The sequence below is a fragment of the Sphaerisporangium fuscum genome, assembly GCF_018531465.1.
In the GTDB taxonomy this organism is placed as follows: Bacteria; Actinomycetota; Actinomycetes; order Streptosporangiales; family Streptosporangiaceae; genus Sphaerisporangium; species Sphaerisporangium fuscum.
Window position 1 is genome coordinate 57672 of the sequence record NZ_JAHDTF010000013.1, and the last position, 55156, is coordinate 112827.

The following is a 55156-nucleotide window of genomic DNA, read 5'->3' on the forward strand; positions in this document are numbered from 1 at the left end:
CGAGCTCACCGACCAGGTGGCGGCGCAGCCGCTTGACGACGCCCGCCTCCCCGGCGAGCCACGCGTAGAACCCGTCACGGGCACGGGCGGCGGACGCCTGCGGCACTTCCCAGAGGATGGCGGTGTCGACGTCGACGTCCTCGACGGCGGCCGGGACGGCTCCCGGCGCAAGGTCGCGGACGGCCTCGTGGACGGCGGCGGTCAGCAGGTCCCCATGAGCGGGCGTCCCCGTGCCGCTCCCCCGGCGCGGCAGCCAGGTCACCCGCACACCCGGCGCGACGCGGACGGGCCGCACGTCGCCGGGGTCGGGGACCTCCAGGAGGACCTGGGCGCGCACGCCGTCCGGCAGGGACTCGGCGATGGCGCACACTGCGGGCGCCGCGCACTCGTCCCCCGCGATCAGCAGGCGGCTCGCACCGGCGGGCGGGGCCCACTCGCGGCCGCCGGCGTCGCCCCGGTGCCGGACGTCGGGGCCGACGACCACGAGCGGGTCGCCCGGCCGGGCCGACAGCGCCCACCGCGAGGCCGGCCCCTCGACGCCGTGGAGGACGAAGTCGACGTCCAGTTCCCGGCGGTCCTGCCGGACGGCGCGGACGGTGTAGGTGCGGATCGGATTGCGCCGGTGCGCCGGGAGCTCGCGCCACCGCCGGTACCAGTCGTCCCCCTCGGGGAAGAAGGAGTGGCCGCCGGGGAGCGGAAGCACCAGCTTGATCCGCTGGTCCAGGCCGTTGTCGGCGAAAAGATGCAGGTCGGGACCGGTGAACGTCACCCTGGCGAAGCTCGGGCCGAGGCTCGCCACCCGGGCCACCCGCACGTGGAAGGCCCGGTACGCCGGCACCGGCTCCCCGTCGGCGTCCTGGGTGCCGGGGCGGCCGGGCGGGACCTGCTGGCTGACGACGCTCATCGGCTGCCTCCACGAGATCGGTACGGAAGCAACTTAGCTTTGCCTAACCTAATTTTTCAACCTGGAGACAGCGGAGACCCCAGGCCCCGGTCGCGCGCCGGTCAGAGGTCCTTGAGCATTGCGCGGATCGCGGCGACCGTCTCGGCCGGGCGCTCGGCGTCGACGCACAGCTCGTTCATCACGTCCCAGTACTGCTGGATCTCGGCGGGCTTGTCGGGGTACAGCGCGCCGCCGAGCTGCTCCAGGTAGACGACGTCGGGAAGCTGCGCGGGCGGCAGCCGCAGGATCGACACCGGCCCGCCCACCGCGGCGTGGCCCCCCGCGCCGAACGGCATCATCTGGATGGTGACGTTCGGCAGCTCGCTCATGCGGATGAGATGGTCGAGCTGGGCGCGCATGGTGGCCGCGCCCCCGAAGGGCCGCCGCAGCACCGCCTCGTCGATCACGGCCCACAGCTTCACCGCGCCCGGCCCGGTGAGGATGCGCTGCCGCAGCATCCGCAGGCGGACGCGGCGTTCCAGCTCGGCGGGGGTCACGCCGCGCCCGACGCCCAGCACCGCCCGCGCGTAGTCCTCGGTCTGCAACAGGCCCGGCACGAACCCCACCTGCCAGGTGCGGATGACGCTCGCGGCCTGCTCCAGCCCGATGTAGGGCTCGAACCACGGGGGCATGACGTCGCTGTAGGCCTGCCACCAGCCGGGTACACCCGCCTGCTCGGCCATGGAGAGAAGCATCTCGCGCTCGGCGTTGTCGGTGACGCCGTACAGGGTCAGAAGGTCGGCGACGTCCCTGAGCTTGAAGCCGGTGCGCCCCAGCTCCAGACGGCAGATCTTGGTGTCGGACGCCCGGATGGCGTAGCCGGCCTTGGCGCGGCTGATGTTCTTGTCCTCGCGCAACCGGCGCAGCCGCGCGCCGACGAGCATCCGGAAGACCGTGGGACCCGCCTGCCTCCGATCCAGAACGTGGTCGCCTTCCAGATCATCTGTGGTCGAAGTGCCGCTCATGCTCCCTCTCCGCAGCGGGGACCGTCACCGCCTGCCGGTGCCCTCAAGCCTCTCACTTCACCGGGCCCCGGAGTACCGGTATCGGTTGTGTTGGTGATCACTGTCGTGCCTCGGGAAAAATTATCCGCCCCCGCTGTCGAGTCGGCCGCCGTCCGTTCGACGCACGGGTGAGACGAGATCGAGGGCCGGGCGGGAGCCCTGCCCGGCAAGGAGGAACGACGATGCGGTTCATGCTGATGATGAAGGGCGACCCCGACTCTGCGGCGGCCGGCGCTCCGCCGCAGGAGCTGCTCGAGGCCATCGCGCGGCACGGCGAGGAGATGGCCAAGGCAGGCGTGGTCCTCGACAGCGGCGGCCTGGCCCCGCTCGTGACGGGGGCGCAGATCAAGGTGGCCAAGGGGAGGGTCAGCGTGATCGACGGGCCCTTCGCCGAGGCCAAGGAGCTGGTCGCCGGGTACGCGATGGTGCGGGTGGGCTCCAAGGAGGAGGCCGTGGAGCTGGCCAGGCGGTTCATGGAGATCCACAGGGAGCACTGGGCGGGCTGGGAAGGCGAGGCGGAGGTCCGCCAGGTGTTCGGCCCGGAGGACGGCGGCCCCGCTCCCGCCTGAGGAGCCCGCGGGCCCGGAAGGCCCGCCGGCGGCCGTACCGCACGCCGGGGCCGCGTCGGGCGGCCCCGGGTGGTGCGGGGTCACGCCTCCCGGACGAGGTGGATCATCGTGCTGGCGTAGTCGCCCGGCCCCATGCCGAGGGGTATCCCGTGGGTGAGCAGGACGGCCCCGTGGTACTCCCGCCCGCTCGCGATGTCCCGGTAGCGCCCCAGCGGGTCGAGGCCGCGCAGCGCGAGCGGGGGCTCGGCCTGCGCGAAGCGGCGTGCCGTACGGAAGGCCAGCACGGCCGTCTGCTCGCCGAGCACGTACTGCACACCGGTGAGGGAGCCGTGCGCGAGGCGGTACTGCAGACCGTGCTGGACGATCGGGCGGATCCGCTTGTAGTCGGCGACCAGCTCGGCCGCCCGCGCGAGCTCGCCGTCGGTCCACTTGTCGAGCGAGCCGCCGACACCCAGCACGCCCGCCATGGCGACGTGGAAGCGGAAGTCGAGCGGCAGCTCGCGCCCGGTGATGGGGTTCGGGCTGTCGGTGACCCAGGCGGCCATCACCCGGGTCGGGTAGAGCTGGGAGAAGCCGTGCTGGATCTCGACGCGGTCGAGGGCGTCGGTGTTGTCGGAGGTCCACACCTGGTCGGTGCGCGAGAGGATGCCGAGGTCGACCCGGCCGCCACCGCTGCTGCACGACTCGAACCGCGCGTGCGGGTGAGCCTCGCGCAGCCGGTCGAGGATCGCGTACAGGGCGCGCACGTGGCCGATCCACAGCCGGTCGTGGTCGTCCGATCCCGGCTGCCCCGCCTCGGTGAACGGCCGGTTCATGTCCCACTTGACGAAGTCGATCGCGTTCTTGGCGAGCAGTTCGTCCAGGGTGCGGTGCAGGTGCTCGGCGACCTCGGGGCGGGCCAGGTTGAGCACGAGCTGGTTGCGGTGCTCGGTACGCCGGCGGTGCGGCTGGTGGATCACCCAGTCGGGGTGGGCCCGGTAGAGCTCACTGTCGGGGTTGACCATCTCGGGCTCCACCCACAGGCCGAACCGCATGCCGAGCTCGTGCACGCGGGCGATGAGCGGCGCCAGGCCCTCGGGGAACCGCGCCGGATTGGGGTACCAGTCGCCGAGGCCCGCCGCGTCGTGGGTCCGGGCGCCGAACCAGCCGTCGTCCATGACGAACAGCTCGACGCCCATCGCCGCCGCCCGCTCGGCCAGCGCGATCTGCCCGTCGAGCGACAGGTCGAAGCCCGTGGCCTCCCAGGAGTTGTACAGGACGGGCCTGAGCTCCCCGGGGTGCGGGAGGACGTGCCGGAGCTGGTAGTCGTGCCAGGCGCGGCTGGCCGCGCCGAACCCGCCTTGGGAGTACATCCCTGCACACACCGGGGTGACCAGCTCGTCCTCCAGGGTGAGGACGACCGGGTCGTGCCCGAACCCGGCGGACAGGGTGACGCGCCCGGTGGGCAGCCGCTGGGCGGTGAGCCTCCAGCTGCCGCTCCAGGCGAGCGCGCAGGAGTACACCGCGCCGTGCTCCTCGGTGGCGGTGCCGTCGTCGATCATGGCCCAGGGGTTGGCGTGGTGGCTGGTCACCCCGCGCCTGCTGGTCAGCACGGTCTCGCCGTACGGCAGCTCCACCCGGGTGAGCTGGGTCTCGGCCCCCCAGCGGCCGTGGACGTGGCCGAGCCGGTAGTCCGCCAGCGGCGGGACGACCCAGGTCGCCGAGTCGGCCCGCGCCAGCGTCACCGGCTCGCCCGCGTTGCGCAGGACCAGGTGGCGTTCGATCACGTCGCCCCGGAGCCGGTAGTGCGACTCGACGGTGAGGGGGTAGTGCCGGTCGGCGAAGGTGAGGACCAGGGTGTCCTCGGTGTGGCTCTCACCGGTGAAGGCGAGCTCCAGGTCGCGGGTGCCGTCGGGGAAGCGCACCTGCAAACCGGCCGCGCCGTAGCGAAGGCCGCCGGCGGCGGCGAGGTCGGCCATGCCTTCGGAGGTGTTCTCGACCGGCCAGAACCCGGGCCGGGGCAGGTCGAGGAGGGAGGCCGCCTGCTCGGCGGTCAGGCGCGGCCCCCAGTGCAGGACCAGGGGGCGGTCCTCCTCGTCGAGCCACAGGACGTACGAGCCGGTGGGGCCGGACAGGACCCACAGCCGCAGCTCGGGCTGGTGGACGATCATGTTGTCCTTTCGTCGGTGCCGGTCCGGGACGGACCTGGACGTGCCGCCGGCGGGCGGCCACCGGCGTCCTCGGCCCGCGTAAGCCGATCAATGGACAGTCTCGCGGAACACCGCGCCCGTGACGAGAGCCGGCGGCGGCAGAGATCCGATCTCTCGTGACCGTCGACGGCGGTCTCTGACCGGTGATCGGCTGACCGACAGCCGTCGCACAGGAGGAAAACGGTTGCCGGATGCCCATCCGAACGCTGACGGCGGTTCCCCTCCCGGTCAGACCGCCCTGTGGGGTCGACGGCACGCGGCGCCCGGGCGGCGAGGCGGGAAAGCGGAGGAAACGCGCGGCCGCCCGGTCCGGCTCGCACCAGTGAACGTTTCACGCCGCCGGACGGCCGGGCGCCGCGCCCCGTACCCGAACGGCCAGATGAGAAGGCTCCCCTCGCGAACCCGCCGCGCCGAGGACGGACGGCCCGTTGACGGAGCCGGTCGCGTGGGGTTGGCTCCGCACCACCACCGCAGCGGAGGAATCCCCTGTGACGCGAACCTTTTGTTAGCGCTAACAGCACTCGTCCGGGCCGCCTCGGCGCCAGGCGCCCCCGGCACACCCGGTCGTCCCGGAAGCCCCGTTCCTCCAGGAGCCGCCCGGTGACGCCGAGGCGTACACGATGACGAAGGAGACACACATGCGCTCACCGTGGCGAACGCGCGCCGGCACCTCGCGCCGGCGGCTCGCGGTCTTCCTGCTCCCCCTCCTGCTGGCCGCGGCGACCGGGCTGGTGAACGCGACCGGCGCGCAGGCGGCCGTCGCCTGCCGCGTCGCCTATACCGTCGCCTCGCAGTGGAGCAACGGCTTCACCGGCGACGTCACCATCAGCAACCTGGGCGACGCCGTGAACGGCTGGCGGCTGAGCTGGGCGTTCGGGGCCGGCCAGCAGATCAGCCAGGCCTGGAACGGCACGTACTCGCAAAGCGGCGCGGCGGTCACGGTCTCCGACGCCGGGTACAACGCCGCGATCCCGGCCGGGGGCAGCGCGTCCTTCGGGTTCAACGCCTCCTGGAGCGGCTCCAACCCGGCGCCGGCCGCCTTCTCGCTCAACGGGGTGCCCTGCACGGGCACTCCCGGCTCCCCCACCCCCACACCCACACCCACACCGACTCCGCCGCCCTCCGGGGACGCCTGGAATCCGCCGGCCAACCTCGTCACCCCGCTCAACCAGGTGTGGCAGCACGTGGAGTCGACCTATCCCAACCTGTACGGGTTCAGGAACTACATCTGGGACCAGATCATGGCGGGGAAGGGCAACATCAACTACTGCGTCCGCTGGGACTCCGGCGCGAGAGTGTCCGCCGCGCTCCGCGACCGTGTCCAGGCCAACCTGGCCCGGCAGTTCAACAAGTGGATCGACCAGCTCCAGGGGTGGAACGGCTGGCCGTACCCCGACGTCAACGTGAAGGTCGTCGGCTGGGCCGTACGCGACCGCGGCCTGCTGGAGTGGACGGACAACTCGGTCGACGTCTACGTGGGCGACATCAACGAGAACGCCCCGCAGTGCGCGCCGCCGTGCGGCCGGTTCTTCCACCAGGACGGCGACTACTCCGGCTGCCCAGGAGGCGCGGCCCACCATTACGACCTGTCGCTGTGGCTCACGGCCGGCATGACCGGAGGCGCCGGCGGCGACTGGGGGGAGCGGATCGGCAGCGAGTACTACGTGGGCGCGCTCGACAGCGAGAACATCCACATCCTCCTGCATGAGATAGGCCACGGCTTCGGCATCGACGACTTCTACGACTGGACGCCGACGGGGGTGTGCTGCTTCATCATGAACGCGGGCAGCGCCACCCAGATCACCGAGTTCGACAAGTGGATGCTGCGCGACTGGTGGCGCCACCTGAAGAACCGTTACGGCTACTGATCCCCCGCGCTCCGGGGCCCCACCGGCCCCGGAGCGCACCGGATGACGGCGATGAAGGTGTTCCCTGGCCGATCTCCAGCGAACGTCAGGGAAGGGCGCCCTGAAAATTTCAGGGTCCGGACCCGGCCGACCGGTCGTCGCCCGGGCTCGACCGCGAGGTCAGGGAGCGGATGCGGAGCGACCGGGCCGGCGGGGCGGACGACCGTCGTTGACGCGGCTCTTCCCGTCCGGTTTGCTCCGCGCACAGCCACCATTCCCGGCACCACCGACGTCCGGCGGAGGATGTTAACGGTAACAACCCACCTGGGCCCGCGCTGCCTCCTCCCCGGCCCGGTCGGCATGACGCCCATTCACATGGGCCATCGAGATGACCAGGAGGACACGTGCGCCTACCGTGGCGAACATCCGCGCCCCGTCCGCCCGCCGCCGGCACGGCCGCCGTACCGCGACCGGCCCGCAGGCGGCTGACGGCGATGCTCGCGGCCCCGCTCCTGCTGCTGGCAGGCATCGGCATGCTGAACGCGCCGGGCGCGCAGGCGGCCGTCGCCTGCCGCGTCGGCTACACCATCACCTCGCAGTGGAACACCGGCTTCACCGCCGCCGTCACCATCGACAACCTGGGCGACGCCGTCAACGGCTGGCGGCTGGCCTGGTCCTTCGGCGCCGGCCAGCAGATCACCCAGGCCTGGAACGGCTCCGCCTCCCAGACCGGCGCGTCGGCCACGGTCTCCGACGCCGGCTACAACGCCGCCATTCCTCCCGGAGGCAGCGTGTCCTTCGGCTTCAACGGCTCCTGGACCGGCTCCAACCCGGCGCCCACCGCCTTCTCCCTCAACGGCGTGCCCTGCACCGGCACGCCGGGGTCCCCCACGCCCACGCCCACTCCCACGCCGACCCCGACGGGAGGGACCGGGACGCTGCCCTCCAGCTTCCGCTGGCACTCCAGCGGCACGCTGATCTCCCCCAGGTCCGACGCCACCCACAACATCGCCGGGATCAAGGACCCCTCGGTGGTCTACTACAACGGCAAGTGGCACGTGTTCGCCAGCACGGCGAACTCCTCCGGGTACAACCTCGTCTACACGAGCTTCACCGACTGGTCGCAGGCCTCCTCCGCCCCCCAGTACTACCTGGACCAGAGCGGCATCGGCACCGGCTACCGGGCGGCCCCGGAGGTCTTCTACTTCGCCCCGCAGAACAAGTGGTACCTGGTGTACCAGACCGGCAACGCGTCGTACTCCACCACCAGCGACATCAGCGACCCCAGGTCCTGGAGCGCGCCCAGGAACTTCTACTCCGGCATGCCGGACATCATCCGGCAGAACATCGGCAACGGCTACTGGGTCGACATGTGGGTCATCTGCGACAACATCAACTGCTACCTGTTCTCCTCCGACGACAACGGCCACCTCTACCGCTCGCAGACCACCGTGGCCGACTTCCCCAACGGCTTCTCCCAGCCGGTGATCGCGCTGCAGGACTCCAACAAGAACAACGTGTTCGAGGCCAGCAACGTCTACAAGGTCAAGGGACAGAACCAGTACCTGTTGATCGTCGAGGCCATCGGCAGCGACGGCCGGCGCTACTTCCGGTCCTGGACCTCCCCCGGCATCGGCGGATCATGGACACCGCTGGCGGCGAGCGAGAGCAACCCCTTCGCCCGGGCGAGCAACGTCACCTTCGACGGCACCCCGTGGACCAAGGACATCAGCCACGGCGAGATGATCCGTGACGGCGACGACCAGACCCTCACCATCAGCCCCTGCAACATCCGCTACCTCTACCAGGGCCTGAACCCCGGCGCGGGCGGCGACTACAACTCCCTGCCCTGGCGCCTGGGCCTGCTCACCCAGACCAACTCCACCTGCTGACAGCACTCCGGGCTCCTGCCGCAGGAGTCCGGAACACAGGCCCTCCCCACGACACCCGGTTCGGGGGCGGACGAGGTTCAGGGTCGGGGGTGCCTGACGGCGGGTTCAGGTGCGGGCGAGGGCTCGGGTGGAGGTTTCGAGGATGTCGCCGAGGGCCGTACGGGCGCGGGTGAGGTCGGTTATGCGGGAGTCCAGGTCGGCCAGCTGGGCTCTGATGTGGTCGAGTACGCAGGCCTGGAGCTCGATGCCCTCGCCGGCGAAGCAGGGCATGAGGTCCCGGATCACCTTGGTGGGGAGCCCGGCGGCGAGCAGGGTGCGGATGCGCGCGACGGTGGCGGGGCTCTCCGGACCGTAGAGGCGGTGGCCGCCCTCGCTGCGTCGGGAGGTGAGCAGCCCCTGGGCCTCGTAGTAACGGAGGAGACGGATGGCCACGCCCGTCTCACGGGACAGCTCCCCGATCTTCACGTGACCCACCCCACAGGGAAGCGACTTGAAACTCACACCGATGTCACATCCTAACGTTCAGCACATGACCACGACATCGATGGCACAAGCGCCCGTTTCCCTCTACGGATTCCTCACCCCCAAGCCCGGGCACGCCGATGAGCTCAGGAAGCTTCTGACGGACCTCGTCGAGCCGTCCCGGGGACACGAGGGCAGCCTTCAGTACCACCTCCACGAGCAGGAGGACGGCCGGTTCTTCCTCTACGAGATCTGGCGGTCGCAGGAGGACCTCGACCGGCACAACGCGACCCCGCTGCTGCGTGCGTTCATGGCCGAACTGCCCCACCACATGGAAGGAACTCCCGAGGCCTACTTCGGCGTGATGAGGAGCCCCTATCCGGCCATCACGGCCTGACCGGCCCGCGACCGGCCCGGCGGTGCCGGCCGCCGGGCCGGGCCGGCCTGTCATGGCTCGCCCGGCGGCCCGTGCTGCTCGGCGCCCTTGCCGTCGTCGGTCACCCCGTCCGGCGGCGGCGCCCCGGTCACGGCATCGACGGCGTGCGCGAGCGGGCCGCGCCGCTGGGCGGCAGGGTGAGGCCGCCTTCTCGCCGTCCGGTGCGGGCCGTCAGGCGACCGAGGCGGGGAACCGCTCCCAGACCCGGTGGGTGGCCATCGACTGCCGCACGTCGGTGAAGACCTCCGTGGCCGAGTCGCCGATGAGCACGCCCGGCGTACCTGTGACCCCGGCGTGCGCGAGCACGGTCGCACCGGCGCCCCAGGCCCCGATCGTCTTGGCGTGCCGCCAGCACTCGTCGATCAGGAGCGTCACGCGCGGGTCCACCACGGCGGAGTCGCCGGCGCCCGCCTTGGCGTCGCGCGCGGGCAGGGCGTCGGGCGCCGGTGCAGGCGCGGCGGCCAGCAGCAGCGCGTCGAACTCGATCGACCGGGCAGTGGCGAAGGTCCGCTGCACCGGCATGTCGCCCAGCATGCCACCGTGCGGGGCGATCAGCAGCGGCACCATGCCGGCGGTGAACACGGCCCTGCGCAGCTCGCGTACGCCGTCGAGGTCGGCGTCGTCGTCCACGACGATGCCGACGACCCGGCCGTCGGCCGGCCACTCCTTGCCGACCTGTGAGAGCGCGGGACTGGGCGCCGGGTCGGCGAGCGGCAGAGCCGGCGCGGGCGCGGGAAGGCCCAGGCCGGTGGCGACCTCCCGGCAGAGGACCGGGTCGATGTTCGCCAGGCACTGGAGCTGACGCTCCTTGATCGCCTGCTCGTAGCACTTGCCCAGCTCGAAGGTGTAGGCGCGGATGATGTGTTCCTTCTCCACCGGCGACATGCTCAGCCAGAACAGGCGGGCCTGGCTGTAGTGGTCGTCGAAGGACACGGGGTTGGCGCGGACCTTGCCGGCCCGGGCGACCTCGACCGGTACGTCGACGAACGCGTTCTCGTCGTCGCCGGCGACGAACGGGTTGCCGCCGTCGAGGGAGTTCGGCCGGTACGGCGCGACCCCGGCGTGGACGGCGTGCTGGTGGAAGCCGTCCCGGAACATGTCGTTCACCGGGCAGTGCGGACGGTTGATCGGGATCTGCGCGAAGTTCGGGCCACCCAGCCGCGTGATCTGGGTGTCGAGGTAGGAGAACAGGCGCGCCTGCAGCAGCGGGTCGTTGGTGACGTCGATGCCCGGCGGCAGGTGCCCTGGGTGGAAGGCGACCTGTTCGACCTCGGCGAAGAAGTTCGTGGGCGTCCGGTTGAGCGTCATCTTCCCGATCGGCCGCACCGGCGCGAGCTCCTCGGGCACGATCTTGGTCGGGTCGAGCAGGTCGATGCCCTCGAAGGTCTCGTCCGGGGTGTCCGGGAACACCTGGATGCCGAGTTCCCATTCGGGGAAGGCGCCGGCCTCGATCGCGTCGTAAAGATCACGGCGGTGGAAGTCGGGGTCCATGCCGCCGAGCATCTGCGCCTCCTCCCAGGTGAGGGAGTGCACGCCGAGCTTGGGCTTCCAGTGGAACTTGGCCAGCACCGTCTCCCCGGCGTCGTTGACCAGGCGGAAGGTGTGAATGCCGAAGCCCTCCATGGTCCGGTAGGAGCGCGGGATCGCGCGGTCGGACATGTTCCACATGGTGTGGTGCTGTGCCTCGGTGTGCAGGGAGACGAAGTCCCAGAACGTGTCGTGCGCGCTCTGCGCCTGCGGGATCTCCCGGTCCGGATGCGGCTTGCCCGCGTGGATGACGTCGGGGAACTTGATGCCGTCCTGGATGAAGAAGACCGGGATGTTGTTGCCGACGAGGTCGAAGTTGCCCTCGTCGGTGTAGAACTTCGTCGCGAAGCCGCGGGTGTCGCGTACCGTGTCGGCCGATCCGCGTGAGCCGAGGACGGTGGAGAACCTCACGAAGACGTCGGTCTTCTTCCCCTTCTTCAGGAAGCCTGCCTTGGTCACGGCCCCGGCGGTGCCGTAGGCCTCGAAGACGCCGTGGGCGCCGGCGCCCCGGGCGTGCACGACGCGCTCGGGGATGCGTTCATGGTCGAAGTGTGTGATCTTCTCGCGCAGGTGGTGGTCCTGCAGCAGGCTCGGACCGCGCTCGCCCGCCTTCAGCGAGTGGTCGGTGTCGCGCAGCCGCGTCCCCTGCGCGGTGGTGAGGTAGGCGCCCTGCTGCCCCTTGGCAGTGGCGGGCGCGCCGGTCTCCGCTCCGGTCGGCGTGACGGTCGCGGGAGCGCCCTGCTCCTTCTTCGGGGGCAGCGGGTCCTGCGGCGTCACCGGCTCCTCGACGGTCGCCGGGGCACTGCCCGGCGAACCGGGGACGTCCGGTGTGAGGAAGTCGGCCACCTTCTCGGCGGCGCTCTCCACGGCGCCCTTGACTGCCTTGGCGGGCTTGCTGGCATCCATACGGCGAACTCCTCCAGAATGTGGGTACGACCAGGTCCGGCGCGCGTACCCACAGGTAGGAGGGCGAAACATCCGGCCGCGCCTCTGGCGCGGCCGACGGGTGACGGGAGACGACGCGGGCAGGCGGGAGCTCGCGGAGAGCGCCGCCGTCAGAGGCGGGTCGCGGCCCGGACGAGCCCGGCGAGGGCCCGGGACCGGCTGTGCGGCGGCCAGGCGATCACCGTCGTCACCGTCGGCGCGTCCAGCACCGGCACGGCGGCGAGGTCGGGGCTCAGATGGGCCCGGCACGACTCCGGCAGGATCGCCGAAGCCCGGCCGAGCGCGATCATCTGAAGCAACTGCGTATTGTCGCGAACCTGCGGGCCGGGGCCCTGCGGGTACGTGCCGTCGCGGCCGGGCCAGCGCGGCATCGGCAGGCCGGGCAGCGCGGTGACGTCGGCCATCCGCAGATGGGCCCTACCGGTGAGCGGGTGCCCGGCCGGCAGGACCACGACCTGCCCCTCCGCGCACAGCTCCTCGGTGTCGAAGCCGACCGTCGAGTCGAACGGCCGGTGCAGCAGTGCCACGTCGGCCCGCCCGTCGCGCAGCAGCCGCTCCTGCTCACCGATCCCGCACAGGAGCACGTCGACGGCGACCGCCCCGGGTTCGGCGGCGTAGGAGTCGAGGAGCTTGGACAGCAGTTCCTTGGAGGCTCCCGCCTTGGTGACGAGGACCAGGCCGGGGTGGCCGGTCGCGGCGAGGGCGGCGCGGCGGGTACGGCGGTCGGCGGCGGCGACCGCGTCGAGGGCCGCCCGGCCCTCACGCAGAAGCACCGACCCGGCCTCGGTCAGCGTGACGGTGCGGCTGGTGCGTTCCAGCAGCGCCACCCCGAGCCGCCGTTCGAGCTGCCGGATCGCCCGTGACAGCGGCGGCTGCGCCATCCCGAGCCGCTGTGCGGCCCGCCCGAAGTGCAGCTCCTCGGCGACGGCGACGAAGTACCGCAGCTCCCGCGTCTCCATGCCGCAACGGTACCCGGGGGACGGTCGGTGCCGGGCCGCCGAAAGCCGGGTGCGGGACGGTGCGCGCCCTGGATCGATACCCGGGAGGTATCACTGCCCACCCAAACGGTGTTGGAGGCCGGGCCGGGGGCGCGGACAGGATGGAACACATGACCGAACAGACGATCGCGCTGGTCACCGGCGCGAACAAGGGGATCGGATACGAGATCGCGGCCGGTCTGGGGGCCCTCGGCTGGAGCGTCGGCGTCGGCGCCCGGGACGAGGAGCGCCGGGAAGCCGCGGTGGAGAAGCTGCGGGCGGCCGGCGTCGACGCGTTCGGCGTGCCGCTCGACGTGACCGACGACGCGAGCGTCGCCGCCGCCGCCGGGCTGGTCCAGGAGCGCGCCGGCCGCCTCGACGTGCTCGTCAACAACGCGGGCGTGACCGGGGGCCTGCCGCAGGAGCCCACCAAGGTCGACCCGGCGGCCGTGCGGGCGGCCGTGGAGACCAACGTGCTCGGCGTCATCCGCGTCACCAACGCGATGCTGCCGCTGCTGCGCCGCTCCGCGTCACCCCGGATCGTGAACATGTCCAGCACCGTCGGCTCCCTCACCCGGCAGAGCGATCCCGCCTCGGAGTTCACCGTCGGCCCGCTGTCCGCCGCGTACGCGCCGTCGAAGACGTTCCTCAACGCCGTCACGATCCAGTACGCCAGGGAACTGCGGGACACCAACATCCTGATCAACGCCGCCTGCCCGGGCTACTGCGCGACCGACCTCAACGGGTACCGCGGCGTCCGTACTCCGGAACAGGGCGCGGCGATCGCGATCCGGCTCGCGACCCTGCCCGACGACGGCCCGACCGGCGGGTTCTTCGAGGACGCGGGGGTGGTGCCCTGGTGACGGACGGACGGCGTGCCTGCCCGGCTCCGGCGCGCACGCCGCGCGGTGGCGCCCTGGTGACGGACGTACGGCGCGCCTGCCCGGCTCCGGCGCGCACGCCGCGCGGTGGCGCCCTGGTGACGGACGTACGGCGCGCCTGCCCGGCTCCGGCGCGCACGCCGCGCGGTGGTGCCCTGGTGACGGACGTACGGCGCGTTTGCCCGGCTTCGGCGCGCACGCCGCGCCGAAGGCGGCCGTCGCCTCCGGGGGGTGCCCACTCGCCGGCCGCGCTCGAGGGCCGCTACTCAGGGTCTTCCGGAACGCGCTGAGGTGGGGGGCCCGCTACTGGGCCGGGGTCACGATCTGGATCAGGTTCCCGCAGGTGTCGTCGAAGACCGCCATGGTCACCGGCCCTGCCGCCAGCGGCTCCTGCGTGAACGTCACCCCCAGCGCGCGCAGCCGCTCGTACTCCGCCTGCACGTCCGCTACCTGGAAGGACGCGGCCGGGATGCCGTCGGCGACCAGCCCCTGCTTGTACGGCTTGACCACCGGGTGCCCGTCCGGCTCAAGCAGCAGCTCCGTGCCCTCGGGGTCCTCGGGTGAGACGACCGTCAGCCACCGGGGTCCACCCAGCGGGATGTCGTGCTTCTTGGCGAAGCCCAGCACCTCGGTGTAGAAGTCGAGGGCCTTCTGCTGGTCGTCCACGAACACGCTGGTGACGTAGATCTTCACGGTGCCTGTCCTTTCCTGTTGACCGGCCACCGTTCGAAGATGGCGGCCAGAGGAGTGGTGTCGAGGTGGTGGAACTTGTACCGCCCCTGCTTGCGCGTCGTGATCAGCCCGGCCTCCTCCAGCACGGCCAGATGCTGGGATACGGCCTGCCGGGTCAGGCTCAGCTGATGGCGACTCGTCAGGCGGACACAGATCTCGAACAGGGTCTGCCCGTCACGCTCGGTCAGCTCGTCGAGAATGGCCCGCCGGGTGGGGTCGGCGAGTGCCTTGAAGACATCGCCCATGCGGCGACACTAGGCAAGTATCCACTTGCCTGTCAACGCGGACCCGCCGCCGCCCCACGTCGCGGGCTCACCCCACCGCCGCACCGATCCCTCGAGGCCGTCCGCCTCGTGCGGCGACGGCCCTAAATGAGTTGATACGGGTCGGACGCGTGCGCCATTTCCGGGAGCGTTGCGGTTCTGCGCGGCGGGGTTGGTCGGACGGCTGCAGATCGGCATGACCGGCCTGGGAACCGTGCTGCTGGTCGCCTCGCTCAGGGGCCGGTACGGGCTGGCGGGCGAGGTGGCCGCCGCGGGGTCGGCTGGATATGCGCTGGTGTCACCGCTGGTCGCCCAGCTCGCCGACCGGTTCGGCCAGGGCCGGGTGCTGCCGCCGCTGATGTTGTTGTACGGGGTGTCAACCGTCGGCCTCATCGCCTGCGCGCACCTGCGCGCGCCGGGCTGGGCGCTGATGGGCCGCAGCGGGCTGGCCGGCGCCGCTACCCCGCAGCTCGGCTCGATGGTGCGGGCTCGGTGGAGCGCGCTACTGGGTGGCTCGCCGTTGCTGCAGGCCGCCTTCTCGCTGGAATCAGTGGCGGACGAGGTGCTCTTCGTGGCCGGGCCGGTGCTGGTCACCTTGCTGGCCACCGAGATCTCCCGGCGTCGGGGCTGGAGGTGGCGGCGGCCACGTGCGTGGCCGGCTCGCTGCTATTGGCCGTGCAGCGTGCCACCGAACCTCCGGCGGGCGCGGCCGGTGCGACGGGCGGCGCGACGGCCGCTGCGGGCGCGACAGCCGTAGGGCGCGGGGTCCGCGGGCCCCTGCTGCCCGCGCGAGGCCTGGTCACGCTGGCACCGGTTGGGCTTGTTCTTCGGCGCGATGCTCGCCGCGATCGACCTGGCCACTGTGGCCTTCGCCCAGGAGCATGGACACAAGCCGCTGGCCGGCCTCATCCTCGGCGGCTACGCCCTGGGCAGCGCGGCCAGCGGCCTGTGGTACGGATCTCGGACCTGGCACGCCTCGCTGCGGCGCCGTTTCACGCTGACCCTGGGCGCGGCCGCGGCGGGAACGGCCACGTTCTGGGCGATGCCCGGGCTGACCGTCCTCGCCGAGGTGATGCTCTGCTCCGGGCTGGCCGTCTCACCGATGCTGATCAGCGCGTTCAGCCTCATCGAGCGGCAGGCGCCACCGAATCGGCAGACCGAGGCCATGGCCTGGCTCACCTCGGCGATCTCGGTCGGCACCGCCGTAGGCTCGGCCGCCGTCGGCCAGATCATCGACACGACCGGCGCCCGCGGGGGATACGCGTCCGCCGCCGCCTTCGCCGCCGCGGCCATGCTCGCCTGCCTGCTCGGGCTCGGCAAGCTCACCGTCCCCCCAGCCCGCCCCGGCCGTGAGGTAAGAGCGGTCACGATTATCGCAGGTCGGGAGCATTCGGGTGATGTGTGAATGGAACGATGCTATTACCCCCAAGGAAAGACTTGCTGTGCCATCGTTGCTACAGCCGGTAGCAACGAGCGGAAGGGGAACACTCCAATGCCCTTCGATGACATCGACAGGATGCGCAAGAACCAACGGGATTACGAGCATCAGCAGAGGGTTCGGAGGATGGGCGAAAAGTCCGACAAGGGGCGCACGCCACCACAGTGGGAGGATATGGGTCCTTTTGGAGTCATAGTCTCAATCGTGGGCATCATAGTTCTCTTGGTCATCATGGCGAGCCACCGGTAAGCGCTGGCCACCAGAGGCCCTTGCAGGAGCCCGTATCGGGCCAACAGAAGAGGGTGGAGCGGGTTCTCTGCTATAGCCCCGGACTCGCGGTTCGTGCGCACCAAACGCCGCGGCGACGAGGGATGCTCACCCAGATCCAGCTATGAGCGGGAGGGTCAAGCGTGGGCTCCCGAAGATCGAGCAGCGGACGGCGTACCCTCTCGGCATGGCTGAACACGGAAAGAGGCAGGTCAGGCAGGAAATGCTCGACGACTGGGCAGGGTCGATCCGCGCATCTCTAGCGCGCATCGAACGGAAGAGCGTCGAAACAGAGCAGATGTCCGCCCCGGAGGTGCTGCGGGAGATCGACCGGCCGGCGCCGTGACAGCGAGGAGCGTCATGGGACGGCGGACAGGCTGCGTTTCCCATGGGGCGCCCCCAGATTGGATAGGGCGCCAGCGCCGAAACCGGCCTGACGCCCTTCGTCGCGGGTGCGGGAGTCGAACCCACCTGCGTCGGCTTTCCCGGTGGTCATGGAGATTGTATCGGCCAATCGTGCCGATGGGCTGGATACGGTTCCGATTCCGGGAAATCCACGAGCGCATCGTGCCGGCGGGGACCCCGAGCCGTTCCGCGGCCTGCGATGGGGTGGCGACCTCCGAAGAGTGGATGTCGGGATCGACTGGGTGTGTCTTCGGGGGTCATGGACACCTCCAAAGAAAACAGAAAGCCCTCCGGATTTCCTCCAAAGGGCACACCTACGGCTGCGGGTATCGCTGCATGCTTGCGGGATCTTGTCCGGTCGGCGCGCGGAACAGCGGCTTTCGCCACTCGCGCGCCGACTTTTCAGCTTCGGATGAACCCGTTCACGACCATCGGCAGTGAGGCGTCCAGCCCCGCCATGTTGAGCACGCCGGCATCGGCCGGCTCTCCGATGGAGTTCCCCACGGCGGTCATCGCGGCCACGACGACACGGGCATCACCGTTGTAGCTGTGCCGGTAGGCGGTGAGTGCCTGCGATGGGTGGGCGCGGCCGGCCCAGGTCTCGTTGTCGGTGAAGACGACGAACCCGTCCACGTCGAGGCGTTCCTGAGCTGCCCACAGGAACGGCAGGGACAGGTTCGTGCCGCCGCCGGACGGGCGCCAGGAGGCGATCTCGCGCAGGTTGGTGCGCGGGGTCACCTTGGAGGCGTGCACGGAGGTGTCGACGTCGATGACGTGGACGTTGCCCTTCTCGATGCGGGCGAGCATGACGGCCATGGCGCAGCCGACCTCGTACGGCGTGCCGAGCGGCGACCCTCCGGACATGACCTGGCCGCCGCCGTAGTGGCTACCGCTCATCGATCCTGAGGAGTCGACAGCGACCAGGAGCCGCTTCCCGGACGGTTCGATAGTGCCGAAGGCGAGCTCGTAGGTCTCCTCCAGGGCGTCGAGGATCGCCGGGACCGGCTTCCAGGTCTGGACGTCGGCCCGCGGGTTGGGCCGGCTGCGTCCCGAGGCGTAGACGCGCATGGCGAGCCACGCGTCCATGGGGTGGATGCGGGCCTTCAGGAGTGCGTTGCCGTCGGTGAGGCGTGCGACAGTGCGGCGGGTGGCGTCGCTCATGGGGTTGATCGTGCCCAGGCGGGTCATGCGGGCGAGGTTGCGGAGCAGGGCCGTCAAGCCGATGGTGTCGACGAGGACGTCCCACACCGCGGCCTCGCGGAGCATGGCGTCGGGGAGGAACTCCCACGGCACCCGGGCCTCGGTCACGACGCGGACCGCCTGGTCGACGGAGGTGACCGCCTTCGCAGTCAGAAACCGGTCCACGGAGGGCAGCTCGTCGCGCGCCTCGTCGTCGGTGACGTTGCCGGCGATCCACCCGAACAGCGTCTTGCGCTGCTCGTTGTCGGCTGCCGGGTGGGCGATCCGGAGCACGTCGCGCAGACTGAACGCCTCACCGCTCGGCGTCTTGCGCTGGGCGGCCTTGCACGCCCGGAACGCGACGTCGTCCGGGCTGCCCTCCAGGAACCACGACCCGAGAGCGGTCCGCAGGCCACGGCCCACGACGGGGGCGGTGCCGCGGCCGGTCGCCTTGCCGCCGAGGTTCTTGTAGTAGCCGAAGAAGCTCGCGAGATGGTCGGTGGTGCGGGCGACCTTCGCGAGCGCGACCTTCGCGGCCTGACGGGTGTCGGCGTCTCCCTTGGCGTACGCCGCGGCGAGAGCGAACAGCGCGGGCCGGTTCTTGGGCGCCCGCGGCGGACGCGCGGTCGAGATGTCGGTGAGCAGAGCGACGACGCGCGGGCCGTCCTCGGCGATCGCCTGGAACAGCACGTCGGCGTTGTCGGCGGTGAGCTTGTCCTCGCCGACGTAGTAGGTGCCGCCCGTGGTGCCGAGGATCAGGAAGTCCTCAAGGCGGGTCCACAGGTCCTTGGCGTACACGTAGCCGCCGGCCGCGTTGCGGACCTGATCGGCCCGGCCGGGGATGCGCTGGGTCTGAGGGGTCGCGATCGTGGATACGAACGCGAGAGGATCACGAGCCATACCGGCCTCCAGGTTCGACCCGCCTTGCGGCGGATGTAAGGGGGTGAGGAGAGCGGATATGGGATCGTCCACCGGCTTTTCACGGTGCTCTGCCACTGAGCTACACGAGGTCGTTGGTCCCCGTGACAAGGATTCGAACCTTGCGACCCCCGGCACCCGAAGCGATAACCGGCGAAACTTCGACCCGCTCTCCCCCGCTGTTCGTCAGCCCTGCCGACGGCACGGATATGGGAGTTCCGACCGGCGTTCAGATGTCCTAGGCCGCTGGACGACGGACCCTCGGAAGGTCCCGGCAGGATTCGAACCCGCGTCACCCGCTTGGAAGGCATAACAGACCGAGATTCGACCCGCGCCACCGGCAGGACCGACGAACGATCAGGTCTGGAACCGGAACGGATATGGGCGCGCCCACCGGCCGTTTGGTGCTCTGCCAACTGAGCTACACAGGCGAACCTGTGGCGGGACTCGAACCCGCGACCGCCCCATTAGAAGTGGATAACCGACGAGCTTCGACCCGTGCCGGCACCAGACCTGACCAGTTCACCGGGCCGGGAGCCGACACGGATGTGGGGACGGCCACCGGCGGCATCGCATTTGAAGAGATAACCGATGTCCTTCGACCCGTGTCCGCTCCAAGCCCGATGAACTGTATGCAACGCTACCGTGCCTGGCGTCGCGGAGACAGCGATTATCGGCGGACGCGGAAATGGTGACACAATCCGCGCCGGCCTTTCATGTCACGCTGCTTTCCGCGCCCGATAGGCCCGCTGTGCCGCCGCCTGAGCGCACGAACGCGAGCAGTACGCCGCGTCCCGCCGAGGGCGGAACGCCCCGGATCCGGTAGACGCCGGGCTCGACGGCCGGGTCATGGGCGCTGTCGGCGGTGGCCGTGCCGGCCAGGCCGGTCATCGCCGCCTCACGCCCGCTGAGGATCACGGTCAGTAACGTCACCTTAAAGCCGTGGAAACCATGCGTGTCTAACGTGACAGGTCCGCTTCGGCTTCGGCTTCGGCTTCGGCGCAGGAGGAATCCACTTTTGGCACGCCCCACAAACCCATCCGACATCGGTGGCCTGCCACCCACCGACGTCACCCCGGCCAACCTGGCGAAGCGGGGAGGAGACTTCCACGACGAGCAGGAAGCCCTCGCCGACGCCATGGCACAGGCGATGACCGCCCTGGCCGCGCTCGGCCCGTTCTGGGGCGATGACGAGTCCGGCCGGTTGTTCTACGCCGGCGCCGAGGGTCAGAAAGGCTTCCGTGCGGCCACCGAGGAGATCGTGGAACACGGCCTGACCATCCAGGTGGGCTACCGGAGCATCGGCGACAAGCTCGCGGTCGCCGGCGTGAACGTCGCGGCGGCCGACTGGGCCACCATCAGCGGGATGGTGCGGAAGGTCTACGACGGGGACCTCACCGTTCCCACCACCAAGGCCAAGGTCACGTGAGCCCGGCGATTCCGTTCGGGGCCTTCAAGAGACTCGCCAACACTCGTCCCGTCGCCACCACGGCCACCCTCGGAGTCGCGGCGCACGCCACGTTCGTCACGGCGATGCTCGCCGTCGAATGGCCTGAGGGCGACCCCGGCGATTCGCGCAAGGCCGCGGAGATCTTCGACGGCCTCGCCAAGAAGATCGACGAGGGTCTCGTCGCGGCGGACGACGTCGCCCGGCGGGTGTGGCTCGACAACTCCGGGGCAGGCATCGAGGCGTTCAAGGCGATGTGGCGGGGAGCCGGCGCCGGTTCACCCGCGCCGTACGCCGGCGCCACCCCGCCCGCCCGGCCGCAGGGCTTTTCGGCCTATCCCACAGAGGTCGCGGCCTACTGCCGGCGGGTCGCCGGAGCCTGCCGCGCCTACGCCGACTGCGTCGAGACGGTCCGGTACGTACTGATCGTGATGGCGGTCCAGCTCTGGGCCAACATGCTGATGACCTCCATGTACGGGTGGATCACCGGCGGGATGAGCAAGTTCGTCCAAGACCGCATCATGAAGAAGTACTTCCAGGATCTGGCCCGGATACAGCTCAAGATCTTCCGTATGAGCGTTCACACGATCGTCCAGAACGCTTTCTACTACACGCTCGACAGCGTCGCCTACGCCGGGATCCAGCAGGGGATGCAGTGGGGCATCTACCAGGCCAGTGGGGTGCAGAAGGACATCAACGGCACCGACGTCCTCTCGATGAAGACGAACGCCGTCCAGTTCTGGCAGGCGTTCGCGGCGAACATGGCGTTCGAAGGCATGTACGACCTCAGCAAGGTACTCCGCTACGCCCCGAGGAACACCCGCTGGGGCGACTTCCTCAGCCGGATGTCCGGCTCGGTGGCCTACAGCATCGTGAACAACCTGGAGATCAACCCGACGGGCAACCCTGTTCCCACCGATTGGGAGACGTGGCTCACCAAGTTCCTGATCCACGGGGTCCGCTCGGCGAAGCCGTCGTCGCCGTCGTAGCGCGGTGTCCTGTCCGACGGGTGCCGGGCCTCTGCCGGCCGCTCCGGGAACGGCCTCTGACCTGCTGGTGGGCGATACTGGGATCGAACCGGTGACCTCTTCGGCGTGAAGCAATGATCATGGTTTTTGGATCATGCCGAACGACGGTGTGACCGGGAGCGGCTGCCATTGATCAGCGCGAGGGCATGGCCGACGGCGGCTTCGGCAGTGTCGCCCGGCGCTGCAACTCCTCGACCACCCCGATCAACTCGCGCACTTCGTCCACGACCCCCTCGTCGACCGGGTCGGTCCGTACATCGGCCGGGTCCCAGGCCATCTCCTCCAGCCATTCGACGTACTGCGTGTGGTGCTCCCGCAGGACCGCGAGCAGAGAGTCGCCGCTGCGTGTGACCTCGTTGTGCGGCTCGACGTCCTTCCAGACCCCGAAGATGGTCGTCCGTCCGGCCCGAAGCTCGGCCAGGCTGTAACAGTGCACACTGCCGCCGTGACTGAGGTCGTGGCCGACACCGAGGAAGAGGGGGACCAGGTCCGGGTCACGGGCGAAGACCTTGCGCTCGATGTCCTCCAGGGCGCCGGGCCGCGCAGCGGGGCCGCCACGATCGAGGGGTACGGCCAGCTGCCAGGGCAGACGGGTGCAGGTCACCATGAGATCCAACGACACGGGGTCCGCCGCGGCGAGGACGAAGAACTCCTCTGGGAAGTCGGCGCCATAGCACTCCCGTATTACCTCGCGGGGGCCGAGCCCCTGCGAGTAGAGAGCCCTCGCCAGGTCGGCCATGGAGGTGTAGTCGTCGGGTGACGACTGGGCACGTAGCCGCTGAAGGTCATCCTCGGTCATGCCTGCCTCCGACCATCGTGTGCTCGATCTCGTGAAGCCGGCGCCCTCAGCGGCCGCTTTCCGCTGACGTGGGGAAGCCGTGACAGGTCTTCGGCGGCACTCTCAAAGCGTCCACGAACTCCTGCGTACTCCCGCCCGCTGGGAGGACCTCGATCTGGTGTTCTGCACCCGCTACGGCACTCCCCTGCTCGCCGGCGACGTCCGGCGATCGTTCCGGGCCGGTGGTTCCCCGGGCCGAGGAGGGCGATTGGTCACGCAGTTAGACACGCAGAAGATCAAAAGGCCGCTTCCCCGAATGGGAAGCGGCCTTTGAGCTGGTGGGCGATACTGGGATCGAACCAGTGACCTCTTCGGTGTGAACGAAGCGCTCTCCCGCTGAGCTAATCGCCCCTGCTCGTCGGGGCCTCTCCGCTTGGAGCGGCCTTGCCGACGGGGAAAACCATACCTCACTTCGGGGGGTGCTGGCGAAGTGACGGGGGTTTGCGATCAAGGAGGGCCCGGGAGGCCGCCCGGAGCATGATCAGAGTGGCCTCCGGGGGCCCGGTCGCAGAACTCGATCACGAAAGGTTGGCGGGAGTCCGGCGGCGTGGCGCTCTGTTGTCATAGCATCGTCATGCCCCATACTCATCCGAATCGCACCACTTATGATCTTTAACCCGAGACACCCGTAGATGCCCCGTAGGACGACCGGAACGACCGCAAAACCCTTGCAAACACGCACCTGTAAGCGATGTTTGACCAGGTAGAGGCACAAATGTCGCGCTGTGATATGCGTTACAGAAGGGCTCAGGAGCGGAATCTCTCCTGCAGGTCTCTTCGTTGCGCTGACATAGCTCCGCGCGAAGTCCTTCAGAGCACCGCAACCCAAGCCCCGCGCAGGGGACCCACCGACGAAAGGTTTGGCTGACGATGAATGCCACCGTCTCTGCCGAGCTGGGCCTTCGACTTGTGGTCCCCGACCGTACGACCGTCCCCCTGCTCGCCGGCCTCAGCTACACGGCCGATGACCCGTACGCCATACGCATGGCCTTCCACGTGGGGAACGACGAACCGGTCGAGTGGATCTTCGCCCGCGAACTGCTGACCGTCGGCATCGTGAGGCGGGTGGGAGACGGCGACGTGCAGGTGTGGCCCGCGCGGGCCGACGGCGAGCGCACGCTCAACATCAGCCTGACCTCGCCGTTCGGCCAGGCCCTGTTCGAGGTGCCGCTGCCGCCGCTCACCGAGTTCCTGCACCGCACCTACGAGCTCGTGGCGGCCGGCCGCGAGACCGACTTCATGGACCTCGACGAAGAGCTGTCGAACATGCTCTGGAGTTCCTGAGCCGCCAGGCTCTCATTTCAGCAGCCCGCGCATCCTGTCGATCTCGATCCGCTGGCCGGACGCCATGTCCTGCGCGAACTTCAGCATGGTCTGGTCCGTGCCGCCCGCCAGCTCCTCCCCCGCCATCTTCACCGCGCCCTCGTGATGTCTGATCATCAGGCGCAGCAGGAGCTCGTCGAACGCCGCGCCGCGCGAGGCGCGCAGCCGGTTCATCTCCTCGAGGCTCGCCATGCCGTACCCGTCCGCCCCGGTGTGCCCGGTGTGCTCTCCCGGGACCTCGCGGCCGAGCGCCCGCAGCCAGCGCGACATCACCCCGATCTCCGGCGTCTGCCCCACGGCGATTCGCTCGCATATGCGCCGCACACCCGGATTGTCGGTACGGCTCGGGGCGAGGTCCGCCATCTCCAGTGCCTGACGGTGATGGGGGATCATCCGCTCGGTGAACAGCACGTCGGCCGCGGAGGCGTGTGACTCCTGCCGGGCGACCCGCTCGCCGGGTGCCGCCGTACGTCCCGCGTCGCCGGGGGCTCCGGGGACGATCACGGGCGCACCCGTGCCCGCCACCAGGCCCGGCTTCTCCTGCGCTCCGGACGAGGTGCATCCGGCCAGCATGGAAGCCACTGCAACCGTTACGAAAACCCCGTACACACGCCGTCCGTTCGACATAGCTTCCATACTGGGGCAGATTCCCAAATACGGCCGGACAACGGGGGGCATTGTGGGTAGGTGGCGGATCGGCGCGCTGGCGTCCGTGACGGGCGCGGTCCTGCTTCTGGGAGGCTGCGCGGGCGATCCGGGGGGCTCCGCCTCCCCACCGGCCACCACGAAGGCTCCAGGGGCCGCTCAGACCCCGCCGGGGCTGGCCGGTGTCCAGCACAGCGCCAACGCCAGGCTGGTGGCGAACGTCCCGCTGTCGGCGCCGTTCGACGGCGAGGAGTCCTGGGGCACCGACCTCGCCTTCCAGGGGAACTACGCCTACGTGGGCAACTACGACGGCTTCACGGTCCACGACATCAGCGACCCGGCCAAGCCCAAGGTCGTCACGCGGGTGGTCTGCCCCGGCGGCCAGAACGACATCTCGGTGACCGGGAACCTGCTGTTCCTGTCGGTGGACGACCCTCGCGACGGCGACAAGTGCGACAGCGGCAAGGGCGACCCGTTCGGGGGCTGGGAGGGCATCCGGATCTTCGACATCTCGGACAAGACCCACCCCCGCTACGTCAAGTCGCTGGCCACCGCGTGCGGCTCCCACACCCACACCCTGGTCCCGGGCAAGGACCCCTCCAAGCTGTACCTGTACGTCTCGTCGTTCGGCCCCGACCCCAACTCCGCGACCTGCAAGCCGCCGCACGACTCCATCGCCGTCATCGAGGTCCCGGTGGACGACCCTGGGCAGGCGAAGATCGTCAACCAGCCGGTGCTGTTCAACGACGGCGACGACGACTCGCGGCCCGGCGCGACCAGCGGGTGCCACGACATCACGGTCTACCCGGAGAAGGACCTCGCCGCCGGGGCCTGCCTGGGCAACGGCATCCTGATGGACATCTCCGACAGGGCGCGCCCCAAGGTGCTCCAGGAGATCACCGACACCGAGAACTTCTCCGTCTGGCACTCGGCGACCTTCAGCAACGACGGCAGCCGGGTGATCTTCTCCGACGAGCTGGGCGGCGGCGTGGCGCCGACGTGCGACGCCAAGACCGGGCCGACCAGGGGCGCCGACGCGATCTACGACATCACCGCCGACCGCAAGCTCCAGCGGCGCGGCTACTTCAAGATCCCGCGCTACCAGACCGAGACGGAGAACTGCGTGGCCCACAACGGCGCGCTGATCCCCGTCCCCGGCAAGACCATCCTGGTGCAGGCGTGGTACCAGGGCGGGATCTCGGTGGCCGACTTCACCGACCCCGACCACCCGAAGGAGATCGCCTACGTCGAGCGCGGCCCGCTCACCACGACGGGCGAGCCGAAGCTGGGCGGATCGTGGTCGGCGTACTACTACAACGGCTACATCTACTCAAGCGACATCACCAAGGGCCTGGACGTCATCGCGATCGACGATCCGCTCACCGACCCGGCGAAGTCGGTGAAGCTCGCCGAACTCAACGCCCAGACCCAGGTGTCGTACCCCGAGTGATCACGGGTCGATGTCGGCCGCGCTCCGCTCGGCGAAGACGCGCATGGCCTTGGCGGTGATCGGGCCGGGCGCGACCGGCAGGACCGTGTCGTCGACCACGCGGATCGGCTGGACGTCCCGGGTGGTGGAGGTGAGGAACGCCTCCTCGGCCTCGTACAGCGCGGAGATCGGCACGTCGGTCTCCGTGCCGCCGCACCATTCGAGCACCAGCGCCCGGGTCACGCCGGCCAGGCAGCCGGAGGCGAGCGTCGGGGTGATCAGCTGCCCGTCGCGGACGATGAAGATGTTGCTGCCGGTGCCCTCGCAGAGGTTGCCGGCGAGGTTCTCGAAGATGGCCTCCTGGCCGCCGCGCTCCTTGGCGTAGGCGAGGGCCTTGGCGTTGTCGCCGTAGGAGGTGCTCTTGACCCCGGAGAGGGCCCCGCGCTCGTTGCGCGGCCACGGGACGACGGTGACGGCGGCGGTCTCCGGGAACGGCGCCTGCGCGCCCACGATCACGATGGCGTTGGTGCCCTGGTTGCCCCGGTCGGAGCCGAGCGGGCCGTTGCCGCTGGTGTAGGTCACGCGGATGCGGCCGAGGGGCCACGGCGGCGCGGCGGCCAGGCACGCCCGCACGCCGTCGGCGATGGCGTCGACATCGGGCTCGGGGAGGCCGAGGCGCTCGGCGGAGAGCTTGAGCCTGTCCAGGTGCCGGGTGAGGGCGAAGGACTCGCCGTTCATGCACTTGATCGTCTCGAACACGCCGTCGCCGACCATCAGGCCGTGGTCGAACACCGAGACGCTGGCCTGTGTGGGATCGATCAGCTCGCCGTTGACCCAGACCGGAACGTTCATCTATCAAAACTCCTTTTCTAACGTTTTACCCATGTTTGCAGGCATGTCCTGGCATACCGGTTTCCGCCGGGAATCGGGAAGGCTCGTTCACGCCCTCCCGGAGGCGAGCGCGATGAGCCGGGACGCCTTCAACTCGGTCTCGCGCCACTCGCCCTCCGGGTCGGATCCCCAGGTGATCCCGGCTCCGCTGCCGAAGCGGATGAGGTCGCGCTCGATCCAGAACGTGCGGATGCCGACGGCCAGCGCGGCCTCGCGCGCGTCGGCGTCCACCCAGCCCACGGCCCCACAGTACGGCCCCCGGGGCTCAGGTTCGAGTTCATTGACGATTCGCAGGGCGGAGGACTTGGGGGCGCCGGTGACCGAGCCCGGCGGGAAGCTGGCGGCGAACAGCTCCGGCCAGCCGCACCCCTCGGCGAGCCGGGCGCGCACGGTCGACTCCATGTGCACGAGGTTCCCGTACGCCTCCACGGCGCACAGGGCGGGCACGGTGACCGAGCCGACCTCGGCCACCCGGCCCAGGTCGTTGCGCACGAGATCGACGATCATGATGTTCTCGGCGTGGTCCTTCTCCAGCAGCCTGTCCGGGGTGACCGCCGTGCCCTTGATCGGCTTGGACTCCACGACGTTCCCCGACCGTGACAGGTACAGCTCCGGCGAGGCGGACACGACGGTCATGCCGGGCACCTGGACGGTCGCCGAGTGCTTCCCGGGGTTGCCGCGCGCCAGCCGCCCGGCCAGCACCAGCGGGTCGGCCTCGCCCCGCAGCTCGGCGGTGAGGACCCGGCACAGGTTCACCTGGTAGACCTCGCCCTGGCCGATGTACTCGCGCACCCGCCGGACCCCGTCCTCGTACCCCTGCCGGTCGAGCGAGCTCGTCCAGTCGAGGGACGCCGGCCACGGGCCCGCCGCGGGCGGGAGCGGCGCCGGGCGCACCTCGTCGAAGCGGGCGCAGGTGACCTTGCCCTCGTAGGTGACCACGACGGCCCACCACCCTGTGCCGTCCAGGGCCCCGAGGTCGGTGGTCACATCGCGGAGGCCGGTGGCCAGGCGGCCACCGATGTGGGCGAAATACACCCTTTTATTGTCCCGTGCCGGAGGCGTCAATCGATCCCCCACTGGTGTGGGCATCCTCGGGCCGGCCGTCCGGGGCGTGCCACTCCCGCGCGGCCCGGCGGAGCAGGCGCAGCAGGGTCGCGGCGGCGGCCAGCGGCGCCGTACGGGGCAGGGCCGCGTACACCTGGCGGCGCGGGGCGTACGCGCCGAGCGGGCGCAGCGCGAGGTCGCCCCGCACGGCCCGGGCCGCCATCGACGGCAGCAGCGTCACGCCGAGCCCCGCCGCGACGTACCCCAGCTTGCCGGTCCATTCCCCGATGCGGATGCCGATTCTCGGCGTGAAACCGGCGCGGGCGCACGACTGGGCGAGCATCGTGGGATGCCCGGGCGGGGCGCCTTCGATCCAGTTCTCGTCCCGCAGGTCGCGCAGGTCGATCACCTGGCGGTGCGCCAGCCGGTGGCCGGGCGGCAGCGCGACGAGCAGCTCGTCGGTCAGCAGCGGGACCAGCTCGGCCTCGGCACCGGGGACCAGGCCGGAGGGGTAGTCGCTGACCACGGCGATGTCGATGGAACCCTCGTGGAGACGCTCCAGCAGCCGGTTGCTGAAGCCCTCGACCAGGGCGACCTCGACCCCGGGGCAGGCCTGCCGGAACTCGCGCAGCGTCTCCGGCAGCAGCACGGCGTTGGCGGTGGCGAAGGCGCCCACGCGCAGCCGTCCGCCGGACCCGTCGTGGACGGCCGCCAGTTCGAGCGCGGCGTGGTCGAGCCGCTCCAGCACGTCCCTGGCGTGGCGGTGCAGAACGGTCCCCGCGGGCGTGAGCCGTACGCCCCGCGCCAGCCGCTCGAACAGTGGCCCCTTCGCCTCACGTTCCAGAGCGGCGATGCGGCGGGAGACGGCGGACTGGGTGTAGCTCAACTCGTCCGCCGCCGCGGTGAACGACCCGGTGCGGGCCACCACGTCGAGCAGCCGCAGGTCGTCGGTCTCGAACACATTCCTCCTTCGCATGCCTCACATGCAATCTACTCGCTTGTGGCATACGTCGGCACTGGATACCGTCGGGACGGTGATCGCTTTTCTCGGACTCGGGCGCATGGGCGCCCCCATGGCCCGCCGCCTCGTGGCGGCCGGGCACAAGGTGACCGTGTGGAACCGGACGCCCCGGACGGTGCCGGGCGCGGACACGGCGGAGACCGCGGCGCGGGCCGTCGCGGACGCCGACGTCGTCATCACCATGCTCCGCGACCCGGGGGCCGTGGAGAAGGTCCTGACGGCGGCCCGTCCGCGGCCGGGGTCGCTGGTGGTCGAGATGTCCACGATCGGCCCCGAGGCCGTCTCGCGGCTGCGCGAGCTGCTGCCCGAGGAGGTCGCGCTGGTGGACGCCCCGGTGCTCGGCAGCGTCCAGCCGGCCGCCGAAGGCACCCTGCTGGTGCTGGCGGGAGGGGCGCCCGCCGACCTGGACCGCTGCCGGGACGTGCTGGGCGTCTTCGGCACCGTGCGGGACGCGGGGCCGCTGGGGGCGGGCGCGGCGATGAAGCTCGCGGTGATGAGCGTGATCGTCCCCGCGCAGGTGATGATCGCCGAGGCCCTCGCGTACGGCGAGACCAAAGGGGTCGGACGGGCGGCGCTGCTCGACGTGCTGTCCGGGACGCCGCTCGGCCCGCTGGCCGACCGGGTACGGCCCGCCGTCCTCGACGGGCCGCCCGAGACCCGGTACGCCCTCGGCCTGGCCGCCAAGGACCTGGCCCTGGCCGCCCACGAGGTCCAGACGATCGCGGCGGCCGCCCGTGACCGCCTGACGGCGGCGGCCGAGGCGGGCCTGGCCGGCAGCGACCTCACCGCCATCTTCACGGCCCTTGACCGCTGAGCCGGCGAGGCGGACCATGAAGCACCCCCAGATTGCGAGGTGTGCTCATGTTACGCAGGGTCTTCGCAATGGCGGCACTCGCCACGCTGGCTCTGACCGGCACCGCCACCGCCCGGACGGCCCCCGGATCCGAGGTCGGGGCCACCGGGCAGCCGCCGGGCTCGGCGAACCCGGTGCGCGGTCTCGTCGACGCCCACAGCCACCTCATGGCCAACGAGGCGTTCGGCGGCAGCCTGATCTGCGGCGAGCCGTTCGATCCCGACGGCATCGACCACGCCCTCGTCGACTGCCCCGACCACCGCCCGCACGGCGAACTGGCCTGGTTCGAGAACTTCACCCGCCACGGCACCCCCGTGGGCACCCACGACCCGGTCGGCTGGCCCACGTTCAAGGACTGGCCGGCCCACGACTCGCTCACCCACCAGCAGGCCTACTACACGTGGCTGGAGCGGGCCTGGCGGGGCGGGCTGCGGATCATGGTCAACGACCTGGTCGCCAACCGGCAGCTCTGCGAGATCTACCCGCTGAAGCGCAACCCCTGCGACGAGATGGCCACCCTCAGGCTGGAGGCGCGGCGCACCTTCGAGCTGCAGGACTACGTCGACGCCCAGAACGGCGGCCCGGGCCAGGGCTGGTTCCGGGTGGTGAAGTCCGCCGCCGAGGCCAGGCAGGTGATCGCCGCGGGCAAGCTGGCCGTGGTCCTGGGCGTGGAGACCTCCGAGCCGTTCGGCTGCCGCCAGACCCTGGGCATCCCCCACTGCACCAGGGCGCAGATCGACACGGGCCTGGACGAGATGTACCGGCTGGGCGTCCGCAGCATGTTCGTCTGCCACAAGTACGACAACGCGCTGTGCGGCGTCAGATTCGACCCCGGCACCACCGGCGTGATCGTCAACATCGGCAACTTCCTGGCGAGCGGCCGCTTCTGGAACGCCAGGACCTGCACCGGCCCCGAGCACGACAACACGATCGACCCGGCCGGGGTGCTGCCACCCGAGATCGCCAAGTGGCTGCCGTTCGGCGTCGGCCTGCCGGCCTACCCGCCCGCCCCGCACTGCAACACCAGGGGCCTCACCTCACTGGGCGCGTACATGGTCCAGGGCATGATGCGGCGCGGCATGATCGTCGAGATCGACCACATGAGCGCCAAGGCCGCCGGCCAGACGCTCGACCTGCTGGAGAAGGCCGGCTACCCGGGAGTCATCTCCTCCCACAGCTGGATCGACCCCGGGTACCTCCGCCGCGTCTACCGGCTCGGCGGCATGGTCACCGCGTACGGCTCCCCCGCCGACTCCTTCACCGCCGGCTGGCGGGCAACCGAGCCGCTCCGCCAGGAGTCCGGCCGCCCCGGGTACGGCTACGGCCTGGACGCCAACGGCATGGGCCCGCTCCCCGCCCCTCGCCCGGGCAGCGCGGTCACCTACCCGTTCACCTCGCTCGACGGCGCCGTCACCCTCGACCGTCTGCGCACCGGCGAACGGGTCTGGGACGTCAACACCGACGGGGTGGCCCACTACGGGCTGGTCCCCGACTGGATCGAGGACATGCGCAGGTACGCCGGGAACGAGTTCGCCCAGGACATGCTGGCCGGCGCCGAGGCCTACCTGAAGACGTGGGAAGGCGCCGAGGCCCACGGATCCTGACCTCCGCTCGGCCGCGGCGGGACGGCGTCGCTAGAGGAGCCCCCGCTCCATCGCCACGACGACCGCCGCGGCCCTGCTGTCGACGCCGAGCTTGGCGAAGACGTGCTTGAGATGCGTCTTCACCGTCGTCTCGCTGATCATCAGGGCCCTGGCGACCTCTTTGTTCGCCGCGCCCCGCGCGACCAGGCGCAGGACCTCCAGCTCGCGCGGGCTCGGGTCCTGCTGCGGGGGCTTCCCGATGAGGGCGGCGGCGATCGACGGGGCCAGCACCGCTCCCCCGGCGGCGGCCGTGCGCACCGCCCGGTGCAGCTCCTCCCTCGGGGCGTCCTTCAGCAGGTAACCCGCCACCCCCGCGGCCATGGCCCGCGTCACGTCCGCGTCGGTGTCGTACGTGGTCAGCACGATCACCTTGATCTCCGGATGAGCCGTGTGGAGCCGCTGGATCGCGCCGACCCCGTCGAGGCCCGGCATGCGCAGGTCCATGAGCACCACGTGCGGCCGCGCCCGCGCGGCCACGGCCAGCGCCTCCAGCCCGTCGCCCGCCTCCGCGACCACCTCGATGTCGGCGACGTGGTCGAACATGCCGCGCAGCCCGTCGCGGACGACCGGATGGTCGTCGACGATCATCAGTCTGAGGGGATGCGCAGGCACAGCGCCGTCCCTTCTCCCGGCGCGGACTCGACCGTCAGCGTGCCGCCGACGGCGGCGGCACGCTCGTTCATGGCGGCCAGCCCGTAACCCCTGCCGCGCACGGCCGGGTCGAAGCCGGTCCCGTCGTCGAACACATCGAGCGTCACCTCGTCGTCCATGTACGTCAGCGTGATCGCCACCCTGCCCGCCCGCGCGTGCTTGGCCACGTTCGCCAGCCCCTCCTGCGCCGCCCGCAACAGCGTCGTCCCCACCTCGCCGGGCAGCGGCCGGGGCGTACCCTCGACCGACACGGTCGCCGTCGTCCCCGCCGTCCGCGACCACCGCTCCGCCACCTGGGCGAGCGCCGCGTCGAGCCCCGCGTCGGCGAGCGGGCGCGGCCGCAGCGCGTCCACGGAGCGCCGAGCCTCCTGCAGGTTGTCGCGCGCCAGCTCCTTGGCCAGCGCGACGCGCTTGCGCACGGCCACCAGATCGGGCATCGCCTGCTCCGCCGCCTCCAGCTGGGTGATGATCCCGCTCAGCCCCTGGGCGATGGTGTCGTGGATCTCCCTGGCCAGCCTCGCCCGTTCCTCCAGCACCCCGACCGTCCTGTTCTGGGCGCTCTGCCGGGACACGTAGTTCACGAACAGCCCGACCGCCACCACCAGGCCGGAGCTCCCGGCGAGCTTCCACAGGGCGTCGGGATCATCCAGGTAGCCCCTCGCGGCGAACGTGCACAGGACCGTCGCCACCGCCCCGACGTACGACCACACGCCGGCCAGCATCAGGTACGGCTGGGGCATCAGCCCGAAGATCACCACATCGAAGGAGCGGTCCGTCATCACCAGCGCGACGTAGAGGCCGCAGATCACCGCCAGATGGAACGCCATCGGGTCGAGCCGGCCGAGCAGGCGCGGCCGCCGTACGACGAAGAACCCGTGCCAGGCGGCCGTCAGCGCGAGGATCACCAGCGTCAGCGGGCCGGGGCCCGCCTTCTCGCCGAGCGAGAGGATCAGGCCGAGCGCCAGGCAGGCGTGGAAAAGCAGATGGAAGGCGCGCAGCCAGCGCGCCTCCCAGACGTTCACCTCGTCACTCCCATCGGAACAGGGCGGCGGCGGCAGCCGTACCGGCCACGATTATCCCGGCGAGGATCACGATCGGGAAGACCCCGACGGCGCCGGACCAGCCGTTCCCCAGGGCGTCCACACCGGGGGTCAGCGGCAGGAAGTCGCCGATGCGGCGCAGCGACTCGGGCAGGGCCCTCCTGGGCACGGCGGCACCGGCCAGGAAGATCATGGGGAACATGACCAGCATGCCGATCAGGCTCGCGCCCCTGGCGTTACGGACGACGGCGGCGATCACGAAGCCGAGCGAACAGGTCATCACCGAGCAGAGCAGGAAAGCCGCGGCCAGCAACGGGACGTTCCTGGGCGGATCCACGCCGAACCCCGCGATAGACACCCCCACCAGCACCACCGAGCCCGCCAGGCCCAGCAGGACCTGCGCCACCAGCTGCGCGCCGAGCAGCATGACCGGGGAGATGGGGGTGATCGCCAGCCGCTTGAGCACCTTGCGCTCGCGGTAGGACGCCACGACACCCGGCAGCGCGCCCATCCCTCCGATGGCCACGATCATCGCGATGTACCCGGGGACCGCGCCGGCCTCGCCGTGCTTGAGCACCAGCAGCATGAGCGGGAAGGCCGTCATGAAGAACATCGAGGCGGGGTCGCGGACCAGCAGCCTGAGCTCGGTGGCCGTCAGAGCGGTGAACGCCTTCATCGGTTCGTCCCCTCAAGCGCGAAGTAGGCCTCTTCCAGGGAGGCGGTTCCGGTCTGGGCGATGATCTCGGCGGGGGTGCCCATGGCCCTGACACGGCCGCGGGCGAAGACGGCCACGCGGTCGCAGAGCGCCTCGGTCTCCTCGAAGTAGTGACTGACCAGCACGACGGTGGTTCCCGCCGCCTTCAGGTCGCCGACCTGCCGCCAGGTCTCCCGGCGCGCGATCGGATCCAGGCCCGTGGTCAGCTCGTCCAGTACGACCACCTCGGGGTCGCCGACCAGGGCCAGCGCGAGCATCAGCCGCTGCCGCTGCCCGCCGGACAGGTCGCCGAACGCCTTCCCGGCCAGAGGCCGCAGGCCCCAGCGGTCCATCACCTGCCGCCAGTCGGCCGGAGCCCGGTAGAAGGAGCCGAACAGGCGCAGCGCCTCGGCGACCTTGATCCGTTCAGGCAGCGAACTGTCCTGCAGCTGCGCCCCGATCCGCTGGGCGAGGACCCGCCGCCCGCGTAACGGGTCCTCGCCGAGCACTCTTACAGTGCCTTCGTCGGGCCGCCTGAGCCCGATCAGGCACTCCACGGTCGTGGTCTTGCCCGCGCCGTTGTGGCCGACGATCCCGAACGTCTCCCCGGACCGGACCGTGAACGTCACACCGTCCACGGCGTGCGTGCCGCCGTACGTCTTGCGGAGGTCTCTCACCTCGATGGCTTCCATGCATCGAGCCTCCCGCCGGGGCGGGCGGCGCGGCATCGCCCATCACGTCACCCGGCATCCTCCATTCGAGGGATGCCGGAGCGTTGGTGGCGCCGTGTGGCTCAGACCTCCGGCAGGGAGGGATCGGGCTTCCAGGGGTTCGGTGCGGTGATGGACCAGCGTTCATGGTCGCGCCAGGCCCCGTCGATGTAGAGGTAGGCGCGCGACAGCCCTTCGTAACGGAAGCCCAGGCGCTGGGCCAGGGCCAGGGAGGCCTTGTTCTCCGGCTGGATGTTGGCCTCCAGCCGGTGGAGCCGCAGCTCGGTGAAGGCGTGCCGCAGGGCGAGGGTGAGCCCGTCGGTCATGTAACCCTGCCCTGCCAAGGGGGCGAAGGCCGCGTAGCCGAGGGACGCGCCCTGGTAGCGGCCCCGGATGATCGAGTTGATGTTGACCATGCCGGCGGCCGCGCCGGTCTCCCGGACACGGATCAGGAAGCCCAGGTTGGTGCCGTCGTCGAAGCGGCGCATCCAGAGCTGGAACTCCTCCGCGGTCACGGGCAACTGCATCCATGGCTGGTGCAGCTCGGAGCTGGCCCGCACGAGCGAGCAGAACTCGTCCTGGTCGGCGAGGGTGAGCGGGCGCAGTTCGACCCGTGATGGCATTTCGGACATGGACCAACGTTAGGGCCTGTCGTCAGCGGTGGATCACCCGAATGATCCACCTGGGCCGATCCTGATGTGGGCCGCAGGCCGCCACGCACGGCATGGGCCTCGCAGGGGGCGCTTCGCGCGTACCCGCTCGGACTCTGCCCGGCGGGGGCACGCCCCCGCACCCCCTTCCGCCCCGCCGCTCTCGTTCCGTACGCCAAGCGCCCGGCCTCGGGGTGCCGGGCGCTTTGATCGTGACCAGTCAATAGCCCTCAAGGGGTGACCAACGGTCACCCTCAGGGCTCGACATACCGTTTTTGTTCAGATTCCGTCCTTGACGCCCCTGATGAAGGTCGTCCACTCGTCGCGGGTGAAAGCCAGGACGGGACCGCCGGGGTTCTTGCTGTCACGAACCGCCACGAGGCCAGGGAGAACGCCGGCCACTTCAACACAGTTCCCGCCGGTGTTGCCGCTATGTGAACTCTTCACCCATACGGCCTGAGAGAGGTCGATTTTCAGGTCTCTTGCTTCCGTCGCCATTGGTCTCTCACTTCCTTGATCATTTTCAGTGATTCACCAGGCCGGTATGCCTCTGCCCGTATCCTGTCATATTGCCCCCATGCAGCGGCCACGAGATCGTACGCGGTCGACACCTCGCCAGTCCCTGCGGACTCGATGGAAACAACCGTTGGCGCGTCCGGGAGTTCGGCGATGGTAAAGCTCGACAGGAAACCGTCTGTGCAGGGGGTGTCGAAGGGGACCAACTGGACTCGTATACCAGGGCGGTCGGCAAGCTCGGCCAGATAGTCGAGCTGCTCGACCATAACCGCCGGACCTCCGACGGGGCGCTGCAGTACGGATTCGTCGATCAGGACCCACAATTCGGGCGGATTGTCGCGTTCGAGAATCAGCTTGCGCCGCATGCGAGCCCTGACCCGTTCCTCGATCTCCTCTGCCGAGACTGGACGACCACCCTTGAAGACCGCGCGAGCGTACCCCTCCGTCTGAAGCAGGCCGGGAATCAGCAGAGGATCCCAGCTCCGCAGAGTGCGGGCGCGCGGCTCTATCTCGTCGGCCCATTTGATGAACCAGCCGGGACCACTGGCCGGAGAAGTGATATTCCGACACAGGCGGGCAAATAGATCGCTCGTCCCGAATACCTCATCACATCGCCTGGCAAGGTCCGGTTTAGGGGTACGATCGCCGATCTCGATGTGCGCGACGAGCGATGATGAGCACCCAAGGTGCTTGCTGAGCGTGACCTGGGTCAGGCTTGCCTCTTTGCGGACGCGGGCCAGCTCTCTACCGAAGCGCTGAACCGGCGTCAGACGTGGGTCGAGATCATTCGCCATGCACGCCTCCGTGATCGTCCCGATTCTGCCACTGACATATGCCGACGGTTTCCTGACAGAAGACCCCGGCACACCGGGGCTTTTTGTGGCCCTATTGTGCGGCCGTATCGCCTGCACATCAACCGCTTTCACGGGCAGGCTGTGAGTGAAATCGCAGAGCAAGGCGACAATATGCCGCCAATTGGACGTAAAGGATGGAGGCGTAGGGCGGTCATGACAATTTCTGTTCGGCCTGTGGGCGGCGCCGGGACGGCACGGGCGTCGGCCGACGGGGCGGCTGCGCGCCTGATCGAGGTGGCGCGGTGAGGACGATGGAGTTCCTCGGATCCGTCGATCTGCTCGGCAGGCTCAGTTCCGTCGCGATCGCGCGGTCGTACGTACGCTCGGTGCTGCTGGCCGCCGGACGACGGGATCTCGACGACGTCGAGCTGCTGGCCGGCGAAGTCGTCGCCAATGCCGTCAGGCACTCGGACTCGGGCCGCAAGCCGGACGGGGTGGTCAAGCTGCGGGTCCACGACGACGGCCGGACCGTGCGCATCGACGTGATCGACCAGGGCTCCGCCACCGCCATCCCCCGGATCCCGGCCCAGGTCGACCCGCTCAGCGAAGGTGGCCGCGGCCTGTGGCTCGTACGGGAACTGTCCTCGGCCTGGGGCTGGGATCAGGACGGAACCACCCGAACCGTTTGGTTCCAGATGACTCCGTGACAAGCAATACGGTGACAACGAGACGACCGGCGTCCTGTGGCGAATGGAGTTGATAAAACGTCGTTAAGGGCGTTACAGCCTGCTCCCCAAATACGCCTGAGTGCCAGCCTTGGTCGCGAATCGGTGGGATCTGAATGGGCGAGGGTCGCCCTGGAACAAAGCGCGCCGAAGGCACCTTTTCCGGTGGAAGGTCAGGCTACTTGCCCTGACCCGGCGCGATCTGTCCGACCGGCAGGAATCCGACGTCATGGCGTCCACGGTGAGGGCGGGAATCCGCCAGCCTCCGGCCGGCCGCGCCTGTTGGGTGGGATGCGCGTTCACTGCCATCCACCACGGGACGGGATCGATGTCCGTACTTTCCACTTCGGCCGATGAAGCCGCCACGTCGGACCCGCCGACACCCGCCAACTGGCCGGCGGTGCTGGCGGTGATGATGGGGATCTTCTCGATCGTCACCACCGAGATCCTGCCGATCGGGCTGCTGACGTCCATCGGGGCCGACTTCACCGTCTCCGACGGAACCGCCGGGCTGATGATGACCATGCCCGGCTACCTGGCGGCGGTCTCCGCGCCGCTGGTCACCGTCCCGACGGCCCGAATCGACCGGCGGCTGATGCTCTGCGCGTTGACGTTCCTGCTGGCGTCGGCGAACTTCATCGCCGCCGCCGCGCCCGCCTACTGGGCGATGCTCGTCTCCCGCGTTCTCGTCGGGGTCGTCATCGGTGGCTTCTGGTCGATCGGCGCGGGACTGGCCGGCCGTCTGGTGCCGGCACGGTCGGCGCGGCGGGCGACGGCGGTCATCTTCTCGGCCGTTCCGCTGGGGTCGGTGCTCGGCGTGCCACTGGGGACGCTGATCGGAGACCTGGCGGGGTGGCGGATCAGCTTCGTGGTGCTGGGTGTGCTGTCGGTCGCGGTGCTGGCCGCGCTCGCCGTACTGCTGCCGCCGCTGCCCGCCGAGCAGGTCACACGACTCAAGGTGCTGGGCGGTGTGATCCGTGGCGCAGGCACCCGGTTCGCGCTGGTGACGACCGTCCTTGTCGTGCTCGCGCATTTCGGCACCTACACCTACGTCATGCCCTTCCTCGAGCGGGTCACGCACGTGGCCCCCGGACTGATCACGCTGTTCTTGTTGACGTACGGCGTCGCGGGCATCGCCGGGAACTTCCTGGCGGGCACCATCGTCGCTCGCCGTCCGCGCGCCGCCTTCGGCGTGGCCGGGAGCCTGATCGCCGTGGCCACGCTGGCGCTCCCGTTCCTCGGCCGGTGGGACCTGGGCGCCGTGGTGCTGCTGATCGTCTGGGGTGTCGGCTACGGAGCCGTGCCGGTGTGTTCGCAGACCTGGTTCGTCAAGGCGGCGCCGCACGCGCCGGAGGCGGCCTCGGTGCTGTTCACGGCGTCGTTCCAGGCGACCCTGTCGACCGGCGCCCTGGTCGGCGGACTCATCGTCGACCACACTTCCCTACCGGCGGTCATGACGCTCGGCGGCGCCACCGCCCTGGTGATGGTGGCGGTCGTGGCTCGTTCCGCGCGCGCCGACTCCCGGCCGGCAGAAAGCTGACGGTTTCTGCCCCCGCGACGACGATCAAGACGCCGGCAGCGGCGTGATGCGGATGAAGCATGCCCAGCCTGTAGGTTCAACCGGGTCGACGCCTGGGCCCACGCCGTTCAGGCGGCATGGGCCTCGAACCACAGTGACCCGAGATCGTGTCCAGGGGTGAGACGCACATCGGCATCGAGCGCCGCGGCCAGGCGTCGCAGCAATGTGACCGTAGGAGCCGTTCCCCCTTCTTCGATGCACTCGATCTCCTCGATGGTCATGCCTGCCCGCTCGGCGAGGTCCCCGACGGTCAGATTCAACGCGGTGCGCCGATCGTAAAGGGCTTTGCCGAACGCCAGCGCTTCACGGATCGCGATGCGCTCAGGATCATCGATCTGCACTTCAGGACGCACCCAGCGGGTGTGGTAGCCGGTCATCACACCTGCCTCTCGAAGCTCTCCGTCACCGGCCCATGATGGTCGCGTTCACAGATTTTCTGCATCCGCACGGCTCGATCGATCTGACGTTGATCGTGCTGCTTGGTCTTGTGGAAAACCGTTAGAAACACGATGGTCCCATTCGAAGTACACCAGTACGTTACCCGTGCCGCAACATCGCGAAGCCGAACGCGCAGTTCCCACACCGATCCTTCAAGATGGTCCGACCAGGGACCCCCGAGCCGCGTGCCCTTCTCGGCCAGCAGCGCGGCCACCTCATCGACCCGTTTGTAGTCAGTGTCGCTGAGGGCAACGAGCCACTCCCTTACTTCCCGCTCCAGCTCGAACCCATAGAGCTCACGCACGCGTGACCTCCCGCTATCGCGCCACTGCGCCGTTCCCATGGAGGCATGAACAGCAGCCCATTTTACCCTCTGCTTAAGAGTCGTCACACAGGGCCATCAACGCTGTGGTCGCACGGGCTGGTTGCGGGTCGGGGAGGCGGCTGCGCGGCGAGGGGCGCCCTGGATGAGGCGCGCCGAAGGCACCGTTTCGAGGGGCTCAGCGAGGAGTGTCCCAGGTGAGGGGGAGGCCGAAGGTGGTGTGGAGGCCGGTGCGGCCGGCGTCGGTCAGGTGGACGACGCGGCGGGCCCGGCCGCGGCGCAGCCATTCCAGGTCGAACAGGCGCCCGGTGATGGCGGCGCCCAGGGCACCGGCGAGGTGGTGGCGTTTCTCCCCCCAGTCGACGCAGTACCGGATCGCGGGGCGCCGGCGGGAGAACTCCTCGACGTCGACCCCGAAGGCCGCCAGCCTGCCCAGGCCGGCCGGGGTGATCCGATAGCCGCCGTCGACGTGGGCGAGGACGTCGCCGTCCACGAGCGCGGCGAGCAACGCGACCCCGAGCTGCCCCGCGAGGTGGTCGTAGCACAGCCGTGCGCGCAGCAGTGCCTGTGCCCGGACGCCGTCGCGCAGCGAGCGGACCGGCAGCGGTCGCGCGATCATGGCCAGCTCCTCCAGCACCCGCGCCACGTCCGTGCTGGCCAGACGGTAGTAGCGGTGCCGGCCGTCGTGTTCGACGGTGAGGAGCTTCGCCTCGAGCAGCCTGGTCAGGTGGCCGCTGATGGTGGAAACGCTCACCCCGGCCTCGGCGGCCAGCGCGCTGGCCGGCAGCACCCCGCCGTCGGCGAGCGCCCGCAGCACCTTGGTCCGCGAAGGATCACCGATGGCCGCCGCGACGTGCGCGATGTCGGCCTCTGTCGCGACGTTCCGCATGCGCGCCAGTGTAGGACGACGACACTTCGGTGCTCACCGTAGTGATCCGGGGCGAGACTGACGGCATGACGGTCACCCTTTCCCCATCGACCAGGGCGGGCCGGTTGCCTCTGGCGGCGATCTGTCTCGGTTATTTCCTGGTCATCCTGGACGTCACCGTGGTCACCGTAGCGATCCCGGTGATCGGCACCGAGCTGCGCGCCGGGATGACGGCGCTGCAGTGGGTCGTGGACGGCTACACCCTGGCGTTCGCGGGGCTGCTGCTGTTCTGCGGCGGGCTCGGGGACCGGCTCGGCGGCAAGCGGGTGTTCCTGGCCGGTCTGGCGGTGTTCACGCTCGCCTCCGCCGGCTGCGGGCTGGCGCCGGCCGCCGGCGCGCTCATCGGCGCCCGGCTGGTCCAGGGCGTCGGCGCCGCGCTGATGGTGCCGGCCTCGCTCGCCCTGCTCCGCAACGCCTATCCGGACCGGGAGTCGCGGGCGCACGCGTTCGGCGTGTGGGGCATGGTCGCGGGGTTCGCCGCCGCCGCCGGTCCGGTGCTCGGCGGGGTGCTGGTGTCCGCGGTCGGCTGGCGGTCGGTGTTCTTCGTCAACGTCCCGTTCGGCCTGCTCGGTCTCCTGCTGACCGCGAGGTACGTCCCGGCGCCCTCCCCTGCCCGCGACCGGAGTGGGCTGGACATACCGGCCCAGGTCGCCGGCGCGCTGTGCCTGGGCGGGCTGACCTCGGCGTTGATCGAGGCGGGGACGCGTGGCTGGGGCTCGCCGGTGGTGCTGGGCGGCCTCGCCCTGTCCGTGCTCGCGCTTCCCGCCTTCCTGCTGCTGGAACGACGGGCGCGGGCGCCGATGCTGCCCCTGGGGCTGTTCGGCGACCGGCGCTTCTCCGCGTCGGCGGTCGTCGGCGTGCTGCTCAACTTCGGTTTCTACGGGCTGCTGTTCGTCGTGCCGCTGTACTTCCAGCGGGTGCAGCATCTCAGCGCGCTGATGACCGGGCTGGCCATGCTGCCCATGGCGATGATGCCGATGATCTCCTCGCCGCTGAGCGGCCGGGTCGCCGCGCGCACCCGGCCGTACCTGCCGATGGCGTGGGGGCTGGTCATCGGCGGGGCCGGGCTGCTCGGCTGGCTGGTGGCCGGCCCGGGCACCGGCTACCGGGCGCTGGTGGTCCCGATGGTGCTCACCGGGTTCGGGACCGGTTTCACGATGCCGGCGGCCACCGCGGCGATCATGGAGGCGGCGCCGGCCGAGCTCGGCGGGGCGGCGTCCGCCGTGCTCAACGCCGCCCGCCAAACCGGGAGCGCGCTCGGCGTGGCCATGGTGGGCACGCTGGTCGCGGGCGCCGGTGTCGTGGGCGGCCTGCACGTCGCCGTCATCGTCGGCGGCCTCGGCTTCCTGGCCGCCGCCGCGCTCAGCGTGACGGCCGTCCGGTCCTGAGCGGTACGGCCGGGGCCGCCGGACGGCGCGGCCCCGGCTCGGGGATCAAGCCGGAACGCTCAGGCGAGCGGGCCCGTCACGGTCTCGGCGGCCGACAGCAGGGTGCCGTCGGCGACGAGGCGGACGGCGGACTCGATCTCCGGGGACAGGTGGCGGTCGGGGCCGGGGCCGGGGACGTCCTGGCGCAGGGCCGCGACCACGGCTCCGGTCGCGGGAGACGGCTGGAGCGGGCGGCGCAGGTCGATCGCGCGGGCCGCCGTCAGGATCTCGATCGCGAGCACGCGGGTGAACCCGTCGAGGGCGCGGCGCAGCTTGCGGGCCGCCGACCACCCCATGGAGACGTGGTCCTCCTGCATGGCCGAGCTCGGGATGGAGTCGACGCTGGCCGGTACGGCGAGGCGCTTGAGCTCCGACACGATCGCCGCCTGAGTGTACTGGGCGATCATGTGGCCGGAGTCGACGCCCGGGTCGTCGGCGAGGAAGGCGGGCAGGCCGTGGCTGCGGGCGACGTCCAGCATGCGGTCGGTGCGGCGTTCGGCCATGGAGGCGACGTCGGCCACGGCGATGGCGAGGAAGTCCAGCACGTAACCGACCGGCGCGCCGTGGAAGTTGCCGTTGGACTCGACCCGGCCGTCGTCCAGCACCACCGGGTTGTCCACGGCGGAGGCCAGCTCGCGTCCGGCCACGGTCGCGGCGTGGGCGGCGGTGTCGCGGGCCGCCCCGGCGACCTGGGGGGCGCAGCGCAGGGAGTAGGCGTCCTGGACGCGGGTGCAGGAGTCGTCGCGGTGGGAGGCCATGATGCCCGAGTCCGCCAGCAGGACCCGCAGGTTCGCGGCGGAGGCGGCCTGGCCGGGGTGCGGGCGCAGGGCCTGCAGCTCGGGGGCGAACACGCGGTCGGTGCCGAGCAGGGCCTCCACGCTCATGGCGGCGCTGACGTCGGCGGTCTTGAGCAGCAGCGCCAGGTCCTCCAGGGCGAGCACGAGCATGCCGAGCATGCCGTCGGTGCCGTTGATCAGCGCGAGGCCCTCCTTGGCGGCCAGCTCCACCGGCTCCAGCCCGGCCTGCTTCAGCGCGTCACGGGCGGGCAGCAGGTCGCCGGCCCGGTCGCGTACCTGCCCCTCCCCCATCAGCGTGAGGGCGACGTGCGACAGCGGCGCCAGGTCGCCGGAGCAGCCGAGGCTTCCGTACTCGCGGACGACCGGGGTGATGCCGTGGGTGAGCAGGCCGGCGAGGAGCCGCGCGGTGGCGGGCCGCACGCCGGTGTGCCCGGTGGCCAGGGTGTGCAGGCGCAGGAGCATCATCGCCCGGACCACCTCGGTCTCCACCTCGGGGCCGGAGCCGGCGGCGTGCGACCGGACGAGGGAACGCTGCAGCTGGGCGCGCAGGGAGGGGGCGATGTGGCGGGTGGCGAGCGCCCCGAAGCCGGTGGAGACGCCGTAGGCGGGGGTGGGGCTCTCGGCGAGCTCGTCGACGCGGGCGCGGGACCTGGCCACGGCCGTGAGGGCCTCGTCGGTGAGGCGGACGGCCGCGCCGTGGCGGGCCACCCTGACGACGTCGGCGAAGCTCAGCGGCTCCGGGCCGACGTCCACGACGTCGTTGTCGCGCATGGTGTCACTCTCTCAGCTAGGTAACTGGCGTATTGGATGTTAGCTCCTTACAGGAGAACATCTCGGCCAGCCCCTTCCTGCCCAGATCGGTCAATTCGAGCACGCGCCTGGTTCCCCCGCGCCGGTACCAGTCGCGCTCCAGGAGCGCCTCGGTGATCGCCGCGCCGAGGGCCCCCGCGAGGTGGGGCCGGCGTTCGGTCCAGTCGAGGCAGGCCGGGGCGAACCTGCGCCGGGACGCCCGGGCGGCGGCAACGTCGACCCCCAGCTCCCTCAGCGCCGCGTCCCCCGAGGGGGTCGGCTCGTAGGCGTCGCCCCCGACGAGGTACCCGGCCTCGATCATCGAGTCCAGCAGGCCCACTCCCGCCTGCCCGGCCAGGTGGTCGTAGCAGGTCCGGGCCTCTCTCAGCAGCCGCGCCTGTCTCGACTGCCGCAGGGATCGCACGGGCGGGCTCGGGCTGACGCGGGCCAGGGCCTCCAGGAGCTCGGCGACCTCGGGACCGGCCAGCCGGTAGTAGCGGTGCCGCCCCTGGGCGACCACGGTGACGAGCCCGCCGGACAGCAGCTTCGCCAGGTGGGCGCTGGCGGTGGCGGCGCTCACCCCCGACAGCCGGGCCAGTTCCCCCGCCGCGAGCGCCCGTCCGTCCATGAGCGCCGTCAGCACGGCCGCACGCGACGGATCGGCGAGCAGGGACGCCACCGAGGCGATGTCCGCGTCATAGGCGACATACTCCGCAACCATTCTTCGACGGTAGCCGAAATATGTTTCGACCAGGATCGAAGTGTCCGCGGCTCACGCCGGCGGCCCCGCTACGTACATCCGATCCGCAGAGGAGCACCCCACCCATGAACCCCAGCAGCGCGAACGACGCCAACCCCGCCGAGCTCGTCACCCAGGCCGTGGACCGCTGCCTCCAGATCGCCGGGACCTGGCTCGCCTGGGACGGACGGCCCATCGTGACCGACGGCGCGAACCTGTGGACGCCGGCCAAGGCCGTCCGCCGGATCCAGGACCACCTGGTCGACCATCTCGCCGAGGTGGAGGCCCTGCTGGCGGGCGCGCCGACCGCTCCCGACGCCTGGCACGGGCGGACCGTCACCCTGGACGCCGACTGGGCGCGCTTCACCGAGCTCGACCTGGCCGAGGCCCGTTCCCGCTGGACACGGCTGGGGCAGGCGTACCTGCACCGGTACGCGACCGCGGGCGAGGAGGCGTGGGACGAGCCGCGCGATCCGAACTGGACGCTGCGGCAGATCGCCGAGCACGTCGCGGGCATCACCTGGTACGCCGAGCAGGTCGGCGAGCTCCGGTTTGGGGACTGGGCCGGGATTCGCTAGAGTTCTCTGCGTGAGGCCGGGTCGAACCGGCCGACCACGCGGACGTGGCTCAGCTGGTAGAGCATCACCTTGCCAAGGTGAGGGTCGCGGGTTCGAATCCCGTCGTCCGCTCGGAGAGGCCTTGCGAGGACGAGGTCTCGCCCGGTGGAGTGGCCGAGAGGCGAGGCAGCGGCCTGCAAAGCCGCGTACACGGGTTCAAATCCCGTCTCCACCTCTTTTTCGCGGGCGATTAGCTCAGTGGGAGAGCGCTACCTTGACACGGTAGAGGTCACTGGTTCAATCCCAGTATCGCCCACCACCGAATCCCCGGGCCTGGCACAGGCCCGGGGATTTCGCTTTTCCGGCGATTCGGGCTCGGCGAGGATCACCAGGTCGTCGCCGTCGGCGCCTGCTGGAGCTGGGGCATCGCATCGTCCATCTGACCGGCGCGACGCGCACCTTCGACGCCCGGGCGCGCGTCGAGGGCCGGCGGGCCGCGCTGGAGCTCGCGCCAGGCTGTCGTGAGCCGACTTTCCGTTATTTCCTATTGCTTTTGTGGGCTATCTCGCTCAGGATCTGAGGCACGGGCCTCCTCCCGAGGAGGAGTGGGCCCGGTCGTGACCTTCGTCCCAGGCGGGGGCCCGGGGGTGTCCCCGCCGCCGAGGACGGCCCGCCGAGGGCCGTGGAAAGGCGACTCCCCATGAGCGAGCCGGAACCGACGACCGGCGGCGGAACCCGCATCCTGAACGAGGACTGGGCGGCCACGATCCTCGGGCTCGTCCTGCTGATCCTGATCATCACCGGCGTGATCCCGACCGGGCTGGTGCCCTGATGAGCTCCCCCGAAGGCACCGCCACGGGTACCGTCACCGGCGGCGACGCCGCCGCCGTCCGCTCCGGGAGCACGCCCGGCTGGGCATGGGCCGTGCTGGGGGTCGTCGTGGTGCTGGCGCTCGGCGCGGCCACCCGATTCCTGGACGAGAACGTCCCCACCTGGTTCACCGGGTCGAGGCTCGCCGCGGCGATCGAGTACCCGGTGTACGCCGTGGCGCTCGGCCTCGCCGGCAACGCGGTCCTCACGGTAACCGGGCTGAGGGACCGGCTCGCCGCGGGGTTCCGCACCGAGTTCTTCATCAAGACCGGCCTGGTCCTGCTCGGCGCGTCCATCAACCTCAAGGTCATCGTCACCGCCGCCGGACCGGCGATCGTCCAGGCCGTCGTCCTGATCACCACGGTGTTCCTGTTCACCTGGTGGCTCGGCGGCAGGTTCGGCCTGGACGACAAGCTGCGGGCCCTGCTGTCCTCGGCCGTGTCGATCTGCGGCGTCAGCGCCGCCATCGCCGCCGCCGGAGCCGTCCAGGCCAAGCGCGAGCAACTGGCCTACAGCGCCAGCCTGGTGATCGCCTTCGCCCTGCCGTCCATCTTCGTGCTGCCCGCGCTCGCGTCGGCGTTCGGGCTGAGCCCCGAGGTCGCCGGAGCCTGGATCGGCGGCAACATCGACACCACGGCCGCGGTGACCGCCGCGGGGACCATAGTCGGCGAAAACGCCCTGGCGGTGGCGACCATCGTCAAGGTCACCCAGAACGCCCTGATCGGGGTCGTCGTGGTCCTGCTCACGGCCTGGTTCGCCTTCCGGGTGGAGCGCCGCGCCGACGCGCCCCGTCCCGGGCTCGCCGAGCTGTGGCGGCGCTTCCCGAAGTTCGTGCTCGGGTTCGTGGCGGCGTCGGTGATCGCCACCTGGTACCTCACCACCGTGAGCGCCGCCGAGGGCAAGCCGGTGATCGGCGTGGCCAACGACCTGCGGGTGTGGTTCCTGATCCTGGCGTTCGCCAGCATCGGCCTGGAGTTCCGCGTGGCCGCGCTGAGGGAGGCCGGGTGGCGGCCGGTGGCGGTGTTCGCCTCCGCCACCGTGGTCAACGTGGTGGTCGCGCTCGGCCTGGCCTCCCTGCTGTTCCGCGGTTTCACCGTCACCTGAGGGCTTCTCCCCCGCGTGCGGGGACGTCCCTACGCCCAGGGCACCTGCGGGGAGCGGTAGAAGCCGATGCCCATGACGTCCCAGCGGGGGCCCTGGGCCGCGAGGCGGCGGCGGAAGGCGTCCCAGCCGTGGGTGGACCAGGGCGACCAGCCCAGCTCGGCGATCGCCGGCAGGCGGGGGAACGCCATGTACTCGATGTCGTCCTCGGTGACGATCGTCTCGGTCCACAGGGGCGCCTCGACGCCGAGCACCGCCGAGGAGGGGACGCCGCGCAGGTAGGAGCCGGGGTTCCAGTCGTAGGCGGTCCTCACCTCGACGTACCCCGCCCAGTCCTGCCCGAGGGTCGTACTGGAGGTGTACTTCATGTCGAGGTAGGCCCGGTTCGCCGGGGACAGGACGACCTTGGCGCCCCGCGAGACGGCGGTGCTCACCTGCGAGTCGGAGGTGGTGGTCCCCCAGTACTGGGCGACGCGCCCCGGTGAGTGGTCCACCGCCGCCGCCCCGATCTGGTGCCATCCCATGACGGTCTTCCCGGCGCCGGCCACCATGGGCTGCACGCGGTTGACGAACGCGGCGTACTGCGCCGGCGAGGTGGCGTGGGCCTCGTCGCCGCCGATGTGGAGGTACGGCCCGGGGGTGATCGCCGCGAGCTCGGTCAGCACGTCCTTCACGAACGTGTAGGTGCTCTCCTTGGAGGTGCACAGCGAGCTGAACCCGACGTCGGTGCCGGTGTAGAGCGGCGGCGCCACCCCGTCGCAGTTCAGCTCGGCGTAGGAGGCGAGCGCCGCGTTGGTGTGCCCCGGCATGTCGATCTCGGGGACGATCGTGACGTACCGCTGCGCGGCGTACGCCACGAGGTCCTGGTACTCGGCCTTGGTGTAGTAGCCGCCCGATCCGCCGCCGACCTGGGTGCTGCCGCCGTAGGCCGCCAGGCGCGGCCGGGCGTCCAGGGCGATGCGCCAGCCCTGGTCGTCCGACAGGTGAAGGTGCAGATAGTTGATCTTGTAGAGGGCGATGCGGTCGATGTAACGCTTGACGGTGCCGGCCGGGTGGAAGTGCCGGGCGACGTCCAGCATCGCGCCGCGGTAGCCGAAGCGCGGGTGGTCGACGATGCGCCCGCCGGGCACCGTCCACGGGCCGGGACCCACGGTGGCGCTCTCGATCCGCGGCGGGAGGAGCTGGCGCAGCGTCTGCACCCCGTTGAACAGCCCGGCGCCGGTGCGCGCCCTGATCACCACCGCGCTCGCGGTGACGTCCAGCTGGTACCCCTGGTCGCCGACGGAGGGGTCGGCGCCGGTCAGCAGCAGCGAGACGCCGGAGGCGGGGGTGCCGGACGGCGCGGGCGCGACCGGCAGGGCGTACCCGGTGGAACGGCGCAGGATGCCGGCCAGGTAGGCGCCCACGCCGGCGGCGGGGGCGGACCCGGGCTCGGTGAGGACGCGGGCGTCCGGGCCGAGCGTGTACGTCGTGCCGCTGTCCGGCCGCACGGACGCGGGGGCGGGGACGACGTCGCTCATCGAGGCGGCCGTGGCCGGCGCCGCGGTCGAGACGGTCACCAGGCCGGCGCCCGCGGCGAGCAGCACGACCGAGGCGAGGCGCGTCGCCGTCGAACGGAGGCGGGACGGGTGGGGACGGGCCGATCCGGAGGGGGCGGGGAGGCTCATGGGGGGGCTCCGGCGCGAGATCGGGGGCGGTTCGGTTAGTAAGCCTTACTTACAGAGCGCCTCTCGTCAATGACACCGGGCGGGGTGGGCCGGGGCTAGCTCGGGATGAAGAAGCGGTGGACGATGTCGCGGGCGTAGGCGATGTTGGACTCCAGCAGCTCGAAGGCCGGGAGGCTGCCCACCTGGTAGGTCCGGTTCCGGCCCTGGAGGGCCTCGACGCGGTCGTAGATCCCGGCGGCGAGGTCCTCGCCGCCGAAGTGCGGCATGTAGGCCCACGGCTCCACCCGCAGCACCTCCCGCAGCACGCCGCCGACCTGGGCCAGGTCGCCGCGCAGCACCTCCACCAGGGCCGCCGGGCCGAGCCCGCCACCGTAGCAGTAGCAGGTGTAGACGTCCTGGCCGGCGTAGCGGCTGTGGTAGGCCACACACCGGCCGCCCGCCGCCTCCTCCGCCGTCGAGGGCAGGATGTAGAAGCCCTCAGGGGGCAGGTCCGACGCCCGGCACAGCACCGTGCGGTAGTCGATCGTGCGCACGCGCGAGGCCAGGTCGCGTTCGTCCTCGGTGGCGTCGAGCAGGGGCAGCACCCGGTCGAGGGCGACGGTCAGCACCAGGTCGTCGGCCACGATCTCCTCCGGGCCCGCGTCCCGGGCCGGGCCACTCGCACCCTCGGCCGCGCCGGGCGCGCCGCCGGCGGCGGTGTCCTGCTCCTCGCCGGAGCCGCCCTCTCGGCGGGTCTCCCCGGGGCGGACGCGCACGGTGACCCCCTCGGGGCCGCGTTCGATCGAGTCGACGCGCACGCCGGTCCGGACATCGGTCAGCCGTTCGGCGACCCGTCGCCACAGCAGGCCCAGGCCGCCCTTCACGGTGAACAGGACCGGGTGCCCGCGCACCCACCGGCCGCCCTCGCTGACCCCGGCCATCTCCGCGTACTTCAGGAAGTACAGCGCCGGCAGATCCCCGGTCAGGAAGCCGTACCCGCAGCTGCTGTACCCCGGCCCCAGCGTCCCGGCCATGGAGGTGAGCCCGTGCTCGCGCAGCCACTCACCGGCGGGCCGGGCCAGCACGGCGGCGCTGTGCGCCAGGCCCGGCCGCCCGAGGTCGGGGAACTCCTCCCGCCGCACGGAGAGGTAACGCTCCATCGACCCGCGCTGGAAGAAGGCCGGGTCCGACGGCACGATTCGCCCGCCGTGGAGGTCGTGCACGTGGATCGGCGTGATCGGCTCGCTCTCCAGGCCCAGCTCGTCGAGCAGGGCGGCCACCTCGACGTACCGCATGGTGCAGATGTGCGCGCCCAGATCGTACACGTGCCCGTCGACCTCGGCCGACGCCGCCTTGCCCGCGATGTCGCCGGCGCTCTCCAGCACCACGGCCCGGTGTCCGAGCCGTTCGAGCTCGTGGGCGACGGTCAGCCCGGCGGCGCCGGCGCCCACCACGCACACCGTACGGCCGCCCGCGGGACGTGCTTGTTGGTCCATGGCGGTAGAGATGCCCGGGAACGATGATCGTTTCCCCGCCGCGGGCGGTGCGGTACCGCTCTTGACCTGCCCGTTCACCCCGGAGTGAGGCTAGGCGTCCGCGATCGGCAGCAGGACCTGGAAGCGGGTGTCCCCCGGCTCCGACGTCACCCGGATGTCGCCGTGGTGCTTGTTCACCACGATCCGGTAGGAGATGTCGAGGCCGAGGCCCGTGCCCTCGCCCACCGGCTTGGTGGTGAAGAACGGCTCGAAGATCCGCGGCCGGATGTCCGCCGGAATGCCGGGCCCGGTGTCGCCCACCTCGACGTACACCCGCTCGGCGTCGTGCCCGGTGCGCAGCGTCAGCGTGCCGCCAGCGCCCTTCATGGCGCCCAGCGCGTTGTCGATGAGGTTCGTCCAGACCTGGTTGAGCTCCGCCGCGTACGCCGGGATCCGCGGGACGGAGCGGTCGTACTCCTTGACCGTCCGCACCCCTTCGGGAATCTTGGCCTGCATCATCGTCAGCGTGGCGTCGAGCAGTTCGTGCACGTCGACGGTCTGGTAGGGCGCCCGGTCGAGCTGGGAGTACTGCTTGGCGGCGGAGACCAGCGTGGAGACGCGGGTGACGGCGTCGTCGATCTCGCACATCAGCTGCTCGGTCTCTATCGTGTAGGTCAGCCAGCGCACGGCGGCCTCGAGGTTCTCCCCGCCCACCGAGCCGGTGATCTGCTCCAGCCAGTCGACGTCGATGCCCCCGGCGACCAGCGTGGGGGCGATCTCCCAGCTGCCGTTCACGTCGTGGTCGTCGAGCCAGTCGGCGAGCTCGTCCTCGGCGTCGGCGGCGGCCAGCGCCGACAGCGGCGCCGCCTGCGCGGCCCGCTTGACGGCCTCCTCCTGCAGCTCGACCAGGTCGTGCAGCCGGCTGCCGTCGAGACGTCCGTCGGCGATCAGGGCGAGCTTGTGGCGCATCGCGGCGACCCGCTCGCGCAGCACCGACGTCGCCCGTACGGCCGCGGCCGCCGGGTTGTTGAGCTCGTGGGTGAGCCCCGCCGACAGCGAGCCGAGGGCGAGCAGCCGCTCGCGCTCGCCGACGATCGTCTGCGTGTTGCGCATGCCGAGGAACATGCCCTCCAGCAGGTGCGTCGCCATGGGGAACCACTCGCGCAGCGCCGTGGCCAGCACCCCCGAAGGGATGACGACCATCTCGACGTCACCGATCGCCCGGAGGGTGGCGGTGTACACCTGCTCGATGTCGCTGAGGTAGGCCTGCATGGCGCCGGCGTACACACCGCGCTGCTCGGTGCGGTTCATCTCGACCTCATCGCCCTGCAGGCGGCGCGTGAGCGAGATGGTGCCGTGGACGAGGACGTAGAAGCAGGTCGCGGGCTCGCCCTCATGGCAGATGGTCGCGCCCGCGGGCCAGCGCTCGACGCGGCCCTCCTCGACGAACCGCGCGATCTGGGCGTCGTCGAGGGACTCGAACAGGAACAGCGTCCGCAGCAGCTCGGCGGTGGGGTGCTCCTCGCCGACCTCACCGCACCCGGCCGTCACCGCGTCGCTCACTGTGCCTCCAGGTATCGGTGGATCAGGGACACCGCCATCGCGCCCTCGCCCACGGCCGAGGCGACCCGCTTGACCGAGTCGGCCCGGACGTCGCCCGCGGCGAAGACGCCCGGGATGCTGGTCTCCAAGTGGTAGGGGTCGCGCGGCAGCGTCCACCCGGGCGGGCGGCTCCCGTCGGTGACCAGGTCGGGCCCGGTGACGACGAACCCGCGATCGTCGCGGACGACCGCCTTGGCGAGCCAGTCGGTGCGGGGCTCGGCGCCGATGAAGATGAACAGCCACGAGGTGTCCACCGTGCGGACCCGGCCGGAACGCGGATCGCACAGCGTCAGCCGCTCGAGATGGTCGCCGCCCTCACCCGCGACCACCTGCGTGTGCGGGTGGACCTCGATGTTGGCGTGGCTCTCGATCTGGTGGATCAGGTAATGCGACATCGACTGCCGCAGGTCGGCGGCCCGGATCAGGATGTGGACCTTGCGGGCGTACTTGGCGAAGTGGACGGCCGCCTGCCCGGCGGAGTTGGCGCCGCCGACGATGTAGACCTCCTCGCCGGCGCAGCTCGGGGCCTCGGTGGAGGCCGAGCCGTAGAACACGCCGCGGCCGGTCAGCTCCGCCAGGCCCGGCGCCTCCAGCATGCGGTACGACACGCCGGTGGCGAGCACCACGGTGTGCGCGGCGACCTGGCTGCCGTCGGCGAAGTGCACCAGCCGGGCGGCGCCGGCCGCCTCCAGGCCGACGACCTCCCGGGTTGTGAGGATCTCGGCCCCGAACTTGTGCGCCTGCCTGCGGGCCCGGTCGGTGAGCTGGGCGCCCGACACCCCGTCGGGGAAGCCGAGGTAGTTCTCGATGCGGGTGCTCTGCCCGGCCTGGCCGCCGGTCGCCCGCTGCTCGACGAGCACGGTGTCGAGCCCCTCGGACGCGCCGTACACCGCCGCGCCGAGTCCCGCCGGACCGGCGCCGATGACGACGAGGTCGTAGAACTCCGCCGCCGGGGTCGTGGTGAGGCCGACGTGCGCGGCGATCTCGGCCTCGGCGGGCTTGACCAGGGACTTCCCCTCAGGGGTGACCACGAGCGGCACGTCGTCGGGCGTCACTCCGGCGGCGGCCAGCAGCCGGCGGCCCTCGGCCTCGTCGGCCGGCATCCAGCGGTACGGCACGAGGTTGCGCGCCAGGAAGTCGCGGACGGCGAACGACGGCGCCGACCAGCGGTGCCCGACCACGCGGACCTCGTTGACGGCCTCGTCGGGCGCGGCCAGCCAGGCGTCCAGCATCGCGTCGACCACCGGGTAGAGCTTTTCCTCCGGAGGGTTCCACGGCTTGAGCAGGTAGTGGTCGAGGTCGACGATGTTGATCGCGTCGATGGCCGCGTCGGTGTCGGCGTACGCGGTCAGCAGGACACGGCGGGCACGCGGGAAGATGTCCATCGCGGCCTCGAGGAACTGGATGCCGTTCATCTGCGGCATGCGGTAGTCCGCGAGCATGACGGCCACCTGGTCGCCGCGCAGCTTGATCTCGCGCAGCGCCTCGAGCGCGGCCTCGCCGGAGTCGGCGCGCACCACGCGGTAGCGGTCGCCGTAACGGCGCCGCACGTCCCGCGCCACCGAGCGGGAAACGGCAGGATCGTCGTCGACGGTCAGAATCGCCGGATTCGCCATGGCATCAATGAAAGCATGTCCTCGGTAAAGCTCATCCGCCCGCGCGCTGGCCACGGGCCTGGTCCCGCCACCCGCGACACCGGGCGCCGGGACGCCCAGTCGGCGGCAAGCGGGTTCCAAGAGGCGGTCGGCATGATCGGCTCCATGACAGGATCGACGCGACCGGCGGCGCGGGGCTGGGCGATGGGGAGGGGCCGCACGCCGGGCCCCGTGGGCATGTACATCCTCTTCGTCTGCTGGGCGGTGCTGGGGCTCGTGCCCGTTCTCTTCTCCACCCACGACCTGAAGCTCGCGCTGGGCGAGGCCGGGGCGCCCGGCACCCTCACCGTCGTCTCGTGCGAGGCCCTCGGGAAGGGGCGGTACGACTGCAAGGGCAGGTTCGTGCCGGACGACGACTCCCTGCGCACGGCGGTCCTCCAGGCGTCGCCCGACTCCCACGTGGGACAGACCTACCGGGGGCGGCTGGACGTGGAGACCGATCGTGTGGTGCGTACGGGCTTCGCCGGGGTCCTGGCGCAGTTCGCCCTCATCGGGCTCGCTCCCCTGGTGTGGGCGGGACTGCCGTATTCGGTGCTGTTCGCCCTCGGCGTCCGGCGCGGCCGGAAGACGGCGGCGATCATCGGCGTCGTGGTCTCGGTCGCGTCCCTCCTCGTGGTGATCGCCGGTGTGATCGCTGCCTCCGCCTGACCGCCGCCCGCCCTTCTGTCGGAGGTGGTGGGTAGAGTCACGGCGATGGGCACGCATACGATCACCGCGCACTGGGACGAGGCGATCCCCGACGACGCCGACGAGGTCGCGCTCGTCCACGGGGGCGCCTTCCGCACCTACCACTGCGACTGCGGCACGCCGCTCCCCAACCGGGCCGCGGCCGAGCTGCACGCCATGGAGACCGGCCAGTGCTCGGTCTGCCTGGGCTCGGCCGACGAGGAGCTGGTCCCCGGGTTCGTCAGGCGCTGCGCCGCGTGCGCGGCGACGGGGCGGCGCGACGTCCAGCTGGTGTGGGAGCTGGCCCACAGCGAGGCCGAGCAGATCATCACCCCCGACGTCGTCCGCGAGGTGATCGCCGACGTGACCGGCCCGTTCCGGCTGTCGGAGGTCGCGGACGCCACACGGCTGGCCCTGGGCCTCCCCCTCGGCCGTCTCCCCGTCGGGCCCCGCGTGCGCGACGTGCTGCGTCAGCTGGAGGCCTCGGGCGAGCTGGTTATGCTCTCCGCCCCCGACGAGCTCCTCCGCGGCCCCTCGGTGGTCCTGTACCGCGACCCGCAGTGGCAGAAGGTCACCGAGCCGTCCGCGTGACCCGGGTCGCCCGACGTACGGCGGCGCCGATTCCACCGCACTCCGTCCCGCCGACCCGTGCGAGCGGACGTCGGGAGGTCAGAATGCGGCGATGGTGGTGGGGGCGCGTTCGGCGCGGCTGAGGGCGCGCAGGACGGCGGTGGGGCCGTGGCGGCGTACGGCCAGGCGGCTCAGCAGGTCGACCACCGTGCCGACGGCGCCCTCCGGGAGCTCCGGGGTCGGGATGCCGGCGCTGACCGCCAGGTCGTCGGAGTGGACGGCCAGCTCCATCATCCGGGTGACCAGGAAGTCGTCGATCGCCAGGGACCACGGCCCCCACAGCGAGATGCGCACCGGCCGGTCCGGCGTCGAGGCGAAGAGGCCCGGCAGCCCGTCGACGACGGCGTCGACCCGCCCCGCCAGCGCCGCCGCCCCCTCGGCCCCCACCCGCTCGCCGCCGCGCCGGATGCGGACGTTGATCTCGTCGTCCACGCCGCCGTCGATCCACTCCACCCGGCCGTAGTGGTCGAGCAGGGAGACGACGGGCTCCGCCGGCACCGGCTCGGCGAGGGCCTGCGGGACGGCCAGGATCTGGTAGGCCAGGTGACCGGCGAGACCCGCCACGCCGAACTCCGGCAGCGCGCTCGGGCCGCCCCACGCGGCGGCCACCTCGGGCCGGCGCAGCAGTGCGGCGACCGAGCGGGCGGTGGCCACGAAGTCGTCTCTGATGCCGGTCATTCGCGCACTCCTCCGCTCGTTCGCCCGCTCCGATACAGAGCTCCAGAGCCGGCGGCTGATCCACTGATGCCGGTCCGAGGGCGTCGAGCCGTCCATGCGTGCCGGACCGGACGCCCCGAGCCGTCCCCTATGGTGTCAGGTCGCCGCCCGCTCCGGCACCGCCCGTGCCATGGCGTCGGTGACCGCCGTGCGGGCGGCGACGGCGTCGTCGGCCGACAGGGCGAGACGGGCGTTGGCTTCGCACCGTGCCATCGAGCACCGGCCCAGCGCCTCCCGTACTCCCGGGACGCTCGCCGCGGCCATCGACAGGCTGGTGACGCCGAGGCCCACCAGGACGGTGGCGAGGAGAGGGTCGGCGGCGGCCTCGCCGCACACGCCCACCGGCTTGGACGCCTCCCGCCCGGCCTCGGCGCACATGGCGACCAGCCGCAGCAGCGCGGG

The 55156-nt window shown here is 70.9% G+C and carries 55 protein-coding genes and 4 tRNA genes (2 of these 59 only partly in view); 25 read left to right on the top strand and 34 right to left on the bottom strand.

Annotation, left to right across the window (positions count from 1 at the left end; all coding sequences use genetic code 11):
- Positions 1–904: the 5' portion of a siderophore-interacting protein gene (locus KIK05_RS16795; RefSeq protein WP_214411664.1), read on the bottom strand. The gene continues 65 nt to the left of window position 1, outside the view; 904 of the gene's 969 nt are visible here — the first part of the coding sequence; it begins with the start codon at positions 902–904; its stop codon lies beyond the left edge, outside the window.
- A 101-nt stretch (positions 905–1005) separates the two neighbouring features.
- Positions 1006–1908: a Sco1979 family transcriptional regulator gene (locus tag KIK05_RS16800; RefSeq protein ID WP_214411665.1), complete on the bottom strand. Its 903-nt coding sequence runs from the start codon at positions 1906–1908 to the stop codon at positions 1006–1008.
- 221 nt (positions 1909–2129) lie between these two features.
- Between KIK05_RS16800 and KIK05_RS16805 the strand changes: the two genes are divergently transcribed.
- Complete coding sequence (locus KIK05_RS16805; protein ID WP_214411666.1) at positions 2130–2516, top strand: YciI family protein; 387 nt, start codon at positions 2130–2132, stop codon at positions 2514–2516.
- An 80-nt stretch (positions 2517–2596) separates the two neighbouring features.
- Here the strand turns inward: KIK05_RS16805 and KIK05_RS16810 are convergent, their stop codons facing one another.
- Complete coding sequence (locus KIK05_RS16810; RefSeq protein WP_214411667.1) at positions 2597–4666, bottom strand: alpha-galactosidase; 2070 nt, start codon at positions 4664–4666, stop codon at positions 2597–2599.
- 677 nt (positions 4667–5343) lie between these two features.
- Here KIK05_RS16810 and KIK05_RS16815 point away from each other — a divergent pair.
- Entirely contained in the window at positions 5344–6573 is a 1230-nt protein-coding gene (locus tag KIK05_RS16815; protein WP_214411668.1) for a cellulose-binding domain-containing protein, read from the top strand.
- A 383-nt stretch (positions 6574–6956) separates the two neighbouring features.
- On the top strand, positions 6957–8444 hold the full coding sequence (locus KIK05_RS16820; RefSeq protein WP_308249957.1) for a glycoside hydrolase family 62 protein: 1488 nt from the start codon (positions 6957–6959) through the stop codon (positions 8442–8444).
- Between the two features lie 105 nt (positions 8445–8549).
- Here KIK05_RS16820 and KIK05_RS16825 read toward each other — a convergent pair whose 3' ends face one another.
- Positions 8550–8909, bottom strand: a complete 360-nt coding sequence (locus tag KIK05_RS16825) for a MerR family transcriptional regulator (RefSeq protein ID WP_214411669.1) — start codon at positions 8907–8909, stop codon at positions 8550–8552.
- A 64-nt stretch (positions 8910–8973) separates the two neighbouring features.
- On the opposite strand from KIK05_RS16825, the gene KIK05_RS16830 reads away from it, so the two are divergent.
- The gene (locus tag KIK05_RS16830) at positions 8974–9303 is read left to right on the top strand and encodes a putative quinol monooxygenase (protein ID WP_214411670.1); all 330 of its coding nucleotides are present in this window, start codon (positions 8974–8976) and stop codon (positions 9301–9303) included.
- Between the two features lie 210 nt (positions 9304–9513).
- Here the strand turns inward: KIK05_RS16830 and KIK05_RS16835 are convergent, their stop codons facing one another.
- Together KIK05_RS16835 and KIK05_RS16840 are read right to left on the bottom strand one after the other, a co-directional pair.
- Positions 9514–11775 carry a catalase gene (locus KIK05_RS16835; RefSeq protein ID WP_214411671.1) on the bottom strand — a complete coding sequence of 754 codons (2262 nt, stop codon included), beginning with the start codon at positions 11773–11775 and terminating at the stop codon, positions 9514–9516.
- 149 nt (positions 11776–11924) lie between these two features.
- Entirely contained in the window at positions 11925–12773 is an 849-nt protein-coding gene (locus tag KIK05_RS16840) for a LysR family transcriptional regulator (protein WP_214411672.1), read from the bottom strand.
- Positions 12774–12922: 149 nt separating this feature from the next.
- Between KIK05_RS16840 and KIK05_RS16845 the strand changes: the two genes are divergently transcribed.
- Positions 12923–13654, top strand: coding sequence for an SDR family oxidoreductase (locus tag KIK05_RS16845; protein WP_214411673.1), 732 nt, complete (start codon positions 12923–12925; stop codon positions 13652–13654).
- Positions 13655–13975: 321 nt separating this feature from the next.
- Here the strand turns inward: KIK05_RS16845 and KIK05_RS16850 are convergent, their stop codons facing one another.
- Together KIK05_RS16850 and KIK05_RS16855 are read right to left on the bottom strand one after the other, a co-directional pair.
- Positions 13976–14365, bottom strand: a complete 390-nt coding sequence (locus KIK05_RS16850) for a VOC family protein (protein ID WP_214411674.1) — start codon at positions 14363–14365, stop codon at positions 13976–13978.
- Positions 14362–14649 (bottom strand): ArsR/SmtB family transcription factor, encoded by a 288-nt coding sequence (locus KIK05_RS16855; protein WP_214411675.1) that lies wholly within the window; start codon positions 14647–14649, stop codon positions 14362–14364. Before KIK05_RS16855 ends, KIK05_RS16850 begins: the two co-directional genes overlap by 4 nt.
- A gap of 214 nt (positions 14650–14863) precedes the next feature.
- Between KIK05_RS16855 and KIK05_RS16860 the strand changes: the two genes are divergently transcribed.
- The 3 genes from KIK05_RS16860 to KIK05_RS16870 all read left to right on the top strand — a co-directional run bounded on the left by KIK05_RS16860 (position 14864) and on the right by KIK05_RS16870 (position 16718).
- Positions 14864–15424, top strand: coding sequence for a hypothetical protein (locus tag KIK05_RS16860; RefSeq protein ID WP_214411676.1), 561 nt, complete (start codon positions 14864–14866; stop codon positions 15422–15424).
- A 57-nt stretch (positions 15425–15481) separates the two neighbouring features.
- Positions 15482–16072, top strand: coding sequence for an MFS transporter (locus tag KIK05_RS16865; RefSeq protein ID WP_214411677.1), 591 nt, complete (start codon positions 15482–15484; stop codon positions 16070–16072).
- 487 nt (positions 16073–16559) lie between these two features.
- A complete protein-coding gene (locus tag KIK05_RS16870) occupies positions 16560–16718 on the top strand; it encodes a hypothetical protein (RefSeq protein WP_214411678.1) in 159 nt (52 codons plus the stop codon).
- Between the two features lie 461 nt (positions 16719–17179).
- Here KIK05_RS16870 and KIK05_RS16875 read toward each other — a convergent pair whose 3' ends face one another.
- Positions 17180–18856, bottom strand: coding sequence for a TROVE domain-containing protein (locus tag KIK05_RS16875; RefSeq protein ID WP_214411679.1), 1677 nt, complete (start codon positions 18854–18856; stop codon positions 17180–17182).
- A 732-nt stretch (positions 18857–19588) separates the two neighbouring features.
- On the bottom strand, positions 19589–19807 hold the full coding sequence (locus KIK05_RS16880; protein WP_214411680.1) for a hypothetical protein: 219 nt from the start codon (positions 19805–19807) through the stop codon (positions 19589–19591).
- Between the two features lie 85 nt (positions 19808–19892).
- Here KIK05_RS16880 and KIK05_RS16885 point away from each other — a divergent pair, with 85 nt between their 5' ends.
- Positions 19893–20303 carry a hypothetical protein gene (locus KIK05_RS16885; RefSeq protein ID WP_214411681.1) on the top strand — a complete coding sequence of 137 codons (411 nt, stop codon included), beginning with the start codon at positions 19893–19895 and terminating at the stop codon, positions 20301–20303.
- On the top strand, positions 20300–21310 hold the full coding sequence (locus KIK05_RS16890) for a WXG100-like domain-containing protein (RefSeq protein ID WP_214411682.1): 1011 nt from the start codon (positions 20300–20302) through the stop codon (positions 21308–21310). The genes KIK05_RS16885 and KIK05_RS16890 overlap by 4 nt, the downstream gene beginning before the upstream one ends.
- Before the next feature lie 172 nt (positions 21311–21482).
- Here KIK05_RS16890 and KIK05_RS16895 read toward each other — a convergent pair whose 3' ends face one another.
- The gene (locus KIK05_RS16895) at positions 21483–22148 is read right to left on the bottom strand and encodes a hypothetical protein (RefSeq protein ID WP_214411683.1); all 666 of its coding nucleotides are present in this window, start codon (positions 22146–22148) and stop codon (positions 21483–21485) included.
- A 315-nt stretch (positions 22149–22463) separates the two neighbouring features.
- Positions 22464–22538: transfer RNA gene (locus KIK05_RS16900), tRNA-Val, on the bottom strand.
- Between the two features lie 519 nt (positions 22539–23057).
- Between KIK05_RS16900 and KIK05_RS16905 the strand changes: the two genes are divergently transcribed.
- Positions 23058–23471 carry an SsgA family sporulation/cell division regulator gene (locus KIK05_RS16905; RefSeq protein ID WP_214411684.1) on the top strand — a complete coding sequence of 138 codons (414 nt, stop codon included), beginning with the start codon at positions 23058–23060 and terminating at the stop codon, positions 23469–23471.
- A 12-nt stretch (positions 23472–23483) separates the two neighbouring features.
- Here KIK05_RS16905 and KIK05_RS16910 read toward each other — a convergent pair whose 3' ends face one another.
- A complete protein-coding gene (locus KIK05_RS16910) occupies positions 23484–24083 on the bottom strand; it encodes a DUF305 domain-containing protein (protein WP_214411685.1) in 600 nt (199 codons plus the stop codon).
- Between the two features lie 106 nt (positions 24084–24189).
- Between KIK05_RS16910 and KIK05_RS16915 the strand changes: the two genes are divergently transcribed.
- Positions 24190–25605 carry an LVIVD repeat-containing protein gene (locus tag KIK05_RS16915; RefSeq protein ID WP_308249958.1) on the top strand — a complete coding sequence of 472 codons (1416 nt, stop codon included), beginning with the start codon at positions 24190–24192 and terminating at the stop codon, positions 25603–25605.
- Here the strand turns inward: KIK05_RS16915 and KIK05_RS16920 are convergent, their stop codons facing one another.
- The 3 genes from KIK05_RS16920 to KIK05_RS16930 all read right to left on the bottom strand — a co-directional run bounded on the left by KIK05_RS16920 (position 25606) and on the right by KIK05_RS16930 (position 28480).
- Complete coding sequence (locus KIK05_RS16920) at positions 25606–26436, bottom strand: aminotransferase class IV (RefSeq protein ID WP_214411687.1); 831 nt, start codon at positions 26434–26436, stop codon at positions 25606–25608.
- An 87-nt stretch (positions 26437–26523) separates the two neighbouring features.
- Entirely contained in the window at positions 26524–27510 is a 987-nt protein-coding gene (locus KIK05_RS16925) for a chorismate-binding protein (RefSeq protein WP_308249959.1), read from the bottom strand.
- Between the two features lie 4 nt (positions 27511–27514).
- A complete protein-coding gene (locus KIK05_RS16930) occupies positions 27515–28480 on the bottom strand; it encodes a LysR family transcriptional regulator (RefSeq protein WP_214411689.1) in 966 nt (321 codons plus the stop codon).
- Positions 28481–28553: 73 nt separating this feature from the next.
- On the opposite strand from KIK05_RS16930, the gene KIK05_RS16935 reads away from it, so the two are divergent.
- Both KIK05_RS16935 and KIK05_RS16940 read left to right on the top strand, forming a co-directional pair.
- Positions 28554–29354 carry an NAD(P)-binding domain-containing protein gene (locus tag KIK05_RS16935; protein WP_308249960.1) on the top strand — a complete coding sequence of 267 codons (801 nt, stop codon included), beginning with the start codon at positions 28554–28556 and terminating at the stop codon, positions 29352–29354.
- Between the two features lie 47 nt (positions 29355–29401).
- Positions 29402–30997: an amidohydrolase family protein gene (locus KIK05_RS16940; protein ID WP_250562935.1), complete on the top strand. Its 1596-nt coding sequence runs from the start codon at positions 29402–29404 to the stop codon at positions 30995–30997.
- Positions 30998–31027: 30 nt separating this feature from the next.
- On the opposite strand, the gene KIK05_RS16945 is transcribed toward KIK05_RS16940, so the two are convergent.
- The 7 genes from KIK05_RS16945 to KIK05_RS16975 form a co-directional block, all read right to left on the bottom strand.
- Entirely contained in the window at positions 31028–31624 is a 597-nt protein-coding gene (locus tag KIK05_RS16945) for a response regulator (protein ID WP_214411691.1), read from the bottom strand.
- A complete protein-coding gene (locus tag KIK05_RS16950) occupies positions 31624–32709 on the bottom strand; it encodes a sensor histidine kinase (RefSeq protein WP_214411692.1) in 1086 nt (361 codons plus the stop codon). The genes KIK05_RS16945 and KIK05_RS16950 overlap by 1 nt, the downstream gene beginning before the upstream one ends.
- 4 nt (positions 32710–32713) lie before the next feature.
- The gene (locus KIK05_RS16955; protein ID WP_214411693.1) at positions 32714–33403 is read right to left on the bottom strand and encodes an ABC transporter permease; all 690 of its coding nucleotides are present in this window, start codon (positions 33401–33403) and stop codon (positions 32714–32716) included.
- Entirely contained in the window at positions 33400–34113 is a 714-nt protein-coding gene (locus KIK05_RS16960; protein WP_214411694.1) for an ABC transporter ATP-binding protein, read from the bottom strand. The genes KIK05_RS16955 and KIK05_RS16960 overlap by 4 nt, the downstream gene beginning before the upstream one ends.
- Positions 34114–34214: 101 nt before the next feature.
- Positions 34215–34763 (bottom strand): GNAT family N-acetyltransferase, encoded by a 549-nt coding sequence (locus KIK05_RS16965; protein ID WP_250562936.1) that lies wholly within the window; start codon positions 34761–34763, stop codon positions 34215–34217.
- Positions 34764–35060: 297 nt separating this feature from the next.
- Entirely contained in the window at positions 35061–35279 is a 219-nt protein-coding gene (locus KIK05_RS16970; RefSeq protein WP_214411695.1) for a DUF397 domain-containing protein, read from the bottom strand.
- Positions 35255–36091, bottom strand: a complete 837-nt coding sequence (locus tag KIK05_RS16975) for a helix-turn-helix domain-containing protein (protein WP_214411696.1) — start codon at positions 36089–36091, stop codon at positions 35255–35257. The genes KIK05_RS16970 and KIK05_RS16975 overlap by 25 nt, the downstream gene beginning before the upstream one ends.
- 311 nt (positions 36092–36402) lie before the next feature.
- Here KIK05_RS16975 and KIK05_RS16980 point away from each other — a divergent pair, with 311 nt between their 5' ends.
- On the top strand, positions 36403–36798 hold the full coding sequence (locus tag KIK05_RS16980) for an ATP-binding protein (RefSeq protein ID WP_250562964.1): 396 nt from the start codon (positions 36403–36405) through the stop codon (positions 36796–36798).
- 346 nt (positions 36799–37144) lie between these two features.
- A complete protein-coding gene (locus KIK05_RS16985) occupies positions 37145–38356 on the top strand; it encodes an MFS transporter (RefSeq protein ID WP_214411698.1) in 1212 nt (403 codons plus the stop codon).
- A gap of 107 nt (positions 38357–38463) precedes the next feature.
- Here KIK05_RS16985 and KIK05_RS16990 read toward each other — a convergent pair whose 3' ends face one another.
- The 3 genes from KIK05_RS16990 to KIK05_RS17000 all read right to left on the bottom strand — a co-directional run bounded on the left by KIK05_RS16990 (position 38464) and on the right by KIK05_RS17000 (position 40044).
- Positions 38464–38772: a helix-turn-helix domain-containing protein gene (locus tag KIK05_RS16990; protein ID WP_214411699.1), complete on the bottom strand. Its 309-nt coding sequence runs from the start codon at positions 38770–38772 to the stop codon at positions 38464–38466.
- Positions 38772–39137 (bottom strand): type II toxin-antitoxin system RelE/ParE family toxin, encoded by a 366-nt coding sequence (locus tag KIK05_RS16995; RefSeq protein ID WP_214411700.1) that lies wholly within the window; start codon positions 39135–39137, stop codon positions 38772–38774. Before KIK05_RS16995 ends, KIK05_RS16990 begins: the two co-directional genes overlap by 1 nt.
- Before the next feature lie 196 nt (positions 39138–39333).
- The gene (locus KIK05_RS17000; RefSeq protein ID WP_214411701.1) at positions 39334–40044 is read right to left on the bottom strand and encodes an ArsR/SmtB family transcription factor; all 711 of its coding nucleotides are present in this window, start codon (positions 40042–40044) and stop codon (positions 39334–39336) included.
- A 65-nt stretch (positions 40045–40109) separates the two neighbouring features.
- Here KIK05_RS17000 and KIK05_RS17005 point away from each other — a divergent pair, with 65 nt between their 5' ends.
- Positions 40110–41471, top strand: coding sequence for a DHA2 family efflux MFS transporter permease subunit (locus tag KIK05_RS17005; protein ID WP_214411702.1), 1362 nt, complete (start codon positions 40110–40112; stop codon positions 41469–41471).
- 59 nt (positions 41472–41530) lie between these two features.
- Here the strand turns inward: KIK05_RS17005 and hutH are convergent, their stop codons facing one another.
- A complete protein-coding gene (hutH, locus tag KIK05_RS17010) occupies positions 41531–43078 on the bottom strand; it encodes a histidine ammonia-lyase (protein WP_214411703.1) in 1548 nt (515 codons plus the stop codon).
- Between the two features lie 16 nt (positions 43079–43094).
- A complete protein-coding gene (locus tag KIK05_RS17015) occupies positions 43095–43817 on the bottom strand; it encodes an ArsR/SmtB family transcription factor (protein WP_214411704.1) in 723 nt (240 codons plus the stop codon).
- Between the two features lie 104 nt (positions 43818–43921).
- On the opposite strand from KIK05_RS17015, the gene KIK05_RS17020 reads away from it, so the two are divergent.
- The 6 genes from KIK05_RS17020 (at position 43922) to KIK05_RS17040 (ending at position 46366) form a co-directional block, all read left to right on the top strand.
- Positions 43922–44413 carry a hypothetical protein gene (locus KIK05_RS17020; RefSeq protein ID WP_214411705.1) on the top strand — a complete coding sequence of 164 codons (492 nt, stop codon included), beginning with the start codon at positions 43922–43924 and terminating at the stop codon, positions 44411–44413.
- A gap of 38 nt (positions 44414–44451) precedes the next feature.
- A tRNA-Gly gene (locus KIK05_RS17025) sits at positions 44452–44524 on the top strand.
- Positions 44525–44556: 32 nt separating this feature from the next.
- A tRNA-Cys gene (locus KIK05_RS17030) sits at positions 44557–44627 on the top strand.
- A gap of 9 nt (positions 44628–44636) precedes the next feature.
- Positions 44637–44711, top strand: a tRNA-Val gene (locus KIK05_RS17035).
- 381 nt (positions 44712–45092) lie between these two features.
- Complete coding sequence (locus tag KIK05_RS48135) at positions 45093–45224, top strand: hypothetical protein (RefSeq protein WP_284681340.1); 132 nt, start codon at positions 45093–45095, stop codon at positions 45222–45224.
- Positions 45224–46366, top strand: coding sequence for a YeiH family protein (locus KIK05_RS17040; protein WP_214411706.1), 1143 nt, complete (start codon positions 45224–45226; stop codon positions 46364–46366). The genes KIK05_RS48135 and KIK05_RS17040 overlap by 1 nt, the downstream gene beginning before the upstream one ends.
- 29 nt (positions 46367–46395) lie before the next feature.
- Here KIK05_RS17040 and KIK05_RS17045 read toward each other — a convergent pair whose 3' ends face one another.
- From KIK05_RS17045 to KIK05_RS17060, 4 genes are all read right to left on the bottom strand, one after another.
- On the bottom strand, positions 46396–48030 hold the full coding sequence (locus KIK05_RS17045) for a beta-N-acetylhexosaminidase (RefSeq protein ID WP_214411707.1): 1635 nt from the start codon (positions 48028–48030) through the stop codon (positions 46396–46398).
- Positions 48031–48125: 95 nt separating this feature from the next.
- Positions 48126–49505, bottom strand: coding sequence for a protoporphyrinogen/coproporphyrinogen oxidase (locus KIK05_RS17050; protein WP_214411708.1), 1380 nt, complete (start codon positions 49503–49505; stop codon positions 48126–48128).
- A gap of 90 nt (positions 49506–49595) precedes the next feature.
- A complete protein-coding gene (locus tag KIK05_RS17055; RefSeq protein WP_308249961.1) occupies positions 49596–51047 on the bottom strand; it encodes an ATP-binding protein in 1452 nt (483 codons plus the stop codon).
- A complete protein-coding gene (locus KIK05_RS17060) occupies positions 51044–52702 on the bottom strand; it encodes an NAD(P)/FAD-dependent oxidoreductase (protein WP_214411709.1) in 1659 nt (552 codons plus the stop codon). The genes KIK05_RS17055 and KIK05_RS17060 overlap by 4 nt, the downstream gene beginning before the upstream one ends.
- A gap of 144 nt (positions 52703–52846) precedes the next feature.
- Between KIK05_RS17060 and KIK05_RS17065 the strand changes: the two genes are divergently transcribed.
- Positions 52847–53389, top strand: a complete 543-nt coding sequence (locus KIK05_RS17065) for a hypothetical protein (RefSeq protein WP_250562937.1) — start codon at positions 52847–52849, stop codon at positions 53387–53389.
- Positions 53390–53434: 45 nt separating this feature from the next.
- Complete coding sequence (locus tag KIK05_RS17070) at positions 53435–53998, top strand: hypothetical protein (RefSeq protein ID WP_214411711.1); 564 nt, start codon at positions 53435–53437, stop codon at positions 53996–53998.
- Positions 53999–54076: 78 nt separating this feature from the next.
- On the opposite strand, the gene KIK05_RS17075 is transcribed toward KIK05_RS17070, so the two are convergent.
- On the bottom strand, positions 54077–54715 hold the full coding sequence (locus KIK05_RS17075) for a maleylpyruvate isomerase N-terminal domain-containing protein (protein ID WP_214411712.1): 639 nt from the start codon (positions 54713–54715) through the stop codon (positions 54077–54079).
- Positions 54716–54850: 135 nt separating this feature from the next.
- A protein-coding gene (gene ptsP, locus KIK05_RS17080) for a phosphoenolpyruvate--protein phosphotransferase (RefSeq protein ID WP_214411713.1) crosses the window boundary here: on the bottom strand, positions 54851–55156 show its 3' portion. Its footprint extends 1368 nt past the window's final position; only the last 306 of its 1674 coding nucleotides appear in the window; the start codon falls outside the window, past its right edge; it ends in the stop codon at positions 54851–54853.

Excerpts from the sequence above, each read along its gene's own strand:
- KIK05_RS16990 (WP_214411699.1), bottom strand. The coding sequence starts at position 38,772 with ATGACCGGCTACCACACCCGCTGGGTGCGTCCTGAAGTGCAGATCGAT.
- KIK05_RS17070 (WP_214411711.1), top strand. The coding sequence starts at position 53,435 with ATGGGCACGCATACGATCACCGCGCACTGGGACGAGGCGATCCCCGAC.
- KIK05_RS16905 (WP_214411684.1), top strand. The coding sequence starts at position 23,058 with ATGAATGCCACCGTCTCTGCCGAGCTGGGCCTTCGACTTGTGGTCCCC.
- KIK05_RS16870 (WP_214411678.1), top strand. The coding sequence starts at position 16,560 with ATGGCTGAACACGGAAAGAGGCAGGTCAGGCAGGAAATGCTCGACGAC.
- KIK05_RS16940 (WP_250562935.1), top strand. The coding sequence starts at position 29,402 with ATGTTACGCAGGGTCTTCGCAATGGCGGCACTCGCCACGCTGGCTCTG.
- KIK05_RS17005 (WP_214411702.1), top strand. The coding sequence starts at position 40,110 with ATGACGGTCACCCTTTCCCCATCGACCAGGGCGGGCCGGTTGCCTCTG.
- KIK05_RS48135 (WP_284681340.1), top strand. The coding sequence starts at position 45,093 with ATGAGCGAGCCGGAACCGACGACCGGCGGCGGAACCCGCATCCTGAAC.
- KIK05_RS17060 (WP_214411709.1), bottom strand. The coding sequence starts at position 52,702 with ATGGCGAATCCGGCGATTCTGACCGTCGACGACGATCCTGCCGTTTCC.
- KIK05_RS16815 (WP_214411668.1), top strand. The coding sequence starts at position 5,344 with ATGCGCTCACCGTGGCGAACGCGCGCCGGCACCTCGCGCCGGCGGCTC.
- KIK05_RS16860 (WP_214411676.1), top strand. The coding sequence starts at position 14,864 with ATGACCGGCCTGGGAACCGTGCTGCTGGTCGCCTCGCTCAGGGGCCGG.
- KIK05_RS17015 (WP_214411704.1), bottom strand. The coding sequence starts at position 43,817 with ATGGTTGCGGAGTATGTCGCCTATGACGCGGACATCGCCTCGGTGGCG.
- KIK05_RS16830 (WP_214411670.1), top strand. The coding sequence starts at position 8,974 with ATGACCACGACATCGATGGCACAAGCGCCCGTTTCCCTCTACGGATTC.
- KIK05_RS16975 (WP_214411696.1), bottom strand. The coding sequence starts at position 36,091 with ATGGCGAATGATCTCGACCCACGTCTGACGCCGGTTCAGCGCTTCGGT.
- KIK05_RS16810 (WP_214411667.1), bottom strand. The coding sequence starts at position 4,666 with ATGATCGTCCACCAGCCCGAGCTGCGGCTGTGGGTCCTGTCCGGCCCC.
- KIK05_RS17050 (WP_214411708.1), bottom strand. The coding sequence starts at position 49,505 with ATGGACCAACAAGCACGTCCCGCGGGCGGCCGTACGGTGTGCGTGGTG.
- KIK05_RS17000 (WP_214411701.1), bottom strand. The coding sequence starts at position 40,044 with ATGCGGAACGTCGCGACAGAGGCCGACATCGCGCACGTCGCGGCGGCC.
- KIK05_RS17065 (WP_250562937.1), top strand. The coding sequence starts at position 52,847 with ATGACAGGATCGACGCGACCGGCGGCGCGGGGCTGGGCGATGGGGAGG.
- KIK05_RS16835 (WP_214411671.1), bottom strand. The coding sequence starts at position 11,775 with ATGGATGCCAGCAAGCCCGCCAAGGCAGTCAAGGGCGCCGTGGAGAGC.
- KIK05_RS16920 (WP_214411687.1), bottom strand. The coding sequence starts at position 26,436 with ATGAACGTTCCGGTCTGGGTCAACGGCGAGCTGATCGATCCCACACAG.
- KIK05_RS16945 (WP_214411691.1), bottom strand. The coding sequence starts at position 31,624 with ATGATCGTCGACGACCATCCGGTCGTCCGCGACGGGCTGCGCGGCATG.
- KIK05_RS16805 (WP_214411666.1), top strand. The coding sequence starts at position 2,130 with ATGCGGTTCATGCTGATGATGAAGGGCGACCCCGACTCTGCGGCGGCC.
- KIK05_RS17040 (WP_214411706.1), top strand. The coding sequence starts at position 45,224 with ATGAGCTCCCCCGAAGGCACCGCCACGGGTACCGTCACCGGCGGCGAC.
- KIK05_RS16845 (WP_214411673.1), top strand. The coding sequence starts at position 12,923 with ATGACCGAACAGACGATCGCGCTGGTCACCGGCGCGAACAAGGGGATC.
- KIK05_RS16980 (WP_250562964.1), top strand. The coding sequence starts at position 36,403 with ATGGAGTTCCTCGGATCCGTCGATCTGCTCGGCAGGCTCAGTTCCGTC.
- KIK05_RS16985 (WP_214411698.1), top strand. The coding sequence starts at position 37,145 with ATGTCCGTACTTTCCACTTCGGCCGATGAAGCCGCCACGTCGGACCCG.
- KIK05_RS16960 (WP_214411694.1), bottom strand. The coding sequence starts at position 34,113 with ATGGAAGCCATCGAGGTGAGAGACCTCCGCAAGACGTACGGCGGCACG.
- KIK05_RS16840 (WP_214411672.1), bottom strand. The coding sequence starts at position 12,773 with ATGGAGACGCGGGAGCTGCGGTACTTCGTCGCCGTCGCCGAGGAGCTG.
- KIK05_RS16855 (WP_214411675.1), bottom strand. The coding sequence starts at position 14,649 with ATGGGCGATGTCTTCAAGGCACTCGCCGACCCCACCCGGCGGGCCATT.
- KIK05_RS16895 (WP_214411683.1), bottom strand. The coding sequence starts at position 22,148 with ATGACCGAGGATGACCTTCAGCGGCTACGTGCCCAGTCGTCACCCGAC.
- KIK05_RS16875 (WP_214411679.1), bottom strand. The coding sequence starts at position 18,856 with ATGGCTCGTGATCCTCTCGCGTTCGTATCCACGATCGCGACCCCTCAG.
- hutH (WP_214411703.1), bottom strand. The coding sequence starts at position 43,078 with ATGCGCGACAACGACGTCGTGGACGTCGGCCCGGAGCCGCTGAGCTTC.
- KIK05_RS17045 (WP_214411707.1), bottom strand. The coding sequence starts at position 48,030 with ATGAGCCTCCCCGCCCCCTCCGGATCGGCCCGTCCCCACCCGTCCCGC.
- KIK05_RS16955 (WP_214411693.1), bottom strand. The coding sequence starts at position 33,403 with ATGAAGGCGTTCACCGCTCTGACGGCCACCGAGCTCAGGCTGCTGGTC.
- KIK05_RS16965 (WP_250562936.1), bottom strand. The coding sequence starts at position 34,763 with ATGTCCGAAATGCCATCACGGGTCGAACTGCGCCCGCTCACCCTCGCC.
- KIK05_RS16970 (WP_214411695.1), bottom strand. The coding sequence starts at position 35,279 with ATGGCGACGGAAGCAAGAGACCTGAAAATCGACCTCTCTCAGGCCGTA.
- KIK05_RS17020 (WP_214411705.1), top strand. The coding sequence starts at position 43,922 with ATGAACCCCAGCAGCGCGAACGACGCCAACCCCGCCGAGCTCGTCACC.
- KIK05_RS16910 (WP_214411685.1), bottom strand. The coding sequence starts at position 24,083 with ATGCTGGCCGGATGCACCTCGTCCGGAGCGCAGGAGAAGCCGGGCCTG.
- KIK05_RS17075 (WP_214411712.1), bottom strand. The coding sequence starts at position 54,715 with ATGACCGGCATCAGAGACGACTTCGTGGCCACCGCCCGCTCGGTCGCC.
- KIK05_RS16800 (WP_214411665.1), bottom strand. The coding sequence starts at position 1,908 with ATGAGCGGCACTTCGACCACAGATGATCTGGAAGGCGACCACGTTCTG.